Here is a 57,671-nt window from a genome sequence, read left to right as displayed (position 1 = left end):
CTCTCAAGAGGACGTGCTCAAGAGAACTAAAATCGTCCTGGCATTGCCTAGCTATCATCGACAGCGTTTGAGCGGCATTCGTCGAGGTTGGTGCCCGTCCGGCGCCTGAAAAAAGGCCTTCGGGTGATCCGTTCCGACGCTGGCGTAGCTCACCGCCTGTCGTTAAGTGAGCGCCTTGTATAAGCGAGAGATAGTGAAGTCAAGCAAAACGACAAGCAAAGAAACGCCTCTGGCGCTTGCAGATTTCGCATTTCGCGGCGCTCGTCGGACGCCCAAATATGACAGCGTTTGCGACTCCCCTCGCCCGAATCCGAATCCCTGGCACGCCAGCGGAATCTCATTATACCCGGGTAAAATATGGTTAGAAACAATTCTCCCCAACTTGGACCAGAAGGCGAAATTCGAAACTAAGCCTTTATTTGCCATTCGCAGCGCAAAAATTGCGGTCTACGGCCACGGAAAGCGTCATGAAGTACACCGACATCGCGATCATCGGCGGTGGTCTTGCGGGCTCGACCGCGGCCGCCATGCTCGGCCGTGCCGGGGTACCGGCCGTCCTGATCGACCCTCATCAGGTCTATCCATTCGACTTCCGCGTCGAAAAGATCGGTGGCGACCTCCAGCTCGCGCGATTCGCCCGGACCGGCCTTGCCGAATCCGTACTCCGCTCGGCGACGCTGGACGGCGAGAACTGGATCGCGCGATTCGGCCATCTGCTCGACCGGCAGCCGAGCCGGCAATACGGCATCATGTATGACGCGCTGATCACCGCGATTCGGACGGAGATCGCCGCGCCGGCCGAATTCATCCGCGACAAGGTCGTCAACGTCGCGACGAGCTCCGAGCGGCAGCGGCTGGTGCTGTCGGGCGGCGAGGAGATTTCGGCGCGCCTCGTGGTGCTCGCCAACGGCCTGAATGTCGGGCTGCGCCGGATGCTCGGCATCGAGCGGCTGGTGACCAGCTTCTGCCACTCGATCTCGATCGGCTTCGATCTCGTCCCCGTCGGCCGCCCCGCCTTTCCGTTCGCGGCCATGACCTATTTCTCGGAGCGGCCGAGCGACCGGATCCCCTACATCACGCTGTTTCCGATCGGAAACCGGATGCGCGCCAACCTCTTCACCTATCGCCCGGCCGACGATCCGTGGCTGCGGGCGATGCGGCGCAATCCGGTCGCGACGCTGAACGCCGCGCTCCCGCGGCTGCGCCGCCTCACCGGCGAATTCGACGTCGCCGGCGACATCAAGATCAGACCCGCCGACATCTATGTCAGCACCGGCTATCGGCAGGCCGGCGTCGTGCTGGTCGGCGACGCCTTCGCCAGCACCTGCCCGGTCACCGGCACCGGGACCGACAAGGTGTTCACCGACGTGTCCCAGCTCTGCAACGTCCATATCCCGGCCTGGCTTGCGAGCGACGGCATGGGCGAGGAGAAGATCACGGCGTTCTACGACGATCCGGTCAAGACGGAATGCGACGCCTGGTCGAACGCCAAGGCATTCAACTTCCGCGAGGTGTCGATCGGCAGCGGGCCCTACTGGCAGGCCCAGCGCTGGGCGCGCTTCCTCGGCTATCTCGGCCGGGGCTCGCTGCGCCGGCTGCAACGCCCGCAAGCGGCGTCAGCGACACGGCCGGCCGATCACTTCCGGCAACGTCCGCACGCAACCGACAGGGCGTAGCCTCGGACGTCGACGAGCAGGTATCACGCCTCCTCGTCTTCGTCCTCATCCTCGTCGTCTTCATCATCGTCCGCGTCGTCGTCCGCGTCGTGATGCTTATGCCCCTGGTCGTCCCACAGCTTGCGGTAGACGCCGTTCTTGGCCAGCAGCTCCTCGTGCGAACCGCGCTCGATCGCCCTGCCGCCAGCGATGACGATGATCTCGTCCATCTCGACCACCGAAGTCAGACGGTGCGTCGACCAGATCATGGTGCGGCCCTCGGCGACCTTGAGCAGCGTGCGGTTGATTGCCGCCTCCGTGGTCTGGTCGAGCGCGGAGGTGGCCTCGTCGAGCAGCAGCACCGACGGGTTGCGGATGATCGCCCGCGCGATTGCGATGCGCTGCCGCTGACCGCCGGACAAGGTATCGCCGCGCTCGCCGACCGGCGTGTCGTAGCGCTGCGGCAGGCTCATGATGTAGCGATGGATCTCGGCCTTCTTCGCGGCGTCCTCGACCTCCGCGTCGGTCGCCCCTTCCTTGCCGAGCCGGATATTCTCGCGGATCGACATGTTGAACAGCATGTTCTCCTGGAACACGACCGCCATGCTGGCGCGCAGCGACTCCCGCGTCACCCGGCGGATGTCGACGCCGTCGATCGCGACGCGCCCCTCGTTGGGCACGTAGAGCCGCAGGATCAGGTTGATCAGCGTGCTCTTGCCGGAGCCGCTGGGACCGACGATCGCAATGCTCTTGCCGGCCTTCAACTTGAGGCTGAGATTGTCGAGCACCGGCGTCTGCGCCCCCTCATACTGGAAGGTGACGCGGTCGAACGAGATGTCGTTGGTGATGCGCGGCAGATCCGGCGCCCCGGGACGGTCGGCGCCGCGGGTCGGCTCGTCGAGCAGCTCCTGGATGTGCCGCACCGCCGCCGCCGACTGGATCGACACCGGGATGAAATGCATCAGATGGGCGATGTTGTACGACACCTCCCAGAACGCGCTCTCGAAGGTCACGAAGGTGCCGACCGTGATCTGGCCCTTGGTGGCGAGATAGGCACCGATCGCCAGCACCACGAGGTGGAGCAGCAGCACCGCGATGGTGACGGTGCGCTCCACCATGGTCGACAGGAACATGGCTGACGCGGCCTTGGCGCGGACATCGCGGTTGCGCAGCGTGAACCAGCCGAGCGCCCGGCGCTGCAGGTTGAACGCCTTCACCACCGCCTGGGCGGCGACGTTCTCCTGCACCATTCCGAGCAGTGCGGCTTCGTTCTGCTTCTGCTCGTAGTTCGCCTGCACCGCCTTCGGCGTCAGGATGCGCGGCCCGATCAGCGTGATCGGAAACACCAGCAGGGCGACCGCGGCCAGCTGCCAGTTCAGGAACAGCATCAGGATGATGCCGGCCACCAGTTCGAAGCCTGGCAGCGCCGCGCTGTTGGCGAAGGTCTTGATCGAGCCCTCGAAGGCCGACAGGTCGATCGAGAAGCGCGACAGGATCTCGCCGCGCTTGGTGCGCGCGAAATAGGCCGACGGAAGGTTCTGGACGTGCTCGAAGATGCGCGTCCGGACGTCGGCGATGATGCCCGCGCCGAGCCGGGCATCCCAGCGCTCATACCAGACCGCGATGATCGAGGTGACGATGCCGGCGACCGCAAGCACGCCGAGAATCTTGTAGAGGGCCCCGAAATCCTCCTCGCCGAGCGCGTCGTCGATCAGGAATTTCAGGCTGAGCGGCATGATGACGTTGAACAACGTCTCGACCAGCACGCCGATGGTGACGAAAGCGAGCGGCTTTCTGTAGTTGGCCAGGATCGGCCTGACGAAGCCGAAGATCGTGGAGAGCGCGCCGGCGGCTTCCTTGGCGGTAAAGACGACGAGGTCCTCGTCATCATCGTCGTCGAGCTCGAACTCGTCGTCCTCGTCCTCATCATCCTCATCGTCGGCCGGCGCAGCAGCCGGCCTGGCAGAGGCGCCTGCCGCAGGCGGACCGGCCGCGGCCGCAGGCTTCTTCTTCAGCTCGGGATCGTCCGCCGCCGATCGATTCGGATCGTCTGATGCAGGAGGTCTTGATGCAGGAGGTCTTGGCGCCATGAAACCAACCGATGCTCCACGGCCGGCATGACCGCAAATCGAAACCGCAGCGGGCGAACGCTGCCGGTACAATCCTATGCGATCACAATGAATTCGGCAAAGCGTTTGGCGCGCCGCGCGTCGGGGCTGCTAGTCGTCGTGATCCGCCTCGACCTTGTCGAAGAAGGAATAGCGCAGGCTGTCGGAGTCGGCGTACCACTGCCCCGGTCCCTTGTTGGCGGCCAGCGTCAAGGTCCACAGCGCATCGGTGCAGTCGCGGCGGTGCATCGACAGGTCGAAGCCGTTGCCGAAGAACAGTTCCGACCATTCCCACCAGGTGCCAAGCTTCTTCACGCCGCGCAACAGGTCGTAGCGATCGATCACCGCCGGCGCCATGTCCGAGGTCACCGACGCGAACACGACGCCGGTCTTGACCACGCGGTTGAGCTCGCGCACCCCGCGCACGACCTGCTTCTCGCCGAGATGGCACAGCGCGGTCTCGAACACGAAGTCGAACTCGTTGTCCTTGAACGGCATGTCGGCGATCGAGCCGAGCTTGTTGTACTTCCTGAGCGCCTTCGGCGTCTTGCCGTGGATGTAGCGGTTGTTCTCGATGCCCCAGGCGTCGATGCCGCGCTCGCGCAGCGCACCGACCAGTTCGCCGCTGGCCGAGCCCGCGATCAGCAGCTTGTAGCCCTTCGCCCTGCCCCACACCGTCTTGATCAGGTCGGTCAGATAGGCCGGGTCGGTGAAGTTGCGCCAGACTTCGCTGTAGGGGCCGGCGCCGCGATAATTCTCGAAATAGTCGCGGTCGATCTTGTCGGACAGCGCGCCTTCGTCCTGCGCCCGGGCGCGACGCAGCCGCATCATCTCAGTGACGACGATGTCGGTCGCGGCATCGGAGGAATCGAGCAGCCCGTTCAGCGTGGAATCGAACAGATAGTCGCCGACCACCACGATGCCGGGGTGCTCCTTCGGATCGGGACGGTGGTTGGTCATGACGTCGCGCACCGGCAGGCCGCCCGGCAGCGCATTGACCGACGACAGCCAGCGATGGGTCTTGCCCTCGAGGAAATGCGCACGCGCATCGCCGAACGAAGCCGGCAGCGACTTCAGCGCAGCGTCGATCAGCTCCTCATCGCTGAGATTGGCGAAGGCGAGCGCGTCGGAGCCGGCGATCAGCCAGTTCAGCACGCCGTGCTTGCCGACATCGTGGCGCGCGCCCTCATTGTAGACGCAGCAGCCGCCGAACGCCTCCGACATGAACCAGGCGCCCGGGATCTTCTCGCCCCAGAACGGCTCGTCGAACAGGATCGAGACGCGCAGATAGTGCGCGGGACGATCGAAATAGGCGACGTGCTTGACCATCGACTTGCGCAGCTGCTCGCCGTCCCAGCGCATGGTGGCGAGCCAGGAATGCGGCAGGCAGACCAGCACGAGGTCGAAGTCGCGCGTCTCCGGTCCCTTGCCGTTCATCATGTTGAGCTGGTAGCGGCCACCTTCGGTCTTGCCGACCTTGAGGACGCGATGGTTGAGCTGGATGTCGGCGCTGACCTCCGAGCGCAGGCAATCGATCAGCTGCTCGTTGCCGTTCTGGATCGAGTACAGGCCGATATAGCCGTCGACGTCCATCACGTAGTTCTTCAGCGCGTTGAGGCCGTTGGTGTTGTGGCTCTCGGTCGCGAGGTCGGAGCGCGCCATTACCTTGAAGAACCGCTTGGCGGTCGGATCCTCGACCTCTTCGTCGAGGATCTGCTCGGCGGTCTTGTAGGCCCACGGATGTTCGTTGTCGTGGGCGCCGACGCCCTCGTAATATTCGATCGGCGACACCAGCTCGGTGCAGCGCTTGCGGAACGCCTCGATCGCGGCCGCGGTCTTGGCGCCGTATTTGCGCCGCATGCCGGGAACGTCAGCCAGCAGCTCGCCGTCGAGTTGCACCTGCTCGGCATCCATCGGGATGGTCTGCAGGCCGAAATGCTGGATCAGCTCGCGCAGCGGGTCCGGTCCCGTCATCGAGTAATCGTAGATCTCGGCGACGCCGGCCTCGTACATCGCGGGCGCGGTGTCGAATTTGCGCGTGACGATCTTGCCCCCGAGGCGGTTCGACGCCTCGAAGATGGTGATGCGGCAGAGGTCGCCGAGTTTGCGCTTCAGATACCAGGCGCTCATCAGCCCCCCGGGGCCGCCGCCTACAATCGCCAAGTCGAGCATATCGATTCCGTCGTCTCCGGCTCGAGCCAAACAGCCGGTCTAAGTCACCCTAGCAAAGGCACTTTTTTGCCTGAAGGGAAGATGAACAAACTGCGTCCCTGCACCGCAGCAAGGCAAGAAAGCAACAAAAAGGCCGGCAGAACGCCGGCCTTCTCGTCGCACCCGTAATCTTGCGGATGCCTATTCCGCGGGCGGCAGCGCCAGCGGCTCCGCTTCCGGGGCCGTCGGCACGATCGCCGCCTGCTGCTTCTCGCGCTCGTCGAGGATCAGCTTGTCGCGCTTGACCGCGACTTCACGAATCCGCGCCATCGAGGCGCCGGTGCCGGCCGGAATCAGGCGGCCGACAATGACGTTCTCCTTGAGGCCCTCGAGCGGGTCGATCTTGCCGTTGACCGCCGCTTCGGTGAGCACGCGTGTGGTCTCCTGGAACGACGCCGCCGAGAAGAAGGAGCGGGTCTGCAAGCTCGCCTTGGTGATGCCGAGCAGAACCGGCGTACCCGTGGCGGGCTTCTTGCCCTCCTCCTTGGCCTTGGTGTTGAGCGCGTCGAACTCGATCTTGTCGACCTGCTCGCCCGAGATCATGTCGGTGTCGCCCTGATCGGTGACCTCGACCTTCTGCAGCATCTGACGGACAATCACCTCGATGTGCTTGTCGTTGATGAGCACGCCCTGCAACCGGTAGACCTCCTGGATTTCGTTGACCAGGTAGGCAGCGAGCTCCTCGATGCCCTTGATCGCCAGGATGTCGTGCGGCGCCGGATTGCCTTCGACGATGAAATCGCCCTTTTCGACGATGTCGCCGTCCTGAAGGTGGATGTGCTTGCCCTTCGGGATCAGGTACTCGCGCGGCTCCTCGGTCTTGTCCATCGGCTCGATCGAGATGCGGCGCTTGTTCTTGTAGTCGCGGCCGAAGCGGATCGTTCCCGCGGTCTCCGCGATGATCGCCGCATCCTTCGGCTTGCGAGCCTCGAACAGTTCCGCCACCCGCGGCAGACCGCCGGTGATGTCACGCGTCTTGGCGCTCTCGGTCGAGATACGCGCCAGGATGTCGCCGGGCATCACCTTCGCGCCGGTGTCGACCGACAGAATGGCGTCGACCGACAGCATGTAGCGGGCATCGCCGCCACGCGCGAGCTTCATCACCTTGCCGTCCTTGCCCTTGACCACGATGGCCGGGCGCAGGTCCGAACCGCCGCGCGTCGTGCGCCAGTCGATGACCACGCGCTTGGCGATACCGGTCGACTCGTCGAGCGTTTCCGAGATCGACTGGCCTTCGACCAGGTCCTCGAACCCGATCGTGCCCTCGACTTCGGTGAGCACCGGGCGGGTATAGGGATCCCACTCCGCGATGCGCTGGCCGCGCTTGACCATGTCGCCTTCGTCGACGTGCATCTTCGAACCGTACTGAATACGGTGGGTTGCACGCTCGGTGCCGTCGGCATCGACGATCGCAACGACCATATTGCGCACCATCGCGATCAGGCTGCCCTCGCTGTTGCGGGCGATCGCCTTGTTCCTGATCACGATCTTGCCGTCGAAGTTCGATTCGACGAACGACTGCTCGTTGAGCTGAGCGGCGCCGCCGATGTGGAACGTGCGCATCGTCAGCTGCGTACCGGGCTCACCGATCGACTGGGCCGCGATGACGCCGACGGCCTCACCGTGGTTGACCGGGGTGCCGCGGGCCAGGTCGCGGCCGTAGCACTTGGCGCAGATGCCGTTGATCAGCTCGCAGGTCAGCGCCGAGCGGATCTTCACTTCCTGGATGCCGGCCTGCTGGATCGCGTCGACGTGGCTCTCCTCCATCAAGGTATCACGCTTGATGATGACCTCGTTGGTGGCGGGATCGCGCACGTCATCGCAGGCCGTGCGGCCCAGGATGCGCGAGCCGAGCGAGGCAACGACCGTGCCGGCGTCGACGATGGCGCGCATCTTGATGCCGAGCGTGGTGCCGCAGTCGGTCTGCGTGATGATGCAGTCCTGCGCGACGTCGACCAGACGGCGGGTCAGGTAGCCGGAGTTCGCGGTCTTCAACGCGGTGTCCGCAAGGCCCTTGCGGGCGCCGTGGGTCGAGTTGAAGTACTCGAGCACCGACAGACCTTCCTTGAAGTTGGAAATGATCGGCGTCTCGATGATCTCGCCCGACGGCTTGGCCATCAGGCCGCGCATGCCGGCGAGCTGGCGCATCTGGGCCGGCGAACCACGCGCACCGGAGTGCGCCATCATGTAGATCGAGTTGATGTCGGCATCCGCGCCCGCCGCCGTCTTCTTGGTGGACGAGATCTCCTTCATCATCGCCTTGGCGACTTCTTCACCGGCCTTCGACCAGGCGTCGACGACCTTGTTGTACTTCTCGCCATGGGTGATCAGGCCGTCATTGTACTGCTGCTCGAAATCCTTCGCCAGCGTACGGGTCTGGTCCACGATCTTCCACTTCGACGCCGGCACGACCATGTCGTCCTTGCCGAACGAGATGCCCGCCTTGAAGGCGTTGTAGAAGCCGAGCGCCATGATGCGGTCGCAGAAGATCACCGTCTCCTTCTGACCGCAGTGACGGTAGACCTGGTCGATCACGCCCGAGATCTCGCGCTTGGTCATCAGCTTGTTGATGATGTCGTACGAGATCTTGGTGCTCTTCGGCAGCAAATTGCCGAGCATGACGCGGCCGGCGGTGGTTTCGATCCACCGCTTGGTCAGCTTGCCTTCGTCGTCGAGGCTCTCCCACCGATACTTGATCTTGGTGTGGAGGTGGATGACCTTCGAATGCAGGGCGTGCTCGAGCTCGGCCATGTCGCCGAAGATCTTGCCCTCGCCGGGCAGGCCTTCGCGCATGATCGAGACGTAGTAGAGACCGAGCACGATGTCCTGCGACGGCACGATGATCGGCTGGCCGTTCGCCGGATGCAGGATGTTGTTGGTCGACATCATCAGGACGCGCGCTTCCAGCTGCGCTTCGAGCGACAGCGGAACGTGCACGGCCATCTGGTCGCCGTCGAAGTCGGCGTTGAAGGCGGCGCAGACCAAGGGATGCAGCTGGATCGCCTTGCCCTCGATCAGCACCGGCTCGAACGCCTGGATGCCGAGGCGATGCAGCGTCGGCGCGCGGTTCAGCAGCACCGGATGCTCGCGGATCACCTCATCGAGGATATCCCAGACCTCCGGACGCTCCTTCTCGACCAGCTTCTTGGCCTGCTTCACCGTGGTGGACAGACCCTTGGCGTCGAGCCGCGAGTAGATGAACGGCTTGAACAGCTCGAGCGCCATCTTCTTCGGCAGGCCGCACTGATGCAGGCGCAGCTCGGGACCGACCACGATCACCGAACGGCCCGAATAGTCGACGCGCTTGCCGAGCAGGTTCTGACGGAACCGGCCCTGCTTGCCCTTCAGCATGTCGGCGAGCGACTTCAAAGGTCTCTTGTTGGCGCCCGTGATGACGCGGCCGCGGCGGCCGTTGTCGAACAGCGCGTCGACGGCCTCCTGCAGCATGCGCTTTTCGTTGCGGATGATGATGTCGGGCGCACGCAGCTCCATCAGCCGCTTCAGGCGGTTGTTGCGGTTGATGACGCGGCGATACAGGTCGTTGAGGTCGGAGGTCGCGAACCGGCCGCCGTCGAGCGGCACCAGCGGACGCAGGTCCGGCGGGATCACCGGCACGACCGTCATGATCATCCATTCCGGCTTGTTGCCGGAGACGCGGAAGGCCTCGACGATCTTCAGACGCTTGGCGAGCTTCTTGTGCTTGATGTCGGAGTCGGTCTCCGCCATGTCGGCGCGCAGCGTCGCCTCGAGCTTCTCGAGCTCGAGTCCCTTCAGCAGTTCGCGGATCGCTTCCGCGCCGATCATGGCGGTGAAGCTGTCCTGGCCGTACTCGTCCTGCGCCTTCAGATACTCGTCTTCCGACAGCAGCTGGCGGTCCTTCAGCGCGGTCAGACCCGGCTCGAGAACGACGTAGTATTCGAAGTACAGGATCCGCTCGAGATCCTTCAGCGTCATGTCGAGCAACAGGCCGATGCGCGACGGCAACGACTTCAGGAACCAGATGTGGGCGACGGGAGCAGCCAGCTCGATATGGCCCATGCGCTCGCGCCGGACGCGCGACAGCGTCACCTCGACCGAGCACTTCTCGCAGATGATGCCCTTGTACTTCATCCGCTTGTATTTGCCGCACAGGCACTCGTAGTCCTTGATCGGCCCGAAGATGCGCGCGCAGAACAGGCCGTCACGCTCCGGCTTGAAGGTGCGGTAGTTGATGGTCTCCGGCTTCTTGATCTCGCCGTAGGACCAGGACAGAATCTTCTCCGGAGACGCGATCGAAATCCGGATCTGGTCGAAGACCTGAGCCGGCGTCGTCGGATTGAAAAGATTCATAATCTCTTGATTCATGGTCTTCTCCTCGCGTGCCGATCGTCACCGGCAGCAAATTCGAAAGTTTTATTCAACGCGCGCCCCACTCAACGTCCGAGCGGAGCGCGAAGGCCCGGCGCTTTCGCGCCGGGCGTCAATCACAGCGTTACTCGGCCGCTTCCGACGTCGGCGCCGGTCCCACCTTGGAATTGTGCAGGTCGACGTTGAGGCCGAGCGAGCGCATTTCCTTGACCAGCACGTTGAACGATTCCGGAATGCCGGCCTCGAAGGTGTCGTCGCCGCGCACGATCGCCTCGTACACCTTGGTACGGCCGGCGACGTCGTCCGACTTCACGGTCAGCATTTCCTGCAGCGTGTAGGCGGCGCCGTAAGCTTCCAGCGCCCAGACCTCCATTTCGCCGAAGCGCTGGCCGCCGAACTGCGCCTTGCCGCCCAGCGGCTGCTGGGTGACGAGCGAGTACGGACCGATCGAACGCGCGTGGATCTTGTCGTCCACGAGATGGTGCAGCTTGAGCATGTAGATGTAGCCCATCGTCACCTTGCGATCGAACGCATCGCCGGTGCGGCCGTCATAGACGGTCGACTGGCCGGAGGCGTCGAAGCCCGCGAGCTTCAGCATCTCCTCGATGTCGGCTTCCTTGGCGCCGTCGAACACCGGCGTTGCGATCGGCACGCCGTGGCTCAGATTGCGGCCGAGTTCGACCAGCTCGTTGTCGTTCAGCGACTTGATGGTTTCATCCTCGCCGTAGATCTTCTTCAGGGTCTCGCGCAGCGGCTTGAGATCCTGCTTCTGATAGTAGGCGTCGATGGTCTGGCCGATGCGCTTGCCGAGGCCGGCGCAGGCCCAGCCGAGATGGGTCTCGAGGATCTGACCGACGTTCATGCGCGACGGCACGCCGAGCGGATTGAGCACGATGTCGGCATGCGTTCCGTCCTCGAGGAACGGCATGTCCTCGATCGGCACGATCTTCGACACCACGCCCTTGTTGCCGTGACGGCCGGCCATCTTGTCGCCGGGCTGGATCTTGCGCTTCACCGCGACAAAGACCTTGACCATCTTCATCACGCCGGGCGGCAATTCGTCGCCACGCTGCAGCTTCTCGACCTTGTCGAGGAAGCGCTGCTCGAGGCCCTTCTTCGACTCGTCGTACTGCTTCCGCATGGCCTCGATCTCGGCCATCAGCTTGTCGTTCGGCGAGGCGAACAGCCACCACTGCGACTTCGGATACTCGTCGAGCACCGCACGGGTGATCTTGGTATCCTTCTTGAAGCCCTTCGGACCGGCGATGCCCTGGCGGTTCTCCAAGAGCTCGGCGAGGCGGTTGTAGACGTTGCGGTCCAGGATCGCCTGCTCGTCGTCGCGGTCCTTGGCCAGACGCTCGATCTCTTCCCGCTCGATCGCCAGCGCACGCTCGTCCTTGTCGACGCCGTGGCGGTTGAACACGCGGACTTCCACGATGGTGCCCTGCACGCCCGGAGGCACGCGCAGCGAGGTATCGCGGACGTCGGAGGCCTTCTCGCCGAAGATGGCGCGCAACAGCTTCTCTTCCGGCGTCATCGGGCTCTCGCCCTTCGGCGTGATCTTGCCGACCAGGATGTCGCCGGCGCGGACTTCCGCACCGATGTAGACGATACCGGCTTCGTCGAGGTTCTTCAGCGCTTCTTCCGAGACGTTCGGAATGTCGCGGGTGATTTCCTCAGGACCGAGCTTGGTGTCGCGGGCCATCACCTCGAACTCCTCGATGTGAATCGAGGTGAAGACGTCGTCCTTCACGATCCGCTCGGAGAGCAGGATCGAGTCTTCGAAGTTGTAGCCGTTCCACGGCATGAACGCGACCAGCACGTTGCGGCCGAGCGCGAGCTCGCCGAGATCGGTCGACGGACCGTCGGCGATGATGTCGCCCTTCTTGACGACGTCGCCGACCTTCACCAGCGGACGCTGGTTGATGCAGGTCGACTGGTTGGAGCGCTGGTACTTCATCAGCCGGTAGATATCGACGCCCGACTTGGTCGGATCGAGATCCTCGGTGGCCCGGATCACGACGCGGGTGGCGTCGATCTGGTCGATCACGCCCGAACGGCGCGCGGCGATCGCCGCGCCCGAGTCGCGGGCGACCACGCCCTCCATGCCGGTGCCGACGAACGGCGCCTCGGCGCGAACCAGCGGCACCGCCTGGCGCTGCATGTTCGAGCCCATCAGCGCGCGGTTGGCGTCGTCGTTCTCGAGGAACGGGATCAGCGCCGCGGCGACCGAAACCAGCTGCTTCGGCGACACGTCCATGTAGTCGACCTTGTCCGGCGTCACCGGCAGCACTTCGCCGGCATGACGGCAGACCACCAGATCGTCGGTGAAACGGCCCTTGGCATCGAGCGGCACGTTGGCCTGCGCGACGCGGTAGCGGCCCTCTTCCATCGCCGACAGATAGACCACCTCGTCGGTGACCCGGCCCTCCTTGATCTTGCGATAGGGCGTCTCGACGAAGCCGTACTTGTTGACGCGCGCGAACGTCGCCAGCGAGTTGATCAGGCCGATGTTCGGACCTTCCGGCGTCTCGATCGGGCAGATGCGGCCGTAATGCGTCGGATGCACGTCGCGGACTTCGAAGCCGGCACGCTCGCGGGTCAGACCGCCTGGGCCAAGCGCCGACAGGCGCCGCTTGTGGGTGATCTCCGACAGCGGGTTGGTCTGGTCCATGAACTGCGACAGCTGCGAGGAACCGAAGAACTCGCGCACCGCGGCGGCCGCGGGCTTGGCGTTGATCAGGTCCTGCGGCATCACGGTGTCGATATCGACGCTCGACATGCGCTCCTTGATGGCGCGCTCCATGCGGAGCAGGCCGATCCGGTACTGGTTCTCCATCAGTTCGCCGACCGAGCGCACCCGGCGGTTGCCGAGGTGGTCGATGTCGTCGATCTCGCCCTTGCCGTCGCGCAGGTCGACCAGCGTCTTGATCACCGCCAGGATGTCTTCCTTGCGCAGCGTGCGATGGGTGTCGGGCGCATCGAGCTCGAGGCGCATGTTCATCTTGACGCGGCCGACCGCGGAGAGGTCGTAGCGCTCGGCATCGAAGAACAGCGACTGGAACATCGCCTGCGCCGAATCCAGCGTCGGCGGCTCGCCCGGACGCATCACGCGGTAGATGTCGAACAGCGCGTCCTCACGCGTCATGTTCTTGTCGGCTGACAGCGTGTTGCGGATGTAGGCGCCGACATTGACGTGGTCGATGTCGAGCAGCGGCAGGTCCTTGTAGCCCTGCTCGTTCAGCACCTTGAGCGACTTCTCGGTGATCTCCTCGCCGGCCTCGGCGTAGATCTCACCGGTCTTCGGGTTGACGAGATCCTCGGCGAGATAGTTGCCGACGAGCTCCTCGTCCGACATCCGCAGCGCCTTGAGGCCCTTCTCCTGGAGCTGGCGCGCCTGGCGCACGGTCAGCTTCTTGCCCGCCTCGAGCACCACCTTGCCGGTGTCGGCGTCGACCAGGTCGTTGACGGTCGAGTAGCCGCGGAAGCGGTTGGCGTCGAACGGCACGCGCCATCCGTCCTTGGTCCGCTTGTAGGTGATCTTCTTGTAGAAGGTCGACAGGATCTGCTCGCCGTCGAGACCGAGCGCGTACATCAGCGAGGTCACGGGGATCTTGCGGCGGCGGTCGATGCGCGCGAACACGATGTCCTTGGCGTCGAACTCGATGTCGAGCCAGGAACCGCGATAGGGAATCACGCGCGCAGCAAACAACAGCTTGCCGGACGAATGGGTCTTGCCCTTGTCGTGGTCGAAGAACACGCCGGGCGAACGGTGCATCTGCGAGACGATGACGCGCTCGGTGCCGTTGACGACGAAGGTGCCGTTCATCGTCATGAGCGGGATGTCGCCCATGTAGACGTCCTGCTCCTTGATGTCCTTCACCGACTTGGCGCCGGTTTCCTCGTCGATATCGAACACGATGAGGCGCAGCGTCACCTTGAGCGGCGCAGCGAAGGTCATGCCGCGCTGGCGGCACTCGTCGACGTCATATTTCGGCTGTTCGAACTCGTAGCGGACGAATTCGAGCATCGAGGTGCCCGAAAAATCCGAGATCGGAAACACCGAGCGGAACACCGCCTGCAGGCCCTCGTCGAGGCGACCGCCGGCCGGCTCGTCAACCATCAGGAACTGGTCGTAGGACGCCTTCTGAACCTCGATGAGGTTCGGCATCTCGGCGACTTCCTTGATGTGACCGAAAAACTTGCGTACGCGTTTGCGACCGGTGAATGTCTGCTGCGCCATCGTGGCCTCTCATTTTCGTCGCCTTTGTGGGGCGAACCTTCCGGGAGCGACTGCCATCGGCCCCGGGTTGAATTTCGAATCGTCCCGAAGGAACGAAGCGCAAAGTCAGGAATTAAATCCCCGGCCCGGCCCCAATCACCTCCAAAACGCAAAACGACGCGCGAGGCACATCACTGCACCCGCTCGTCCAAACGCTCCGCTTTACGGACTGAAAAAGCCCGAAATCTGACTGTCTCCCAACGGCTTCCGCCGGGTGCCCTGCCGCCCCCGCCGCCTACCGTGTTTTTCCGCTACCAACCCGATATGGGATGGCAATAAAGGAGATTCGAGGGTTAAGTCCACGGATCCCCGCACTTTTTTGTTTCCGGCGCGCCACGCGACAACCTGTCGCACGCCGGTTGCATGGTCCGGGAGCGCCCTGCGGCGCTCCCGGATCGCGCATTACTTGAGCTCGACCTTGGCGCCAGCCTTCTCGAGCTGGGCCTTGATCTTGTCAGCTTCTTCCTTGTTGACGCCTTCCTTGACGGGCTTCGGAGCGCCTTCGACGAGGTCCTTGGCTTCCTTCAGGCCCAGGCCGGTGATGGCGCGGACTTCCTTGATGACTTCGATCTTCTTGTCGCCGGCGGCAGCCAGCACGACGGTGAAGTCGGTCTTCTCTTCAGCCGGAGCAGCGGCAGCGCCGCCGGCAGCCGGGCCGGCAACCGCGACGGCGGCAGCGGCGGACACGCCCCACTTTTCTTCGAGGAGCTTGGCGAGTTCGGCCGCTTCGAGCACGGTGAGGCTCGAGAGGTCGTCGACGATTTTTTGCAGATCAGCCATTGTTTAGTTCCTTAAACGTTTGGTTCGAACCAGGTTTGAGATTAGCGAAGGGGTCAGGCCGCTTCGCTCTTTGAGGCATGAGCCTGAATGACGCGTGCGAGCTTGGCCGCAGGCGCGTTGGACAGCTGAGCAAGCTTGGTCGCCGGCGCCACGAGGAGGCCAACGATCTTGCCGCGCAGCTCGTCGAGCGACGGCAGTGAGGCAAGCGCCTTCACGCTGTCGACATTCAGGACGGTTTTACCCATCGAGCCGCCGAGGATGACGAACTTCTCGTTCGCCTTGGCGAATTCGATGGCAACCTTTGGCGCCGCAACCGGATCGTTCGAAGTAGCGATCACGGTCGGTCCCTTCAGCAGGGAGCCGATGGCAGCGACGTCAGTGCCTTCAAGAGCAATTTTGGCGAGACGGTTCTTCGAGACCTTCACCGATGCGCCCGCCTGCTTCATCTGCATGCGCAGCTTCTGCATCTGGGCCACGGTGAGGCCGGAATAATGAGCAACGATCGCAACCGACGTGGTCTTGAAGACCTCGTTGAGTTGTTCGACCGACTCTTTTTTTGCCGCTCGTTCCACAGCAAGCTCTTTCCGGTTGGCGGCCTTTCCGCGAAGGCAGGACCGCCGGGTTGCACCCATCGTCCCGCCCTAAACCTGATCCGCAGGGTGCAAGACCCTTCGGACATGCCGGGCAAGACGACATCTAGAAGCCTGCCCTCCCAAAGCCTTGCGGCCATGGGCTGTCGAGGTTCGAACCAAACTAGCCTCCCAGCCGCGAACTGATCGCGACGTGGAACGCAAAATCCGGTCTTCACCCGTCTATGCAGGCCATTCGATTAAGCCGTTGAAAACACGAAGTTCTCGCGGGCGCCTGCAGTCTTGGACAGGATCGGGCTATCGGCCGGGGCCGAACGCCCTGCCCTCATTCCGGTGGAGGCGACGGGTCTCCTTCCTTTCGAGCATCCTTGCGGGCATGCGGAAAGGAATGATCTCCTATCATCTCAGGTTTTCGGAATGCGAGCACGGACATGCCAGCAAGTGCCAGCACGCCCGGAAGGCGCTATTTAGCTGGTCCTGCCCGGCTTGCCAAGAGCAAATTTCAGACCAGTTTCATCTGGCGGCTGGAGCTGGTTCCGAGGCCGGAACCGGCGGCTGCCTAGGCGCCCTCACTTGGTATGGCAGCGGCTTGCCGGAGAAGAACGCGTCGAGGTTGGCGAGCACGCAGTCCTGCATCGCGACGTGCGATTCAAGGGTGTGGCCGCCAAGATGCGGCGACAGCACGACGTTCGGCAGCGCGGTCAGCGCGTCCGGCGCGTGCGGCTCCCTGGCGAACACGTCGAGGCCGGCGCCGGCGATCACCCCCTCGGTCAGCGCAGCGACCAACGCGGGCCTCGTCGATGACGGAACCGCGCGAGATATTGACGACAAAGCCGTCGCTGCCGAGCCGGCGTAGGATGTCGGCATTGACCGCATGCTCGGTGTCGGCGCCGGCACGCACCGCAATCATCAGCACACTACACCAGTCGGCGAGTGCCTCCAGGCTCGGCAGGTACTGGTACGGCAGGTCGTACCGGGTGCGGCTGAAATAGCCGACCTCGGTCTCGAAGGCAGCGACGCGGCTGGCGATCTTGCGGCCGATCTCGCCCATGCCGTAGACGCCGACCTTGCGGCCGCGCATGCCGGCCTGCGGCCGCATCATCGGCGATGGCTTTGCCCCGGCCCACTCGCCGCTCCGGACATAATTGTCGGCGACGTGCAGGCGCCGCACCGACGCCAGCATCAGGGTCAGCGCCGTGTCGGCGACCGAGGCCGCGTTCGCCCCCGGGCTGTGGCCGACCGCGATGCCGCGCTTCGCGGCGGCAGCGAGATCGACCCCGTCATAGCCGGTGCCGTAGCAGACGATAGCGCCGAGCTTCGGCAGCATCTCCATGGCACCTGCGCCGAGCGCCGTGCCGCCCGCAGTGATCATGGCTCTGACGTCGGCGAGCTCGGTTGCCGGGATCGCTTCGTCGAGCCGCCTGCCGGCCGCGTTCAGCAGCTCATAGCGCTCGCCGAAGCGGATCAGCTGGGCCTTGGGAAAGCGCGAATAGACCAGGACCTTATCGGGCATCGTTCTTGTTTCCTGCGAGACGCTTCAGATCTTGTCTGCGCTTCCTCACTCGAGAACGCGCTGACAAAAACAAAGGGCGGAACCGGTTGCCCGATCCCGCCTCATTATCTCGTCACGGCCGGAGACCTCAGCCGAGGATCGTGCCCGGCTCGACCTTCACGCCCGGGCCCATGGTGGAGGACACCGCAACGCGCTGGATGTAGGTGCCCTTGGAACCCGCCGGCTTCGCCTTGGAGACCGCGTCGGCGAGCGCCTTGACGTTCTCGACCAGCTTGTCCTCGGAGAACGAGGCCTTGCCGATGCCGGCCTGCACGATGCCGGCCTTCTCGACGCGGAACTCGACCGAACCGCCCTTGGCACCCTTCACGGCATTGGTGACGTCCATGGTCACGGTGCCGATCTTCGGGTTCGGCATCATGCCGCGCGGGCCGAGCACCTTACCGAGACGGCCGACCAGCGGCATCATGTCGGGAGTGGCAATACAACGATCGAAATCGATCGCACCGCCCTGCACCTTCTCGACCAGGTCTTCGGCACCGACGACGTCGGCACCGGCGGCCTTGGCTTCCTCAGCCTTGGCGCCGCGCGCGAACACGCCGACGCGCAGCGTGCGGCCGGTGCCGTTCGGCAGGTTGACGACGCCGCGGACCATCTGGTCGGCGTGGCGCGGGTCGACGCCGAGATTGATCGCGATCTCGATCGTCTCGTCGAACTTCGACTTGGCGCGCTCCTTGACCATCTTGATAGCCTCCGCGAGCGGATAGAGGTGCTCGCGATCAACACCCTCGCGGGCCTTCTTCAGACGCTTTCCGATTGACATGGCCCGTTACCCCGCAACTTCCAGACCCATCGAACGGGCAGAGCCCTCGACCATCTTCATGGCCGATTCGATGGTATCGCAATTCAAGTCCTTCATCTTCTTCTCGGCGATCTCGCGCACCTGCGCCTTGGTCACCTTGCCGGCCTTGTCGCGGCCCGGCGCCTTCGAGCCGGACTGGATCTTGGCAGCCTGCTTGAGGAAGAACGACATCGGGGGCGTCTTCATCTCGAAGGTGAACGAACGATCGGCATAGATCGTGATCACCACCGGGATTGGGGTATTCTTCTCTTCCTTCTGGGTCTGCGCGTTGAACGCCTTGCAGAACTCCATGATGTTGAGACCGCGCTGACCAAGCGCGGGACCGATCGGGGGCGAAGGATTCGCCGCACCGGCCGGGACCTGAAGCTTCAGGTATCCGGTCACTTTCTTTGCCATTTATCACTCCTGTTGTGCCGGACGGTGCCGGCGGTTTCAGGTTCCGTGGTTCGGTTGAAGGGGCTGGCGACCGCCTCCTCCCTCCCACGGCCTCTCACTTGACGCAGGGGGATATACCCCGCGCCGTCCGGTCAGACCACCTTTTCGACCTGACCGAATTCCAGTTCCACCGGGGTCGCGCGGCCGAAGATCGACACCGCGACCTTCACACGCGAGCGCGCCTCGTCGATTTCTTCCACGACGCCTGAGAACGAGGCGAACGGGCCGTCGGCCACGCGCACATTCTCGCCGATTTCGAACGACACCGACGCCTTCGGACGCTCCACGCCCTCCTGCACCTGATGCAGGATGCGCATCGCCTCGGCCTCCGAGATCGGCATCGGCTTGTTTTCCGCGCCGAGGAAGCCGGTCACCTTCGGGGTGTTCTTGATCAGATGGAACGCCTCGTCGGTCAGCTTCATCTTCACCAGCACATAGCCCGGGAAGAACTTGCGCTCGGCGTCGATCTTGCGGCCGCGGCGCACCTCGGTGACTTTCTCGGTCGGTACCAGAATCTGCTCGAACAGCTCTTCCAGCCCGCGCTGCTTAGCCTGCTCGCGGATCGATTCCTGAACCTTCTTCTCGAAGTTCGAATAGGCGTGAACGATGTACCAGCGCTTGTCCATCAATTGAGTTCCCGTGCTCATCAGTGGATGCCCAGTATCAGGGTAATCAGATAGCGGATGATCTGATCTGCGGCGAAGAAGAAGATCGAGGCCAGCGCCACCATCACGAACACCATGATGGTTGTGATGGTCGTCTCGCGGCGCGTCGGCCACGTGACCTTGGCGGTCTCCGAGCGCACTTCCTGCAGGAATTTGAACGGGCTGAAAGCCATCGTGAGATCCGCGTCCGTCTCCGGACGATTGCAACGTTTCAAGGAATCCGAACAGCCGACCTTGCGGACCCAGCCCTCGTTTGGAAGGTTGAGCCGATAAACGAGCTCGAATGTTCGGGGAATTAGGCCGCGCCGGATATCCGCGATCAAAGCGGGCCGGCTGCGAGTGGGCGGTATCTACTGCGAGACCGGCCAAACGTCAAGGTCGGCGGGGTCACGCCCCGCCCCGCCCGGGTCGCAGCAGGCCGGAACGGGGCCTCTCGAATCAAGCACTTAGGCTGACGGCACGATGTCCGTTGCCCCGGCCGCCTACCGCGGAAGCCGGGCAGATCACCCGGCAAAGCTCTTCTGCACCGCCTGATCCAGCGTGGCGCCGCCGACATAGCGCTGGCGCAGCTCGCGCTTCAGCAGCTTGCCACTCGGGTTCTTCGGCAGGGCATCGACGAAGATGACCCGCTTCGGCACCTTGAAATGGGCCATCGACGCCGCGCAGTGCTTGATCACGGCGCCAGCATCGAGGTTCGCGCCGGCCTTGACCACGACGATCGCCGTCACCGCCTCGATCCAGCGCTGATCGGGCAGCCCGACCACCGCGACCTCCGACACGCCGGGCAGCCGGTAGATCATCTCCTCGACCTCGCGGCTCGCGACGTTCTCGCCGCCGCTCTTGATCATGTCCTTCACGCGATCGACGACCGTGATGTAGCCGTCGGCGTCGACGGTCGCGAGATCGCCGGAATGAAACCAGCCGCCGGCGAACGCCGCCGCGGTCTTGACCGGATCATTGTAGTAGCCGGACAGCAGGTGCGGCGAACGGTGCACGATCTCGCCGACCTCGCCCACCTTCACGTCGGTCATGTCCGGTTTGACCACCCTCGTCTCGACATTGATCGCGGGCTTGCCGGCCGACCCCGCCTTCGGCAGCTGGTCCGCCGGCGCCAGTACGGTCGCGAGCGGCGCGATCTCGGTCTGGCCGTAGAAATTCCAGAATTTTACGTCGGGCAGACGCCGCTGCAATTCGAGCAGCACTTCGACCGGCATGATCGAGGCGCCGTAATAGCCCTTGCGCAGGGTCGAGAGATCGGTGCGATCGAACGCGCCCGAGCGCAGCATCGCGATCCAGATCGTCGGCGGCGCGAAGAACGCGTTGATCTTGTGGGCCGCGATCAGCGCCAAGACATTGTCGGGCACCGGCTTGCCGGTAATGAGACTGGTCGCGCCGAGATAGATCGCGGGCCCCAGGAAGACGTCGAGCTGCGCACAGTGATACAGCGGCAGCGCGTGCAGCACGGTGTCGTCGGCCGCCATGCCGCCGTCGATGATGCAGCTGACATACTGCCACATCACGGCTTCATGGGTGAGGATCGCACCCTTCGGCAGCGACTCCGTACCGCTGGTGTAGATGATCTGCGCGGGATCGCGGCTGTCGACTGACGTATCCGGCGCCGAGGCGTCGCTGTGCAGCAGGCTGTCGAACGTCGTGATGCCTTCAGGCGCGGTGGCCGGATCCTCACCCGGCAGCCAGATCAGGGTTTCGACCGCCGAACCCCTGGCGGCCGCGGCGTGCCCGGTCTCCACGAAATCGGGGCCGACTGCGAGCAGCTTCGCGCCGGAATTGGCCAGGATGAAATTGATCTCGTCCGGATTGAGCATGAAGTTGATCGGCACCAGGATCGCGCCGATCCGCGCCACCGCGAAGCGCAACGCGGCGAAGCCGTGCGAGTTGCGCGACAGCACCGCGACGCGGTCGCCCTTCGCAACGCCAAGACCGAGCAGGCCGCGGCCGAGCCGATTGCAGATCGCGTCCATCTCCGCGAAGCTCCAGCTGACCTCGCCGCAGATCAGCGCGGTCTTGCTGGGGTAGCGCTTGGCCGACCGGCGCAGCAGATCGCCGATGCTGTGCTCGCGGGCGCGCTGGATGGTTGCTGCGATGTCTCCGCTCATTTGTCCCTCCCGAATGTGCTTTTTGTCGTTGTCTTGTCTTCGCCCTGCCGTCCCTATTGCCGGGCGGCGTAGGCGTGTTCCATGTAGGTGTGCTCGACCGAACGATCGAGCGAGGCGATCTTCTCGAAGCCGCGCCGCCAGTCCTGCAAATGCCGCCGCGTCCACAGCACGCCGGCCTCCTTGTCGCGCCGCTTGATCGCATCGAGGATGTGGCGATGCGCCTCGACAAGGCGGGCGCCGCCCTCGGGCACGCGGCCGACGATCATCTCGGTGGTCGGAAAGAACAATTGCGCGGCTGGCTCGCGGGCGAGCTGCAGCACGCGGTTCTGCGAGGCCTTGGCCATCAGGACGTGGAATTCCGCATCGAGCTCGGCGAGATCTGCGGGATTGCCGACGACGGCAGCGCTGCGCTCGAGATTGCCGGCGAGCTCGGCGATGTTGTCATCGCTCGCGCGCTCCACGGCGCCCTCGACACTCGCCACCTCCAGCGTCATCGAGGCCTCGAACAATTCGCGGAACGTCACCTCGTGCAGGATCAGCGCGCGCGACAGCCGCGTGGCGAGCTTGTTGTAGCGCGGCAGGCAAGCCTGCAGGCGGCGGCTAGAGTCGCGGCGGATCAGCCCGCCCTCCTCGAGCACGCGAATGCCTTCGCGCACCGTCGAGCGGTTGACGCCGAACTGCGCCACGAGCTGCTGCTCGGTGCCGATCGGCTCGCCCGGCTTGATCCGGCCGTTGATGATCTCGCGTTCGATCGCGTCCGCGACCTTCTGGTAGGCCGGCGCGACGTCGATGCGCCGGAACAGCGGCGTGGCGGGCACCTTGGGCTCCCCATTGTGGTTTGTCGGACAAAAGGTAGGCGAAGGCCCTTGAAGCGTCAAATGGGCTCTCTGCGGCCGGATTGTCGCACCTGGCCGTCGAGAATTGACAGCGGAACCGGGCAAATCTAGCTTTGTCGGACAAACCGATAAGAATATCCTGGGAGGCGCATCACCATGAAATCCATCGTCACGAGTCTGTCCGCTGCCGGCCTGATCGCCGCCGCACTGGCAGGGCCCGCGCTCGCGCAACAGGCGCCGCTCAAGATCGGCGTGCTGACCGATTTCCAGTCGGTCTATTCCGACATCGGCGGCGCCGGGAATGTCGAGGCCACCAAGATGGCGATCGAGGAGTTCGGCGGCTCGATGTTCGGCAAGCCGATCGAGCTCGTCACCGCCGACGCCCTCAACAAGGCCGACGTCGCCGCCACCATCACCCGCAAATGGTATGAGGCCGAAGGCATCGACATGATCATCGACATGCCGACCTCGGCGACCGCGCTCGCCGGCATGGAGATGTCGAAGCAGTTCGAGAAGATCATGATCGTGACGGATGCGGCGAGCTCCGACATCACCGGCAAATCCTGCTCGCCCTACACGCTGCACTGGACCTACGACACCTACGCCAACGCCCATACCGTCGGCAGCGCGATCGTGAAGAACGGCGGCGACAGCTGGTTCTTCATCACCGCCGACTACGTGTTCGGCCACTCGATCGAGCGTGACACCGGCGACGTGGTCCGCGCCGCCGGCGGCAAGGTGCTCGGCAGCGCCCGGCATCCGCTCAACACGCCGGACTTCTCGTCCTTCCTGCTGCAGGCGCAGGCCTCGAAGGCCAAGATCGTCGGCCTCGCCAACGGCGGCGGCGACACCATCAATGCGATCAAGCAGGCTTCCGAATTCGGCATCGTCGCGGGCGGGCAGAACCTTGCGGGGATCGTGATGTTCATCTCCGACATCCACAGCCTCGGGCTCAAGCTCGCGCAGGGCCTGATCATCACCGAGGCTTACTACTGGGATCTCAACGACCGTACCCGTGCCTTCGGCAAGCGCTTCTTCGAGCGCATGAAGCGGATGCCGACCATGAACCAGGCCGCGACCTACAGCGCCACCCTGCACTACCTCAACGCGGTGAAGGCCGCCGGCACCAAGGAGACCAAGCCGGTGCTGGCCAAGATGCGCGCGACCCCGGTGCGCGACGCCTTCACCGACAACGGCGTGGTGCGCGAGGACGGCCGCATGGTGCACTCGATGTTCCTGTTCGAGGTCAAGAAGCCCGAGGAATCGAAGGCGCCGTGGGATTACTACAAGGTGCTCGCCGAGGTGCCCGGCGACCAGGCGTTCCGACCGCTGAAAGACGGCGGCTGCCCGCTGATCAAGTAGGTCAAAGTTATCATGGCCGGGGTCCGGGACCTCGGCCAGATGCGGCTCTCTTACGGGCTTGCTTGCTCGCGGGCGGTCAGCGTTTCGCTACCAGTTCAACATACAGGCCACGTCAAGAACCGGATTGGGCCAAAGCCAATCAGTTGCTCCGCCATTCGCTGGGCGCCACACCGGACCAGCGCTGAAAGGCATGGCTAAAGCCGCTCGTCTCAGCGTAGCCGAGCGCAAGGGCTATGTCGGTAATATCCATCCGCGTACCCGCGAGCAGTTGGCGGGCAACTTCGAACCGTGATTGGTTCACCAGTTCACGAAAGCTCTTGCCCTCCGCCTGCAGCCGGCGGTTCAGCGTCCGGGGTCGCACCGACAGTTCGCTAGCGACCTCTTCCAATGAGACGTCCCGAAATATCACCCTTGCGCGCAACATGCGGATAACCGTGTCGGTGACGCAGGGTTGTTCGACGGCCCAATAAGCGGCGATCGACTTCTGCAGTATTCGGCGCAGTTCCTCGTTTGCGCCGCGAACAGGACTGTCGAGGAGACTGGCCGGAAACACCAGCGCATGCTGTTCTGCGTCAAATCGTGGAACGAATCCAAAGAAACGGCGATAGGGTTCAACGTTGCTTGGGGTTCGATGAGAGGTACGCACCTCTTCGGGCGCTGCACCCACCAGCTCCCTCATCATATTGAACCCGATCGCGATCGCTCCGTCACTGATCTGGTCAACGGCCTGCACACCCGGATAGTGGACGGCATAACCCCAAAAAGCTACGTCGTTCTGGATCACAAGGTAAGTAACTGCCCCGCGGACATAGCGTCGCTGGTTGGTGCCGAGGTCCAGGATCGCATCCTTGAGCGTCGGAGCAGTATGCATCAGTCGCCCGACGAGCCCAAGGCTGGCGGTCCCTGACCGCTGCCCGACCAGGAATCCGAAATGCTTGCATCCGGCCGCCGCTACGCCGGCCTCGATGAGCCTGCCCAACTCGATGAATGAGATCGAGTTTTCAGGGTTGCGCAGCAAGTCGGGATTGATGTCCGCGCCCGCGATGACGCCCGCGGGATCCTTGCCCAGTTCGCGCAAGACCTGGGGAAGCTCAACCAGAGCTCCGACGCGTTGCTGCCCTTCCATTCGGGCACCTCAGCTTGACGCCTGCGGGTTAACTACACTTCGGGGACACAAGACCATGGGACGTGTCGCAAAATAACAAGCGGCACGAGTTGATCTTGATCAACATGTCAACTGAGACGTCCCGTCAGACGACGCGGTACCCTGACAATCCAACCGTGCATTTTGTAACGAGTAGAGGTCTGGCATGGGTATTTCAGGCGCAAGGCCGGGTGCCTCCGGCGCAGCCCGCGACCTCGCGTACGCGACGGCGCGGGCATTTCCGGTAGATCCGCCCGACAAGTTTGCCCCCGCCGCGTTCGAGAGGCGTCGCAGCGCGATGGCGCGTCATCCAGCAAATGGAGCGTGACGTGCTTGAGCAAGACTCGTTAGCTCTTTTCAGGCCAGTCGAGCGCGATCTTCGGCTCGATTTCTTTCGTGGAATCGGACTGTGGATGATCTTTCTTGATCACATCCCCCACGACGTCGTGTCGTGGCTGACATTGCGAAATTATGGATTCAGCGACGCAGCCGAATTCTTCGTCTTCATTTCCGGCTATCTGGTCGGATGGATTTATACCCCGATTATTCGCGGTGGCCAGTTCGCGGCGGCGATGAAACGTCTGTGGAAGCGAGCAACTCAGATGTACGTCGCGCATATCATGCTGTTTCTGATCTTTACGGCGCAGATCGCGCGCACTGCGCGGCGGTTCGACAATCCAATGTACGAAAACGAATTCAACGTGTTCAACTTCCTTCAGCATCCAGACGTGCTGATTCAGCAGGCGATTACGTTGCGTTACAAGCCGGTCAATCTCGACGTGCTGCCGCTCTACATTGTGCTGGTACTCGCTGCGCCCTTCATGGTCTGGTGCCTGGTGCGCCGTCCCAACCTGACCCTGGCCGGCTCTGTGGTGCTCTATATCCTGTCGCGGCTTTTCGACTGGAACATCGCGTCCTATCCGCCGGGCACGACCTGGTACTTCAATCCGTTCTGCTGGCAGCTACTGTTCGTGTTCGCCGCCTGGTGCGGGCATGGAGAAATCGCCAAGTACTCGAGATGGGTGTGGTCGAAGACTGCGCTCACGATAGCCGCGGCCTGGATCTTGTTCGCGTTCGTCATCGTCATGACCTGGCACAGCGCATTCCTCGAATCCCTGATCCCGAAATGGATGGTCAAGGCGATCTATCCTATCGACAAGACCGACCTCGACATGCTGCGCTTCACGCACTTCCTGGCGCTCGCCACCGTCGTCACACTCTTTATCTCACCCAAGTGGAAGCCGCTGAAATCAAAGTGGCTGCACCCGACGATCCTATGCGGTCAGCATTCCCTGCCGATCTTCTGTATCGGAGTGCTGCTGTCATTTTCGGCGCACTGGATTTTGACGCAGTACACCAAGGGTGCCTGGGAGCAGCTTGCGGTTAGCTTCGCCGGCGTTCTGATCATGGTGGTCATAGCTTGGTTCCTGGACCGCGCGGCAAAGGTGCCCGACCTGTTTGTCCGTGCGGAGAGCGGCCAACCCGCACCCGAGGTCGGAGAAACCATCATCGACGGGGCGCAAGTTGCGGCCCAATAGGCGACGATTGCTTGGATACGCAACCTTGCGGGGTTTTCCATGCCCAGACATTCATTGGTCATCGGCGGCATTCTTCTTGGTTTGACTTTGACCACGTCCGCACAAACATCGCCGCCCGACGCAATGACGGCGGCGAGAAGCCTGGTGGTCACCCTGAAGCTCGGGGATCAGTACAAGGCGCTGCTTCCTGCTATCCTGTTCCGCATCAAACCTCTGGTCACGCAAGAGAGAGCGGAGCTCGAAAGCGACTACGATCTCATCGTCACCAAAGCCGGCGATCTCTATGCGCCCTACTACAATGAAATGCGTGAGCAGGCGGCAGCCGTCTACGCCGCCAATTTCACGCTCGACGAATTGCGTCAAATGGACGCTTTCTTTCGTCAGCCGACAGGACAAAAGCTAATCGAAAAATGGTCTGCGATGTCGCAGCAAACCGCTCAAATCGGTCAGGACGTCGGCCGCAAGGCAAGCGAGGATTTACGTCAGCGGCTAACGGAAGCGCTACGGCAGAAGGGTCACAAGCTTTAACGCGAGCTTGTTTGATCAAAATCGGATGGCTGGCATGAAAAGGCTATTCGGTATTCTGACGAAAGGTCCGCAATTGCCTGCATCGATAACGATTTTAGCGATGTTGTTGGCCGCAATGTTGGTCAAGTTCAACAAGGCGGGATGGGCGATCTCTGCGCTTCTTGCACTTTGTGTGTTGCAGGTTGCAAGAGGCGGAACAGGAGAGCGCAGCTAGCCTCCCGACGTATTCCGGTCGAGAGCCGCAACCTGCAGCGACGACGGCTTGCGGCCAAACAATGGAGGGAGTGGATCGATGACCAGCCCGGTGACTCACTTTGAAGTCTACGGCGAAGCTCCTGCGCAACTCGCGCGGTTCTACGCCAGCCTGTTCGGCTGGCAGATCGAGAAGGCGCCGGGCGTCGACTATTGGCGAATTCAAACCGAACCGGCGAATGGCAAGAGCTTCGGGGGCGGTCTGACATACCGCGCAGCGGATGGCCGAGTTCATGGCTGCCCTACGTGACGGTCAGCGCGCTGGACGACGCCCTTTCGGAAGCGCAGCGCATCGGCGCACATATCGTGCGTCCCAAGACAGCGGTGCCCAGAACCGGGTGGTATGCGGTGCTCACGGATCCTGAGGGAAACTGCTTTGCCATCTGGCAGGCGGATCGCACTGCATTTCCATCGCCAGAACCAGACTGAACCACCTTCCTGTCGCGCCAGTGCGCAGTTTTGAAGTGAAAGGGAACGATCACACAATAGAGGAGACGCAGATGTACTATACTGACGACTCGATTCTGCCAGAGAACATGGCGCCACTGATCATCACCGCGGCACCATATGGGCCGGAGTGGATTCCGGGCGACGCCGACATCCCGGTGACGTGGGATGAACAGGTTCAGGCCGCGGTGGACTGCTACAATGCCGGAGCCACGATGCTCCATATGCATGTGCGTGACCCCGCCACCGGGCACGGATCGGTCGATTTCGACCAGTTCAACTACTTCATCGGCCGGCTGAAGCAGGCCGTACCCAAGATGATCCTGCAGGTCGGCGGCTCGATCTCGTTTGCCCCCAAGTCGGCCGATGCCAAGGCGAAATGGCTCGATTATGATACGAGACACATGCTGACGGAGCTCGATCCAAAGCCGGAATGCGTCACGATCGCGACCGGCACAACCCAATGGGACATCATGTCTTGGATGTCAGCCGACGATATCAAGGGCACCCACCTCGAGAATAACGCTAAGATCCAGGCGGCATGGGCAGGCATGTGGGTTGATGCTGGGCCGGCCATCTACCTCGAACACTTGAAGCGATTGCGGAAGAATCGGATTCAACCGTATTTCGTCCCGGCCCACGTCCATCAGCTCGAGCTCATAGAGCGGCTGATCCGCGCCGGCGTCTATATGGGGCCAATGAATCTTGCGATTGCCGGCTATGGTGGCGGCACGCTCGGCCGCAATCCCTATCACTGGATGGAGTTCCTTCGTCAGGTCCCACAGGGAGCGTCTGCGACCTTCTGGACCAGCATGCGCGGGCTGATCCCGATCTCCGCCATGGCGATCGTGCTCGGGCAGCACGTGCGCGTCGGCAATGAGGACAATCTGTGGGGGCCGGACAAGAAGCGCCGGACCACAGTGCAGCAGATCGAAGGTGCCGTGCGGATATGCAAGGAGTTCGGCCGCAAGCTCGCAACCGCGGAAGAAGCTCGCCAGATCATGAAGATCGGCGTCTGGTATGACAGCGTCGAGGAGACGCTGCACAACCTCGGCCTGCCGCCGACCCGCAAGGACGGACAGACCGGGTTCCTGGTGTGGGAGACCGACGGCAAGAAGGCGGTCGCAAAGACCGGCGGCGATTCCCATCCGATGGCCTACTGCATGGTGCCTCCGACACAGATGGCGGCGGAGTAGATCCCTGCTGCGGGTCTCGCATGCATTGATGCGGGACCCGCAGCATTTGCTCGACACTTGTTGAGGCGAGGACATGACCGGCAATCTGCAAACTGAAACGAGCACCGCAACCCGCTCGCCGCATCAGACGGGTCCATGGGATGCGGCGGTCGGTACACTCCACGAATGGGACCCAACCTGGGCACGCGCGTGCGTGAAGATGACGACCAGCCCGTGGACCCACGAGGTACTGCCTCGGAAACCTGTCGAGCTCGTCGGCGTCGCACTGAATGCCGCCTCACAAATCTCGATCCAGACGGAACACGGCGTCACATCCGCGCTCAGCATCGCCTTCGATGCCTCCTACACCCACATGTACGCGCCGGTACGCGACGGCACATCAAGGGTGCCCTCGAGGCAGGCGCGACCATGGAGAAAATCATGGAGGTGCTGAAGCGCTGCGTTGTTCAAGGCGTGCAAGCCTGCAATCTCGGCGTGCCGATCCTTGCCGATGAATTGGAGCGGCGGCGGCGAATTGGTGCAGAACCTTGATTGGTGCCTCAAAGTCGGAGACCGGCCAATGCACGACCAACAACTCGCTCATATCAAGGAGAAGGGCGTCGCGGAGGCGCGGAAGCTGTTCTGGATTGTTCTCTACCTTTGGGTTCTGCTCGGCCTGTTTGCCGTTCACAGATCAATCGTCCTGAACCAGCAAAGCCTGCTGTATCATCAGGGCTTTGCCTTAATCAATGCGTTGGTGCTGGCCAAGATCATGTTCGTCGCAGAGGCGTTTAACGTCGCCGAAGACATGAAGCACAGGCCACTGATCTATCCGATCGTATACAAGTCGGCCGTGTATGCCGTGATCTTGATGTCCTTTCACGTGGTTGAGGATACTCTCGTGGGCCTGTGGCGCGGCAAGGCGCTCGGCGAAAGCATCGCTGCATTAGGCGGAGGAAGGCCGGAGGAAATGCTTGTCGTCACGCTGATCATGTTCGTGGTCCTAATGCCGTTCTTCGCGTTGAGGGAGGTCGGCAGGGACATTGGCGACGACAAATTGTACGAGCAGTTCTTCGTACGGAGAACGAAATACGTCCCAATGCAATCCTAGCGAAGCTGATCCGCAGGACGTCTTCACCCCACGTCGGACGCATCCGGAACGCACCCCTTGCATCGGCCGATCGGCTGCCGTCCGCGAGGCGACCGAACATGTTTGGGTCCGAACCGGATCTCGCGTGTTCAGCGTTCTTGGTGCGTTCGCTGCGCGATTCTGGCTAAGTATTTGATTTTTATGGCAGGAGTGGCAGGGCTCGAACCTGCGACCCCCGGTTTTGGAGACCGGTGCTCTACCAATTGAGCTACACTCCTGCAGGGAACCAGCGTGGCCGCCGGTTCGCGCCGTTTCAAGCACAGGGCATGGCCGGTTTGCAAGGGCGAAGCAGCGAAGCTCCTGTTCATTGCAAAACTTCTGCGCCACAGTTCGGCCATCGCGCCACGTCGGCACCGCGCCGCAAGAATCAAGAACCCAAGAATCCAGAACCGGGAGAGACCATGAACGCCCAGACCGCCGCCAAGCATGCCGCCAGCCAGATCACCCCGTCCCTCCCCCTCGCCAAGCCCGAATCGATCGGGCTGTCGCGCGCGCGGCTGCAGGCGCTGTCCGACACCTTCAAGCGCGAGGTCGACAAGGGAACCGCGCCGGGCTTCACGGTGCTGGTGGCGCGGCGCGGCCAGATCGGCTGGTTCGACGCGATCGGCCGGCAAAGCCCGGCCGCCGCTGCGCCGATGGCGCACGACACGATCTTCCGCATCTTCTCGATGACCAAGCCGATCGTCTCGGTCGGCATCATGCAGCTGCTCGAGGACGGCCACTTCCTGCTCAACGACCCCGTCGCGAAGTTCATCCCCGAATTCGCCGAGACCAAGGTCGGCGTCGAGCACAACGGCAAGCTGGAGCTGGTCCCGGTGCAGCGGCAGATGACGATCCAGGACCTGCTGCGCCACACGTCGGGCTTGACGTATGACCACACCGGCAACGGCCCGGTGCAGTAGCTCTACAAGCAGTCGCGGCTGCGCAGCCGCAAGATCACCAATGCCGAGCACGCCACCATGCTGGCCGCCATGCCGCTGGTCTGCCAGCCCGGCGCCGAATGGAACTACAGCCGTTCCACCGACATCCTCGGCCGCATCATCGAAGTCGTCAGCGGCCAGACGCTCGGCGCTTTCCTCACCGAGCGCATCCTCTCGCCGCTGCAGATGAACGAGACTGCCTTCCACACGCCGGAAGCCAATGCCGGCCGGCTCGCCGAGGCCTTTGCCAACGATCCCTGGACCAATGAGAAGGTGCAGCTGTTCAATATGCTGGAGAAGCCGGCGATGGAATCCGGCGGCGGTGGACTGGTTTCGACCACGATGGACTATGCCCGCTTCGCACAAATGCTACTCAATGGCGGCGCGCTCGACGGCACCAGGATCATCGGACGCAAGACGCTGGAATTCATGGCGTCCGATCACCTCGGCGCCGGCGTTAAGGTTCAGGGCACGCTGGTGTCGCCCGGCCACAGCTTCGGGCTCGGCTTCGCGGTGCGCATGCAGCAGGGTGTCGCGCCGTTCTCCGGCTCGGTCGGCCAGTACTTCTGGAGCGGCATGGCCGGCACGTTCTTCTGGATCGATCCGCGCGAAGACCTCATCGCGGTATTCATGATGCAGGGTCCGGGCCAGCGCGAATACACCCGCTCGCTGGTCCGCAACGGGGTGTATGCGGCGGTGGAGTGAGGCTGCGCGCCACTCCTCCCCGTCATGCCCGGCCTAGTACCGGGCATCCACGTCTTTGAGGCCACGAAGGAAGACGTGGATGGCCGGGACAAGCCCGGCCATGACGACAACCGCCTTCAGCAACGCGCGTCAGCTGATCGTCGCGCCGCCGTCGATCACGATGGTCTGCCCGGTCATGAAGTCGCCGGCGCGCGAGCCCATGAACACGGCGGCGCCGGCGATCTCGTCGGGCACGCCGATGCGCAGCAGCGGCGAGCGCGCGGTCGAAGCCTTCAGCGTGTCCGGATTGTCCCACAGCGCCTTGGCGAAGTCGGTCTTGATCAGGCCGGGCGCAATGCAGTTCACGCGGATATTGTGCTTGCCGTATTCGCAGGCGAGGTTGCGCGCGAGCTGCATGTCGGCGGCCTTCGAGATCGCGTAGGCGCCGAGCACGGTCGAGCCCTTGAGGCCGCCGATCGAGGACACGATGATGATCGAGCCGTCCTTGCGCTCGATCATCTGCGGCACCACCATCGAGATCAGCCAGTTGTTGGCGACGATGTTGTTGTCGAGGATTTTTCTGAACTGATCGTCGGAGATGCCGGCGAGCGGGCCATAGTAGGGGTTGGATGCCGCGTTGCAGACCAGCACGTCGATCTTGCCGAAGGCGCGGTTGCTCTCGTCGACCAGGTTCTGCAGGTTTTCCTTCGACGAGATGTTGGCCGCGATCGCAACCGCAGTGCCCTTGCCGAACTTGCCGTTGATGTCGCCCGCAACCTGCTCACAGACGTCGGCCTTGCGCGAGGAGATCACGACCTTGGCGCCGTGCTCGGCCATGCGCTCGGCAATGGCGAGCCCGATGCCGCGCGTCGAGCCGGTGATGACGGCGACTTTTCCCTTCATGTCGAACAAGGTCATGTTTCTCTCCCTGATGTGAGGTGCTTAAATTCTGTGTCGAGCTTAGGCAGCGATCCGGTGTTGCGATAGCGGCAATCACGCAAGCTTGCTCGCCGGCCTGACTTCGGGTCCGGACGGTTGATGCATCGCGGCGTGGCGTGGATCGGCGATCCAGGGCTGCTGGTTCACCATCGGCAGCCGCCAGGTCGATAGGCCGATGCCGGCGATGTGATCGAGCCGCGTCACCGAGACATTGTCGATGTCGAACGACAGACCCCGGTCAGGCTGGCCGCCGAGCGCGAGACCGACTGCAGCCCGGATCACGCCGCCATGACCGACCGCGATGATATTCTTGCCCGGCTCCGCAGCCGTGATCCGCACGATGGTGCGGCAGACCCGCGTATAGAGATCCATGAAACTCTCGCCGCCGGGCGCGGGCTCGTTGACGTCGGCAAACCAGCTTCGGCCGGGAGGCTGGCTCGCGAGCAGCGCGGCGCGGTTCATGCCCTGCCACCGTCCGAGATGCTGCTCGGCGAAGTCGCGTTCCTGCTTCATCTCGGCCGGCCTCGGAAAACCCGCGGCCCAGATCGCTTCAGCGGTCTTGTGCGTGCGCTTCAAATTGCTCGAATACCACACCGCGTCGCGCGGCAGCATTTTTGCGACCGCTTCGAACACCTCGACGTCGCCGGTGTCGCAGTCGATGTCCTCTTGCCCGTAGATGTTGCCGCCGTCGCTGCGCACCGGCGCGTGGCGAACCCACCACCACCGCGTCACGGTCACGTCAGGCCTGTCTGGATTGGACATCGGATGAGCCCTTCAATACTGTCCCCCCGTCGCTGTACGTCACGCCGCACATCGTCTCAAGTGCTTCGGACGTTTGAAATTTTGTTTGAATTCCGTCGCGCGGCAGACGCGCCAGGAATCACTCGAACTAACCATGTGAACAGGGAGAAAAACCATGGGCCGCCTCGAAGGCAAATCCGTCATCATCACCGGCGCCGGAAGCGGCATCGGCCGCGCCGCCTCGCTGCTGTTCACCAAAGAAGGCGCCAAGCTGATCGCGGTCGACCGCACCGATGGGGTCAACGAGACCGCCAAGCTGGTGCGTGACGCCGGCGGCACTGTCGAGGCCGTCACCGCCGACGCCGGCTCGGAGAGCGACGTGAAGGCCTTCATCGACAAGGCGCTGTCGAAGTACGGCAAGCTCGACGCGATTTGGGCCAATGCCGGCGTCAGCGGCGGCCTCGTGCCGCTCGCCGACCAGACCCCGGAACATTGGCAGGAAGTGCTGCGCGTCAACCTGATCGGCCCGTTCCTCGCGATCAAACATTCAATCCCGCACATGACCAAGCAGGGCTCCGGTTCGATCGTCTGCACCGCCTCCGTTGCGGGCCTAAAGTCCGGCGCCAGCGGCCATCCCTACGGCGCGAGCAAGGCCGGCGTCATCAGCCTGGTGCAGACCACCGCATACTCGCTCTCCGGCACCGGCGTACGCATCAACGCGATCTGTCCTGGCCTGATCGAGACCGGCATGACCAAGCCGGTGTTCGATCGCGCCAAGGAGCGCGGCACCCAGGACAAGATCGGCCAGCTCAATCCCTTGAAGCGGCCCGGCCAGCCGCACGAGCTCGCCGCGATGGGATTGTTCCTGGCAAGCGACGAGGCGTCCTACGTCAACGGCCAGGCCATCCCGGTCGACGGCGGTCTCACCGCATCGATGCCGTATACGGGCAAGCCGATTTGACAACGGCATTCGCCGTTCGCGGTGCCGCGTGTTCGTATGGCGCAACGGCGGCACCACACCCACAACTGTCGTCCCGGCGAAGGCCGGGACCAAAGGGGTGTGTTGTTGGAAACAGGCCATGGCCCCGGCGTCACGCAACAATTCGCATTTGTGGTAATGCGCCCGGCCTTCGCCGGGACGACGCTGAATGTGTTGCACGGGCCGCGAGCCACACTTCTGATAAAGCGAAGCACGCCGTTCGCTACCCCGGCAACAAGCTCCGCTCCCTCGCCGGCGAATGGTCCACCTGAGCCAACAGCCGATCATCGATCTGCCCGACCATCGGGCCGTGCTCGGCAAGGGTGACCCGCTTGATCTCGCTCCATTCGGGATCGGCCATGAAGGCTGCCCATTGCGCGATCTTGGTCGCCTCGTCTGGCCATTCGAGCAGGTACACGAACTCGGTGCGGTCATCGAATTTCGTTTCCCACATGCTGGCGAATTTGAACCCGTAGCGCCCCGTCATGATCCGCGCCGCGTGATCGCGGAACCGGGCGTGAAACGCGGCCTTGTTGTTTTCGAAGATTTCGTAGATGCGCAGCTGCTGGATCATGGCGATCTCCCCGCCGTTACATGGGGCTACGGATGTCGCCTCACAACGTCCGGCAACGGTCCGAATATTGCTTGGCCCCGGCAGGCAAACCAGCTGTTATACTTTGCTGGCAGGATTGGCGGCACATCTGCAATTCCCTGCACACTCCCTCGCACACGAACAGGCAATGCAAAACCAACGCCCCGACCGCATCCGCAAGCTCTTGGCCGACCTCGTCGCGTTCGACACCGTCAGCGACCGCAGCAACCTGCCCCTGATCGACTACATCGAGCGCTACCTCGGCTCGCTTGGAGTCAGCGGACAGCGCATCGTCGATGAAACCGGACAAAAGTCCTCGCTGTGGGTCACGGTCGGCCCCGAAGACAAGCCCGGGCTGGTGCTGTCAGGGCATACCGATGTCGTGCCGGTCGCGGGACAGGACTGGAGCCGCAACCCGTTCGAGCTCGTCGAGCGGAACGGCCGGCTATACGGCCGCGGCACCACCGACATGAAGGGCTTTGTCGCGGTCTGTCTCGCGATGGTTCCGGAAATGCTCGCGGCCGATCTGAAGACGCCGATCAACCTAGCGATCTCCTATGACGAGGAGATCGGTTGTGTCGGCGTCCGCCCGATGCTGCGCGAGATCGCACGCAAGTCGATCAAGCCGCTCGGCTGTTTCGTCGGCGAGCCGACCCAGATGCAGGTGATCATCGGCCACAAGGGCAAGCACGGCGTGCGCGCCACGTTCCGCGGACTCGCCCGCCACTCCTCGATCGCGCCCGACGGCGTCAACGCCATCGAACATGCGGCCGACCTGATCACCGAAATCCGCCGCCGCGCTGCGCTACTTGCCGCGGATGCCGAACGCGACAGCCTCTATGACGTCCCGCATTCGACGCTGCTCACTAGCATCGTGCATGGCGGCGCCGCGCTGAACATCGTGCCCGACAGTTGCGTGATGGAATTCGAATGCCGCGGCATCGGCATCGCCGAATCCAGAGAAGTGACGGACGCGATCATCGCCTGGGCCAAGGCCGAGATCGAGCCGGCCATGCGCAAGCGGCATCCCGAATGCGGGATCGATTTCGAGGAGATCCTCGACTACCCCGCGCTCGACACCGCGGCCGACGCGCCGATCGTTACCCTCGCCAAGCAGCTCGCCGGCCGCAACGACCACGCCAAGGTCGCGTTCGGCACCGAAGCCAGCCTGTTCGTCAGCATGGCGGATGTGCCGTCGGTCGTGGTCGGCCCCGGCGCAATCGCGCAGGCGCACACGCCGGATGAGTTCGTCGAGATGTCGCAGCTCGAGGCTTGCGGAGACTTCGTCGCCCGGCTGATCGCGCATTGCGCGAAGTGATACTCTCATGCGTAGGGCGTGAAACGGAGCCCGGGTATGTCGACCAAGAAAGAACAACAGCAAGGCGGATTGGCGGAAACCTTCCGCGTCGCCGTGCAGGCGCTGATCATCGCGCTGGTGATCCGCACCTTCCTGTTCCAGTCCTTCAACATTCCGTCCGAGTCGATGGAATCGACGCTGCTGGTCGGCGACTACCTGTTTCTCTCGAAATACAGCTACGGATACACGCACTACTCCCTGCCGTTCTCGCCGCGGCTGTTCTCGGGCCGCATCTTCGGCTCCGAGCCCAAGCCGGGTGACGTGGTGGTGTTCCGGCTGCCGAGCGACGACTCCGTTGATTTCATCAAGCGCGTGATCGGCCTGCCTGGCGATCGCATTCAAATGATCGACGGGCAGCTTTACATCAACGGCACCGCGGTCAAGCGCGAGCGGGTCGACGACTATGTCGATCGCGACGAGGGGCCGCGCCCGGTCCGCGTCAAACGCTGGCGCGAGACCCTGCCGAACGGGGTCAGCTACGACACGCTCGATCGCATCGAGCGGTCCGAATACGACAACACACAGGTCTATGTGGTGCCGCCGGGGAATTTCTTCGCAATGGGCGACAACCGCGACAACTCGGCCGACAGCCGCGTGCCCCCGGCTCGCGGCGGCGTCGGTTACGTGCCGTTCGAGAACCTGATCGGGCAAGCCAAGGTGATCTTCTTCTCGATCGGCAATGATGCGCCGGCATGGCAGGTATGGCGCTGGCCGACCTCGGTGCGCTGGAACCGGCTGTTCACGGGCATTCATTGATGTTCAGTACGTAGGACGGGTTGGTTAACCGACTACGTCCGCCGCGGCTCAACGGGCGAAGGCAGCAGACGGAACCCGCCGGACCTGCCCGGCGGTGCCATCGGCGGATTAGTCTAGGCCTTTGGCTAATCCGCCCTACAATCTTACAACCCGTCCGGCGGCAGCCCCGGTCCGGTGGCCGCCGGGCGGAGCTTGTCGCGCTGGCGCTCGCGGTAGAAGGCATAGAGGCCGGAGGCGACGATGATCGCGGCGCCCACGAGCATCGCACCGTCAGGCTTGTGGCCGAAGGCGAGATAGCCGGTCAGCATCGCCCATGGCAGCGCGGTGTAGCGAAACGGCGCCACCGCCGAGATGTCGCCGGTGCGCAGCGACACGATGATGCATTGATAACCGATCAGGATCAGCACCGCGGCGAATGTGAGCAGGCCGAGCGCTTGGCCGGATGGCGGCTTCCAGCCGCCGAGCGGCACAAGGACGACGGCACCTGCCGTCGTCACCGTCACGGTGGTGAGCAAGGTGATGAACACGGTCGGCAACTGTTTCGGGATGCGGCGGGTGGCGAGATCGCGCACCGCGCAGAAGCCGACCGACGCCAGCGCCAGCAGCGCAGGCTGGCTAGAACCCTCCGCGCCAGGCCGGACGATGACCAGCACGCCGATGAAGCCAGCGGCGATCGCAAGCCAACGCCGCCAGCCGACCGGCTCGCCGAACACCAGCGCCGCGCCCAGCGTGATGACGAGCGGCAGCGCCTGGAAGATCGCCGATGCATTGGCGAGCGGGATCTGCGAAATCGCCGACAGATAGGTCAGCGTGCCGCCGATCTCGCCCAGGACGCGCAGTCCCACCGGCCAGATCAGCAGCGCACTGAAGCTGCGCAGCGCGTCACGGTACCAGGCGAGCGCCGCGACCAGCACCATCGCGACCAGGCCGCGGACCAGCAGGACCTCGCCGATGTTGAGCTCCGCCGACACCGCCTTGGTGATGGTGTCGTTGACAGTGAAGCTGGCCATGGCCGCAGCCATGAACAGGCTGCCGCGAAGATTCGGGGAAAGGGTCAAAGTGAAAATGTCCGATCAGGACCAGGGCGGGCGTCGACCGGACTGACTTGCCAAGACGGCGCGGCGAACTCAAGTCACAGATGGCTACAATGCGGAAATGCCGCAGCTTCTCGCAGAAGCGGCGCGAACCCTGGGGATCGCGCCGCGATTTCGTATCAGGTTGCGCCGGCCTTCTGCGCGTATTCCCATGACGCCTTCGACAACGGCACGGTGCGCGCGGCCGATTCGAGGGCCTTGGCATTAGCGGCGGTGCCGTCGCGGACGCGGCCCGCAATGCCCTGCGTGATGCCGGCGAGGCGGAACAGATTGTAGGAGAAGTACCAGTTGAGATCCGGCACGGCCATGCCGGTGACGTTGCAGTAGATCTGCGCGGCCTCGTCCTGGCTTGGAATGTTCAACGCCTTGAGGTCGGCATTGGCGAGGCCCGGCATGGTCCACTGCATCAACAGATAGGTGAAATCGGCCATGGGATCGCCGAGCGTCGACAATTCCCAGTCGAGCACCGCCTGCACCCGCGGCTCGGTGGCATGGAAGATCATGTTGTCGAGGCGATAGTCGCCGTGCACGACCGAGACGCGCTTCTGCTCCGGCACCGTCTTCGGCAGCCATTCGGCGAGCTTCTCGAACTCGGGAATGTGCTGCGTTTCGGACGCGCGGTACTGCTTGGTCCAGCGGTCGACCTGGCGCGCAAAATAATTGCCGGGCTTGCCGAAATCGCCAAGGCCGATCTTCTCGGGATCGAGGACGTGCAGCTTCGCCAGGGTCTCGATCTTGCTGGTGAAGATCTTGCGTCGCGCGTCGGGCTGCTGGCTCGGCAGCGTCGGGTCCCAGAACACCCGCCCCTCCTCCATCGACATGATGTAGAAGGCCGAGCCGATCACCGCATCGTCGGTGCACAGCGCGTAGGCTTTCGCGACCGGAAAATTCTGCTTGCCGAGCGCCGCAATCACGCGGAACTCGCGATCGACCGCATGGGCCGACGGCAACAGTTTACCGAACGGCCGGCGGCGCATCACGTAATTGCGGCCGGGGGTCTCGAGCTTGTAGGTCGGGTTGGACTGACCACCCTTGAACTGCAGGACCTTGAGCGGGCCCTGGTAGCCCTCAACGTGTTGCTGCATCCAGGCCGAGAGATTCGCCTCGTTGATACGATGGCGCTCCTCGACTTCCCTTGTGCCGGAAAATTCTTCGTCTTTCCTGACGCCGTCCGCCACGATGACGCTCCCTCAATTCAGTTCTTGGGGAGCGCCGTCTGACGCTCCTTCAATCAGGCTGGCACGCCAGCCTGATCTCTCTTTTTCATTCTGAGCACGATGTCAGCACGAACGCCATGCGTTCCGCGTCATGCTCAGTGCGACGTGTTTGCATACTTCCGAAGTTCAAGTCTGGCAATGGCGCGATTGTGCACCTCGTCCGGACCGTCGGCGAGACGGAGCGTGCGGATATGGGCATAGGCCTTGGCAAGCCCGGCGTCGTCGGAGACGCCGCCGCCGCCAAAAGCCTGGATTGCCTGGTCGATGATCTTCAGCGCCATGTTTGGAGCTGCAACCTTGATCATCGCGATCTCGGCCTGCGCGGTCTTGTTGCCGACCTTGTCCATCATATCAGCGGCCTTGAGGCACAGCAGGCGATTCATCTCGATGTCGGTGCGGGCCTCGCCGATGCGCTGTTCCCAGACCGAATGCTCGATGATCTTCTTGCCGAACGCGGTGCGCGAGGCGAGCCGCTTCACCATCTTCTCCAGCGCCTCCTCGGCCTGGCCGATGGTGCGCATGCAGTGATGGATGCGGCCCGGGCCGAGCCGGCCCTGCGCGATCTCGAAGCCGCGGCCCTCGCCGAGCAGGATGTTCTCCTTCGGCACGCGGACGTTTTCGAGCAACACCTGGGCGTGGCCGTGCGGGGCATCGTCGAAGCCGAACACGGGCAGCATCTTCTCGACCTTGATACCGGGGGTGTCGAGCGGCACCAGAATCTGCGACTGCTGTTGATGCTTGGCGGCGTTGAAATCGGTCTTGCCCATCAGGATGGCGATCTTGCAGCGCGGATCGCCGACGCCCGACGACCACCATTTGCGGCCGTTGATCACGTAGTGATCGCCGTCCTTCTCGATGCGGGTCTCGATGTTGGTGGCGTCAGAGGACGCGACCGCCGGCTCGGTCATCAGGAAGGCCGAGCGGATCTCGCCGTCAATCAGCGGACGCAGCCATTTGCGCTTCTGCTCCTTGGTACCGTAGCGGATGAACACTTCCATGTTGCCGGTATCCGGAGCCGAGCAGTTGAAGACCTCGGACGCCCAGGAGATGCGGCCCATCTCTTCCGACAGCAGCGCGTATTCGAGATTGGTCAGTCCCGCGCCGTGGAATTCGTCGTCCTCATGCGAGGACGGCGGCATGAACATGTTCCAGAGGCCTTCGGCCTTCGCCTTCTTCTTCAGATCCTCGAGGATCGGGATCACCTTCCAGCGCGGGCCTTCAGCATCCTGCTTTTCATAGATCGGCACGGCGGGGCGGACATGCGTTTTCATGAACGCCTGAACCCGCTCAAGCCATTCCTTCTGCCTGGCCGACATCGTGAAATCCATGGGACGCTCCTCGTTTCCTAGACTTGGGCCGCACATCTGGGCCGTGAACTTGAACCTGAACTTGGGCCGTGGCCTCTTGGGCAACATTGTTGACCCCACCTCCGCGGCTCGCAAGGGCGTTCGCGAAAATGGCGGCGGTGGTGTGCCAGGACGCCGCCCCGCGATCTGCGGATTGACATTTCCGGCTCTTCAAACGATAGTTTCATACAAATGTTTGAAAAGCAACTCCCCGTCGTCTTCGTCATTCCGCGGCGCCCCGCAGAATAACGGAAAGGCTCACAGCCATGGCCAGCGACCAGACCCGATCCGCCATTCTCGCCGCCGCCGAGCGGCTCTATGCCGACCGCGGCTTCGGCGACGTCACGTTGCGCGACATCGTCGCGGAGGCAAACGTCAACCTCGCGGCGGTGAACTATCATTTCGGCTCCAAGGACGAATTGATCGCGGAGCTGTTCGTCACCCGCAGCATCCAGACTAACCGCGAACGTCTCAACGAGCTGAAGGCCGCGGAAGAGAAAGGCGGCGGACGCGCCTCGATCGAAGACATCATGCGCGCCCTCGTCGGCCCCACCCTGCGCGGCTGCCTCGGACCGGACCGCGAGGGCTCGACCGCGGCGCGTTTCATGATCCGCGCCTCGATCGAATCCGTACCGCCGATCCGCCGCATCAAGAACCGCGAGGTCGATCATTTGCGCAAATTCGCCGCCGCGATGCGCCGCGCGATGCCTGGACGCGACGACGCCGAGCTGTATTGGGGCCTGCACTTCGCGCTCGCGATGGCGCATCACACCATCCGCGAGAAGGAACGCCTGCTGCGGCTGTCGGAAGGCAAATGCGACCTCGACGACGTCCGCGCCATCATCGATCGCGTGGTCACGGTCTCGGTGATGGCGCTGACGATGAACGACGTGCCGAGCAAGCCGCTGCGGCCGGTGGTGGTACACGGCCGCCTGACGCGCCAGGATTTGTAAGGGGCCCTGCCCTACACCATCGCAATGCAGTCGATCTCGATGTCGAACGGCCCGGTCCATTCCGGGATGCAGACGAAGATCCGCGCCGGCGGATCATCCGCGAAATATCGCCGGTAGATCGCGTTGAAGGTGGCGAAGTGTTTTGCCGAGGTGCAGAAGATGTTGCACTTCATCACGTTGTCGAACGAGGCGCCGGCAGCCTCGAGGCACTGCCTGAGCTGCTCCATCACCAGCTCGCTCTGCCGCTCGATCGAGGCGCCGGCAGCGATCTCCCCGGTTGACGGATCGAACGGCGGCAGGCCGGAGACGAAGATCATGTTGCCGGCCCGCGTCACTGCCGACGCCGGCGCCTTCCAGCGCTCCAGCCAGCTCGAGATCGGCTCGACGCGGATCACTTCCCGTTTCATCATTGGCACCTTTCGATAGAGGATCGATGGCGACAATCTAACAGGCCGATGTCAATGATGCTTCGATGCCAGTCGAAGTGTTACTGCAGCCACACTCTATCACCGTCACCCTGAGGAGCGCGCTCTTGCGCGCGTCTCGAAGGGTCGACGGCCACCAGCCGGGCCGATTCATCCTTCGAGACGCGGCCGAGAGGCCGCTCCTCAGGATGACGGGGAAAGGTCGCTGCGCGCGGCTACAAAATCCCCTGCGCCTTCAGTCCCTCGACCTTGGCGTCGTCGTAGCCGATGGTCGCCAGCACGTCCTTGGTGTCGGCGCCGAGCAGCGGCGGGGCGCGGTAGTCGGTGATCGGGGTGCCCGAGAAGGTCAGCGCGTTGCGGATCAGCGACAGGTTCGGCTCGAAGGGATGATCGACCTTCACCCGCATGCCGCGCGACTGCACGTGCGGATCGCTGAACACCTGCTCGAAATTGTTGATCGGGCCGGACGGCACGCCGGCCTCCTCAAGTTTCTCCAGCCAGTACGCGACCGGATGCTTCAGGAACAGGCCGGCAAAGATCGCCATGATCTCCTTGCCGTGCACGACGCGGTCGTTGTTCTTGATGAAGCGCTTGTCATTGGCGAGCTCGGGCTCGCCGAGCACGGCGCAGGTGCGCTGAAACTGGCCGTCATTGCCGACCACCAGCATCAGCTCGCCGTCGGTGCAGCGGAACACGCCGGCCGGCATGCCGCCATTGCCCCAGGTGCCGCGGCGCGGCGGCATGGTGCCGTTGACGAGGTAGATCTGCAGCCAGTGCGACAGCGAGGCGATCACGGTATCGAACAGGCAGACGTCGACATGCTGCCCTTCGCCGTTGTTGGCATCGCGATGGTACAGCGCCGACAGGATTCCGATCGAGGTGTTCATGCCGGTCATGTAGTCGACGATCGAGGGGCCGACCTTCATCGGGCCGGCGCCGGGCTCACCGTCGATATGGCCGGTCACGCTCATCAGGCCGCCCATAGCCTGCAGGATCGCGTCGTAGCCGGCGCGCGTGGCGTACGGGCCAGTCTGGCCGAAGCCGGTCACCGAGCAATAGATGATGCCGGGATTGAGCTGCTTGATAGTGTCGTAGTCGAGGCCGTAGCGCTTGAGGTCGCCGACCTTGTAGTTCTCCATCATCACGTCGACCGACTTGGCGAGTTCGCGGATAATCGCCTGCCCTTCGGGCTTGGCGATATTGACGGTGACTGACTTCTTGTTGCGGTTGGCGCAGAGGTAGAACGAGTTGTTGTTGTTCGCCTTGCCTTCGGGATCCTTGAGATAGGGCGGGCCAAAGGCGCGGGCGTCGTCGCCGCCGCCGGGCCGCTCGATCTTGATCACCTCGGCGCCGAGATCCGCCAGCATCTGGGCCGACAGCGGGCCCGCGAGCACCCGCGTCAAATCGAGAACCTTGATGCCCGAAAGTGGCAGAGCCGACATGAACGTTCCTCCGATATCCTTGCAAAATCTTGATTATGCGGCGCCGGACCAAAGTCCTGCGGGCGCCAGAGCTTGCCGATACACCATTTTGCTGCCGCGAGCACTGCATTGTCGGCATGAAGCCATCCGCGGGCGGCCTATGTGCCGCGATCGGGCGGGAACCGGCCGCGAGAATCGAGCCGATTGCCGCCACGCGAAATTGTGAAGATCGCCGACACCGACTTGTCTCAACGCCAGCGGTATCCTGCCGCGACGAGGAGGACTTCATGCGGACGATCACGAGGGTCGGCCTGCTGCTGGCGCTGGTTACGGCTGCGATGCCGCCGGCCGACGCGCGCGGCCACGGTCATGGCGGCGGGCACAGCCACGGCATCCATGCCGGCGGCGGAAGTCGTGGCGGCGGATTTGCCGCCGACAGGCGCCACGCCGACGACCCCTACACCAAGGCGGCCGCCGACGAGGAGGACCGCCTGCTCAACAGCAAGCTCAAGAGCATCTGCCGCGGCTGCTAGTCTCGCTCAGGCCGATCATGGACTCAGGACGCGACGGCCTGCCGCGGCTGCGCGGTGACGCCAATCAGCTTGCCGATCTCAGGCTTGCAGCCGCCGCAATTGGTGCCGGCCTTCAGGCAGCGGCCAATCGCATCAATGCTGTCGGCGCCCTTCCTGATCTCGGCGGCGATCTGGTGCCGTCCGACGCTGAAGCAGGAGCAGACGATCGGACCGACGTCCTCGCCGGCGCCGGACGGCCGTCCGGCGAGCAGCGCCATTCTCGCATTCGGCGACAACTGCCGTTCCGCAAACAGCCCGGTCAGCCAGGCCCGCGACGGCAGCGTGTGATCCGGCGCGATGAAGACGCAGCCCTCGAGCCGGCCGTCGCGCACCGCGGCGTAGCGGAAGCGGCCCGCAGCCGGATCGCGATAGGCGATCCATTCGATCTCGACGCCGTCGAGGCCGAGTTGCGCCTGCGCCCAGTCGCGCCAGCTCTCCGGGCGAACATCCAGCGCAAGCTCCAGCCGCGTGCAATCGCCGGCCTTGCCGTAGACCCAGTAGCCGCTTGCCGGACGCTTGATCGCACCGCGGCTCAGGATGAAGGCGTGCCATTTCGGCGTGTAAGGATCGGCCTTGACCGGCGTGTGCTTGGATTCCGGCTGGCCGGACAGCGGATCGACCGCCGGATTGACCAGCGCGTTGACGCGGCCCTCGCCGGCGAACTCCTCGTTCCAGTGCATGGGTACGAACACGCAGCCGCGGCGCTGGTCGGCGCTGACCACGACGCGCGCGATCATCTCGCCCCAGCTGCTGGTCAGCCGCACCAGGCCTTCGTTCGGCAGCCCGGCCTGCATCGCGTCCTCGGGGTGGAATTCGGCACAGGGCTCAAAGATGTGCGACAGCAGCCGTCCGGTCTTTCCGGTCCGGGTCATGGTGTGCCACTGATCTCTGATCCGACCAGTGTTGAGCACCAGCGGATAGTCACGGCTGGTGGCATTGCGCGCCGCGCGCGGCGCGACCGGCACAAAGCGCGCCTTGCGGTCGGGCGTGAAGAATGTCTGGCTTTCGAACATCCGCGGCGTGCCGGCCGGATGCTGCGATGTCACCGGCCACTGCACCGGCGCCAGCGCGTCATAAGCGCCGTCGTCGAGCGCGGCCAGCGCCGAGATGTCGAAATCGCGCTTGCCGTTGTTCTCGAAGCCAGATAGTTCGGCGTGCTCACGGAACACCTCGACGACCGAGGCATAATCGAAGCCGGGATATCCCATGCGCACGGCGACGTCGCAGATGATGCGCCAGTCGGCGCGCGCCTCGCCTGGCGCCGGCAGGAACGGCCGTTGCCGCGAGATCCGCCGCTCGGAATTGGTGACGGTGCCGTCCTTCTCGCCCCACGCCAGCGCCGGCAGCAGCACGTCGGCATGGCGCGTGGTGTCGGTGTCGCGCGTGCAATCCGTCACCACGACGAGCTCGCAGGCGTCGAGCGCGGCGCGCGCGCGGTCGGCATCGGGCAGGCTGACCACCGGATTGGTCGAGATGATCCACACCGCCTTGATGCGGCCATCGGCGATCGCGTCGAACATGTCGACCGCCTTCAGTCCGCCCTTCTCCGCAATCACAGGCGCGCGCCAGAACCGCTGCACCAGCTCGCGATGCGCCGGATTCTCGATTTCCATATGCGCGGCGAGTTGGTTGGCGAGCCCGCCGACCTCGCGGCCGCCCATCGCGTTGGGCTGCCCGGTCAGCGAGAACGGCCCCATGCCGGGACGGCCGATGCGCCCGGTCAACAGATGGCAATTGATGATGGCGTTGACCTTGTCGACGCCGCTCGACGACTGGTTGATGCCTTGCGAATACAGCGTGACGACGCGCTCCGTGCGGGTGAACCAGTCGAAGAACAGTCCGACCGCACCTTCGCTGAGCCCACACGTCGCAGCGGTCTGCGCCAGGGTCTGGCCGGCCACCTGCTTGAGGGCGTCGACGATCCCCGTCGTGCGATTGCCGACAAAGCCGCGATCGACCGCATTGCTGCCAGCGAGGAACGCGAACAGGCCATTGAACAGCACGGCATCGCTGCCGGAGCGCAGCGGCAGATGCAGATCGGCGCCCTCACAGGTCGCGGTGCGGCGCGGATCGATCACCACGATCTTGCACGCCGGGTTCTTCTCTTTTGCCGCCAGCATGCGCTGGTGCAGGATCGGATGGCACCAGGCGGCGTTGGAGCCGACCAGCACCAGCAGGTCGGCCTGCTCAAGATCCTCGTAGCAGCCCGGCACGGTGTCGCTGCCGAACGCACGCTTGTGCCCCGCGACGCTGGAGGCCATGCACAGCCGCGAATTGGTGTCGATATTGGCGGTGCCGACAAAGCCCTTGGCGAGCTTGTTGATGACGTAATAGTCCTCGGTCAGGAGCTGGCCGGAAACGTAGAACGCGATCGCGTCAGGCCCGTGTTCGCGAATAACGCGACTGAAGCCATCGGCGACGCGATCGAGCGCGTCGTCCCACGCGGCGGGCGCGCCGTCGATCATCGGCTCTAGCAGTCGCCCGTCGAGATCGACGGTTTCGGCGAGCGCCGAGCCCTTGCTGCACAGCCGGCCAAAATTGGCCGGATGCTGCTTGTCGCCCTCGACCTGGACCGCGCCCGCCGCGTCCCTGGACGCGATGACGCCACACCCGACACCGCAATAAGGACACGTGGTCTTGACGGACATTGCCTGACCTGACCGTTCAGCTCACCGCAGCCGCCTGCCGCAGCGACAGCCAGACAACGCCGTTCTCGACCTTGGCCGGATGGGTATGCGTGCAGCCTTCGTCAGGCGCGACCGCCTGCCCGTTTGCCAGCTCGATGACGAAATTATGCAGCGGACAGGTCACGCGTTTGTTGTGCACGATGCCCTGCGACAGCGGCCCGCCCTTGTGCGGGCAGCGGTCGTCGAGCGCGAACACCTCGTCGCTCTCGGTCCGGAACACCGCGATGTTGCCGCCTGGCGTACGCACCACGCGCGAGCCGAGCCGCGGAATGTCGTCGAGCGCCCCGATTTCGATCCAGCTGGTCATGCGAGCTCCAATTCGGCGAGCGGCGCGAACTCGTTGCGGTCGACGCCGCGGCTGGCGCGCTCGGCCCACGGATCGGTCTGCGCGAACTGCTGCGAATGAGCAAAACGGGCGAACAGCGCCTTGCGGTTGGCGATGTCGTCGACCACCCGCTTCCTGATCTGCTCGAGACCGACGCGGTCGCACCATTTGTACATGCGCTCCAGATACCAGCCCTCCTCGCGGTAAAGCTGGGTCAGCGCCACGATCACCTCGAGCGTCTCGTCCTCGGTTTCGACCTTGGCGAGGTACTCGGTACCCTTGATGTGCAAGCCCGCGGCGCCGGCGAAATGGATCTCGTAGCCGGAATCGACGCAGACCACGCCGACGTCCTTGCAGGTCGCCTCGGCACAGTTGCGCGGGCAGCCGGAGACGCCGAGCTTGACCTTGGCCGGCGTCCAGGAGCCCCACATGAACTTCTCGAGCTTGATGCCGAGGCCGGTCGAATCCTGGGTACCGAACCGGCACCATTCCGAGCCGACACAGGTCTTCACCGTGCGCAGGCCCTTGGCGTAGGCATGGCCCGAAACCATGCCGGCGTCGTTGAGATCGGCCCACACCGCCGGCAGGTCCTCCTTCTTGACGCCGAGCAGGTCGATGCGCTGGCCACCGGTGACCTTCACCGTCGGGATGTTGAACTTCTCGGCGACGTCGGCGATGGCGCGCAGCTCGCTCGGCGTGGTGACGCCGCCCCACATCCGCGGCACCACCGAGTAGGTGCCGTCCTTCTGGATGTTGGCGTGGACGCGCTCATTGATGAAGCGCGACTGCTGGTCGTCGCGATACTCGCCGGGCCAGGTCGCGAGCAGATAGTAGTTGAGCGCTGGACGGCAGGAATGGCAGCCGTTGAGCGTCTTCCATTCCATGAAGCGCATCACGGCCGGAATGGTCTTGAGCTGCTGCTCGACGATGACGCGACGGACGTCGTCGTGGCTGTGATCGGTGCACTTGCACAGCGGCTTGACCTTCGGCGCCGCCGAATAGTCGCCGCCGAGCGTGAACGCCAGCACCTGCTCGACGAGGCCAGTGCAGGAGCCGCAGGACGACGAGGCCTTGGTATGGGCGCGGACCTCGTCGAGCGTGAACAGCTTCTTCTCGGAGATCGCCTTGACGATCGCGCCCTTGCAGACGCCGTTGCAGCCGCAGATCTCGGTCTCGTCGCTCATCGCGGCAACCGAGTTCTGACCGCTGACGCCGCCGTCGCCGAGATTGGCGGCGCCGAACACCAGGCGTTCGCGCATATGCGAGACGTCGGTGCCGTCGCGCAGATGCTGGAAGTACCAGGGGCCGTCGATGGTGTCGCCATAGAGCACGGCGCCGACGATCTTCTTGTCCTTCAGGATGATGCGCTTGTAGACGCCGCGATTGGCGTCCTGCAGCACGATCTCCTCTTTGTCCGGCCCGGGTGCGAAGTCGCCGGCCGAGAACAGGTCGATGCCGGTGACCTTCAGCTTGGTCGAGGTGACCGACCCGTCATAGGTGGCAAAGCCCTTCATCGCGAGGTGGTTGGCGCAGACCTTGGCCTGGTCGAACAGCGGCGCCACGAGACCGTAGGTCTGGCGGCGGTGCTGCACGCACTCGCCGACCGCATAGATGCGACCGTCATAGGTCTGCATGGTGTCGGAGACGACGATGCCGCGCTCGCAGTACAGCCCGGCCTTCTTGGCGAGTTCGAAGTTCGGGCGGATGCCGACCGCCATCACCACGAGATCAGCCGCAAGCTCGGTGCCGTCGCCGAAGCGCACGCCGGTGACGCGGTCCTCGCCGAGGATCGCCTGGGTCTGCGCCGGCATCTTGAACACCATGCCGCGCTCTTCCAGCGACTTGCGCAGCAGCCCACCGGCCACCGGATCGAGCTGACGCTCCATCAAGGTGTCGAGCAGATGCACGACCGTGACGTTCATGCCGCGCTTCATCAGCCCGTTGGCGGCTTCGAGACCGAGCAGGCCGCCGCCGATCACGACGGCGTTGCGATAGTCGGTCGAGGCCTTGATCATGCGGTCGACGTCATAGATGTCGCGGAAGCCGATCACGCCCGGCAGCTCCTTGCCCGGCAGCGGCAGCATGATCGGATTTGAGCCCGTCGCGATCAAAAGGCGGTCGTAGGGGACGCGCTCGCCTGCCTCGGTGACGACTTCACAGGTGCGGCGATCGATCATGCTGATCGTCTCGCCCTTGCGCAGCGTGATGTTGTTGTCCTCATACCAGTCGAGGGTGTTGAGCATGATGTCGTCGACGCTCTTCTCGCCGGCGAGTACCGGGGACAGCAGGATGCGGTTGTAATTGCCGTAGGGCTCGGAGCCGAACACCGTGATGTCGTAGAGATCGGGCGCGCGCTCGAGCAGCGCCTCGACCGTGCGGATGCCAGCCATCCCGTTGCCGATCACCACGAGCTTCTGCTTGGTCACTTTGTCGAGCATGGTCTGCCTTTCAATTCCGACGGCGCTATTCAGCGACGCGACGTGCGTCGTTGATGGGCACCGATAAAGGTTGGAGTTGTAGGAAGCCCAGCCGCGGGCGCAGACCGTCTTCGATGACGACCGATGTTCCGTTATCGACTGATATTCAAAACGCGTGCCAACTTCGCGCGGACGAATCTCGTCGCAAAATCAATGAGTTTTACGCGACCTCGAATGTGCCCAATGACGCGCCGCGCAGCGCGCTGGCCGATTTTTTAGCCACGCCGATGATCTCTTGTGCAGCACAGCATCAGCGGCTGCGAGGCCAATCGCCATCGATGCGTCATCGCGCGCTCATTGCACATCGCACAAGAAAGCATCAGCGTGCGCGTTTGGGCGGCGGCGCTTGCTGTAAGCCACGCCAGGTCCGACCGCCGGGCTCGGTTCGCGATCTCGCGGCAACGTCTTGCGACTGCAAGGCAAAGCGACGCGATCGATTCGATGGCACGCAAATTGCTGACTTGAACGCTTGACGGAGTGCGTCTCAACGACGAGCGCACTCACCATTCACCCCACATTCGATTTATCTGCGCCCGAGACGACCGCACCCTGCGCGGCCGCCTCCGCCGCATCACCGCGAGACGTTGCGATGAAACTAGCCGAGTTCAAGAAGGCAGGTCACTGGCCGACCCTGCTCGCCGCGTTCCTGTACTTCGACATCAGTTTCATGGCGTGGGTCGCGCTCGGACCGCTGATCGTCTACGTCGCGCGCGACATGAGTCTGGCCGTCAACGAGAAGTTCACCCTGGTCGCCATTCCCGTGCTGGCCGGGGCGCTGCTGCGCGTGCCGATGGGCATTCTCGCCGACATCATCGGCGCCAAGCGCACCGGCATCATCGCCCAGTTGGTGGTGATCGCTGCGACCGCGTCGGTGTGGCACTTCGGGCTCAACAGCAAGCTTGCGATCGAGCTGTTCGGGCTTGCGCTCGGCGTCGGCAGCGCCTCCTTCGCCGTCGCCCTGCCCCAGGCCAGCCGCTGGTATCCGCCGCAATATCAGGGCGTGGTGATGGGGATCGCCGGCGCCGGCAATATGGGCGTCGTGCTCGACACGCTGCTGGCACCGAGCATCGCCGAACATTGGGGCTGGCAGGCCGTGTTCGGCTGCTTGCTGTTTCCGATGCTGATGGTGCTTGCCTATTACGCGCTCGCGGCCAAGGACGCGCCGGGCGAGCGCAAGAAGATCTCGCTGAAGGCCTACGGCGAACTGCTGAAGGACTCCGACAGCCGCTGGTTCATGTTCTTCTACTTCATCACCTTCGGCGGTTTCGTCGGGCTCGCCAACGCGCTGCCGCTCTATTTCACCGTACAGTATCACGTCTCGGGCGTCGCGGCCGGCATGCTGGTCGCGCTGATCGTCGCGTTCGGCTCGGGCTTCCGTCCCGTCGGCGGCATGATCGCCGACCGCATCGGCGGCATTCGTTCGCTGTCGATCCTGTTCGGTGTCGTGGTCGCCGCCTATCTCGTGATCGCCTTCATGCCCGAGGGGCCGGCGGCGGCGACGCAGGGCGGCTGGGCGCTGACCGAGCTGCCGCGCATCGCCTGGATATCGGTGCTGCTGTTCTCGATCGGCGTGCTGGCGCTCGGCATGGGCAATGGCGCGGTGTTCCAGTTGATCCCGTTGCGCTTTCGCCACGAGATCGGCCTGATGACCGGGCTGGTCGGCTGCGCCGGCGGCATCGGCGGCTTCTTCCTCGCCCAGACGCTTGGTTTCGCCAAGGGCATGACCGGCGGCTTTGGCGCCGGCTTCCTGTTCTTCGGCGCCCTGGCGTTGCTTGGCTTCATCGGACTTGCGATGGTCAAGGTCCGCTGGCGCACCACCTGGGGCGCAGTGTCGGGAGCGCGCGTCTGACGGCTCCCCTTGCGAGAGGACGGGCCCGGACGTGGCGAACGGCGCGCAACACGACCTCGGCGTCCGCGTCGGTTTCGCTAGCGAGACCGGCAAGCGCGCCGCAAATGAGGACTATGTGGCGGCCTGCCTCGGCCAAGCGGACGCGCTGCATCGCGATGTGGTGGCCGCGGTCGCCGACGGGGTCGGCGGCCACAAGGGCGGGCGCGACGCCGCAGAGGTCGCGGTCCGCAGCTTCATCGACGCCTACTATTCGCTGCCCGAGACGCTCGGCGTCCGCCGCCGTGCCGCGCGGGCGCTGGAAGCCGCCAACAGCTGGATCTATGGCCAGGGCCGCATCGACGCCGCGCGCAGCGGCATGGCCTGCGCGCTCTCCTCGATCATCCTGTCGCGGCGGCAATGCCATGTGATCCATATCGGCGACACCCGCGCCTACCGCCTCAGCGACGGACGGCTCGAGCGCCTGACGCAGGACCATATCGCCGGCCGCGGCGACCTCGCCCATATGCTGAGCCGCGCCATCGGTTTCGAGGAGTTCGCCCGGTTCGATTACACCTCGGTCGGGCTGCGGCAACATGATCGTCTCCTGATCTGCAGCGACGGGGTTCATGGCGCGCTCTCCGACTCCGGCCTTCAGCAGTTGCTGGAGGAACGCACGCCGCCCGACGAATCGGCGCGCAGCATCGTCGATGCCGCGCTCGCGGCCGGCAGCAGCGACAACACGACCGCGCTGGTGCTCGACGTCGTCGACCTGCCCCCGGCGGATCGCGACGATCTCACGCACGCGATCGCGACCTTGCCGATTTTGGACTTGCCGGAGAGCGGCGACACGATCGACGATTTCGCGCTCTCCGACGTGCTGTCCGACGGACGCTACAGCCGCCTGTTCAAGGCGACCGACAAGCGTGCCGGCCGCGAGGTCGTACTGAAGTTTCCGCATCCGCGGGTCGCCAGCGAGGGCTCCTACCGCCTCGCCTTCGTGCGCGAGGCCTGGGTCGCCGCGCGCGTCCGCAGCCTGTGGATCGGCGAGATCATCGAGGTGCCGGCGGAGCGCCAGACCAGGCTCTATTCGGCGATGCCGCTCTACGAGGGCGAAACGCTGGAGCAGCGGCTCACGCGCGCGCCGCGGCTATCGCTCACCGAGGGCATCGCGATCGCAACCAAGCTGGTGCGCGCGGTCACGGCGCTGCATCGTGCCGGCATCATCCATCGCGACATCAAGCCCGACAATGTGATCCTCGCGAAGGACGGCGGGCTGCGCCTGGTCGACCTCGGTGTCGCGCGTGTGCCACTGCTGGAGGATTTCCCCGCCGAGGATATTCCGGGCACCGCGAGCTACATGGCGCCCGAATTGTTCGGCGGCAAGCCCGGCGACGAAGCCTCCGATTTGTTCGCGCTCGGCGTCACCGTCTACCGCATGTTCACCGCGAACTATCCGTTCGGCGAGATCGAGCCGTTCTCGCGGCCACGCTTCGGCAAGCCGGCGCCACTATCGCGCTACCGGCCGGACCTGCCGGCCTGGCTCGACGCCGTGATCGGCAAGGCGCTCAGCGTCGAGCCCACGCAGCGCTTCGGCGACGCCATCGAGTTCGCGCACGAGTTGGAGAACGGCGCGACCTGGGCCGGTCCCGCCGTCACGGCCCGCAAATCACTGCACGACCGCGATCCCGTGACCTTCTGGAAGGTGCTGTGCGCCATCCTCGCGCTGATCATCGTGGTGCTGCTGGCGCGGCACTAGGCGATCGCGGACCCACACGAGCCACGACGAAGACCTCGCGCCGCAGCCTAAGACCCGACGCGGCGGATCGTGATCCGGGTCTCGTCGGTCATGTCCTTCAACTCCTTGTTCGGCGCGCGGTAGAGATGACGCTGGATCTCGATCGATCGGCCATCGGTGGTCTTGCTGCAGGTCTCGTCGACGAAGACCCCGCCGACCTCCTGCCTGTCGGCGCCCGGCTTCGCTTCCGTGCAGCTCCAGCCGTCCTCACCGTAGCGCGATTTCGCCTGCAGGCCGAGCAGGAAGGCCTTCTTGCGCAGATAGAGCCGCGCCTTCGGATCGGTCTCGATCGTCAGCGCCGCGATCCTGGCGTCCTTGTCGATCATCACGGTCAGGATCGCCGGATGGCCGCCGACCATGGTGCCTTCGCGCGCGGTCTCGCGGTCATACTCGAAGCGGATGCCGCGCAACTGGTCCGGCCCGGCTGGACAAGCCGCCCACTGCGCCCACTCCGCCAGCCGGTGCGTCTTGTCTCCGGCGCAGGTCAGGTTGATATATCCCGCGTCGGGAACGCTGCTGATAGCCATGCCGACATCGATGTCGCGCAGGTCTCCCGCGGTCGCCATCGCCGGCACGGCCGCGGTGACTGACGCGGCAAAGACCAACCCGCGGATTGCCGATCTCTGCTTGCTCATGGCTTTGCCTTCTCGCTCGGGTCGGACGACGCGGCGGCGTGGCCGGCCTCCTTGTAGATGTTGCAGACGCGCGAGCCGTCGCCGAAGAAGGCGATGCATTCGTCATAGTTCGGTTCGCCTTTGCCCTTGACATGGGCGAGCACGTAGTCGGCGACGGCCTCGATCTCGTTCGGCCGCAGGAACACATTCGCCTCGGGCGGCATGCGGTCCGCGACATCCTGCCGGCTCATCTCGTAGCATTTCGTGGTGTCGTAGGAGCCGCGCACGAAGAACGGCATGCCGGTGCCCGGCCGTCCGCACGTCACGGTCTCGATGATCTGCTCGCGCGTCAGATCGGTCTTGCGCAGCGACAGCGCGTCGCCGCCATAGCCGCCGCCGCCATTACCGTGCCATTTGTGGCAGCCCATGCAATTGCCGCGCTTGAACACCGCCTTGCCCGCATCGGTCGGATCGCTCGCCGACTGTGCCTGCGCCGTACTCACGAACCCCATCACGAGCGCGCAGCCGAGCCACGCGCCAATCAGCCATGTTTGTTTCATTTGTTCTATTTCTGTTGGCGAGATCGACGCGGGAGGCCCCTCGCGGAAGCCTCCCGCGCTTGCGACGTCAGAGCGCGAACACGTAGAGCATCGAGCCCGGCTGCATCCGCTTCAGCTCGGGCGTGGCGTCGATGAACCACTTGTCCCAGGCACCGCCGAGGCCGACAAGGATCGCAACATACTGCTTGCCGTCCACCGAGAACGTCATCGGGGGCGCGTTGACGCCACCGCCGGTGTTGAACTGCCAGAGCTCCTTCAGCGATTTGGCGTCATAGGCGATCACCTCGCCGGACGGCTGTCCGGAGAACACGAGGTCGGGCGTCGCCAGGATGCCGCCGAGATTCGGGAATTGCGTCTCCGCCTTCCCTGCCACCTTGCCGGTGGTGACGTCGATCGCGGTCACGCTGCCGGTAATCTTCACGTTCTGGCTCGGCCCGCCGCCGGTGAAGAACTCGCGCGCCTTGACCTTGTCCGGCGTCATCTCCTCGACCTTGATGTGGTTGCAGCTCTCGATGACGGGAATGTACCAGAGCTTCAGGTTCGGATTATACGCGGTCGGCGGCCAGTTCTTGCCGCCCATGTTGCCGGGGCAGATATCCGTTTCCTTGTTGGAGCGGCTCGGCGTGACCGACGCGTTGTACTTCTGCACGCCCTGCTTCGGATCATACTCCACCGGCTTGCCGGACTCGGGATCGAGACCCTTGGTCCAGGTCACCTTCTTGACGAAGGGCAGACCCCAGACGAACTTGCCGCTGTTGCGGTCTACCGCGTAGGCAAAGCCGTTGCGGTCGGCCTCGAGTGCGAGCTTCAGCGTCGTGTTGTTCGGGCCGGGGACGTCGACCAGCACGTTCTCCGCCACGCTGTCATAGTCGTAGGGATCATTCGGCGTGTGCTGATAGTGCCACTTGATCTTGCCGGTGTCGGCATCGAGACCGAGCGACGAGTCGGTGTAGAGGTTGTCGCCGGGCCGGTACTCGTTGTCCCAGTCCGGTCCGGGATTGCCGACGCCCCAGACGATGGTGTTGGTCGACGGGTCGTAGCTGCCGGTGACCCAGGTCGATCCGCCGCCGCTCGCCTTGGCGTTCTTGTCGTCCTTCCAGGTCTCCGCGCCCGGCTCGTCCTTGCCTGGGATGGTGTGGGTACGCCAGACTTCCTTCTGGCTGTTCAGGTCGGTCGCGGCGATCCAGCCGCGAATGCCGTATTCCGCACCGGCTACGCCTGATATCGCCTTGTCCTTGACGATCAGCGGAGCGCCGGTGATCACCTCGCCCTTGTCGGGATCGGCGACCTGACGCTGCCATGCGACCTGCCCGGTCTCCTTGTTGGTCGCGATCAGGCGGCCGTCGAGCGTGTGCGAGATGACGAGGTTGTTCCACAACGCGACGCCACGGTTGTCGACGCCGCAGCAGGCGACGGCGCCGGCCCAGTCGTGATCGGTCTTGGGATCCATCTTCCAGACCAGCACGCCTTTGCCGCCATGCGCGTCGATCTTGTAGACCGAGCCCCAGCCATCGGTGACATACATGAATCCGTTCTCGACGATCGGAGTTCCCTCCAGGCCGCCATGCGCCCAGATTCCGCCGCCCTCGACGCCGCCAAGATGCATTGTCCAGGCGACCTTCAGGTTCTTGACGTTGTCCTTGTTGATATCCGCCAGCGACGAGAACCGGGTCGCCGAATAGTTCTTGTGGTGGTGCAGCCAGTTGCCCGCTTCCTTGTCAGCGTTGAGCAGGCGGTCCTGGTTGACATCATCGGCGAGCGCGAACGAGCCCGTCAAGGTCGCAGCGGATGCTACTGCCGCCGCAAGCATGTGCGATTTAACCCAATTCAACCTTGTCATCGGTTCATTTCCTCCGGATCCAGCATTCTTCATTGATCGAACCGCCCGTCACACACGGGCGATTGCGCGAGAAGCCTTGAGTCCCGGCGATCGGCTGTGCCGCCCGCCGCATTCCCAGTCGCTTGTCTTCACCTGTCTTAGGTCACTTCTGGACCTGTACCTCCGTCTCGATGGTGCCAGCTTTCTGAAAAACGATTGCGCATTTGAAGGTCTCGCCGGGCGCGAGCGCCTGACGCAACTGCAGCAGCATGACGTGATAGCCGTCGCGCTTCAGCTCGAGGGTTGCCTTGGCCGGGACCGGTATATTGGATATGGAGCGCATGGCGGGTGCGCCTTCACCGCGATCGACGATGTGGCGCTCGGAAAAATTCGCGACCGGGCAGCGGACACGGAGCAGCGCATCGGCACTGTCGGCTTCGTTCGTGATTGTCATCGTCAACGGAAGGTCTCCGCCTTCTTTGTCTGCCGCCGGTACGCGCGCATCCACGATCGTCAAGGATTCGTTCGCGATGGCGTTATGCACCACTCCGAACGTGCTGATCAGGCAGAATAATGGCAATGCGACCGATGATCTGCGCTTGATGGTCCTGCATGCAACGGCGCCATGCAACCCCCGATCGAACGGCATCAAATTTTCTCCCGACATGATTTTCGCGGCATTGTTTCATGCTTCGTCGCGCGCGGCCAGCGATTGAAGATCGGGAACCCAACATCAATGCGATTCCGGCACGCATAGCCGTCATGCTAACTTTTTGCGCATGAGTGATCTCGATGCACTTCCATCGGAACAGCGCGACGCAGCGCATGCTGCGTTGCGTGAGGTGATCGGCAGGGCAACGATCGACGCCGTGACGCCGATCTGAGGCGGCGGCACGTCGGCGCGATTGTTTCGGATCGATGCGGGCGGCAAGAACTATTTGCTACGAATCGAAGGCGTGCCGAGCCCGCTGCGCAATCCGGCGTGCTGTTCCGCGCATCCGCGACGGCACCGCGCGCCGCACCCGATACGAGACTCGCCGCGCCGACGCTTGCCGAACTCGCAGCCGCCGCGAGCGCCGGCCGGGTCAAGGTCGACACGCCGGCGGCAATGCACGTGTTCGGCAAGATGTTCCTGGCCTCGTTCCTGACCGACGTCGCGCCGCCCCGGCTTTGATCTTTCGGTCTAACGGTCAGCCCGGCGGATTGAACGTCCGCGAAGGACGACTGGTGGTGTGAGCCTGCCCCGCAGCTCATTGGGGGACTGGATGCAGCCGCGCCAGCTGGTCGATCGACAGCCTCGCCTCGCGCTCCGTCAAGGGAAAGCGGACGATGATGTCCTGGCGCGCAAGCTGGCCCCACAGCGCATCCGACGACCACTTCTGCGGCTCGGGTCCGCGGGGACCGTCAATCCAGATGAAATACCATTCCGCCATCGTGGCAACCAAAGCTACCTCGCCGGAAGATTGGTCCTTCGCCGGCCAATCCGCAACGCCGGATTTCGCGCGAGCCGGCGGTTCGGGCGCTATTCGTAGGGCCGGCCGTCCTTGTGCAGGAAGCGGCCGTCGGAGCTCGGGCT

At 63.9% G+C, this 57,671-nt stretch carries 47 protein-coding genes, 1 tRNA gene and 2 pseudogenes (1 of these 50 cut by a window edge); 18 read left to right on the top strand and 32 right to left on the bottom strand.

The annotated features are described in order from the left end of the window. Window positions 1–467: 467 nt before the first annotated feature. On the top strand, window positions 468–1,676 hold the full coding sequence (locus ACVISU_RS38325; protein ID WP_456710411.1) for an FAD-dependent oxidoreductase: 1,209 nt from the start codon (window positions 468–470) through the stop codon (window positions 1,674–1,676). A gap of 23 nt (window positions 1,677–1,699) precedes the next feature. Here the strand turns inward: ACVISU_RS38325 and ACVISU_RS38320 are convergent, their stop codons facing one another. From ACVISU_RS38320 to ACVISU_RS38260, 13 genes and pseudogenes are all read right to left on the bottom strand, one after another. Further along, window positions 1,700–3,745 (bottom strand): ABC transporter ATP-binding protein, encoded by a 2,046-nt coding sequence (locus ACVISU_RS38320; RefSeq protein WP_456710410.1) that lies wholly within the window; start codon window positions 3,743–3,745, stop codon window positions 1,700–1,702. Between the two features lie 129 nt (window positions 3,746–3,874). After that, a complete protein-coding gene (locus ACVISU_RS38315; RefSeq protein WP_456710409.1) occupies window positions 3,875–5,935 on the bottom strand; it encodes an FAD-dependent oxidoreductase in 2,061 nt (686 codons plus the stop codon). A gap of 180 nt (window positions 5,936–6,115) precedes the next feature. Further along, on the bottom strand, window positions 6,116–10,318 hold the full coding sequence (rpoC, locus tag ACVISU_RS38310; protein ID WP_050402245.1) for a DNA-directed RNA polymerase subunit beta': 4,203 nt from the start codon (window positions 10,316–10,318) through the stop codon (window positions 6,116–6,118). 127 nt (window positions 10,319–10,445) lie between these two features. Continuing rightward, the gene (rpoB, locus tag ACVISU_RS38305) at window positions 10,446–14,564 is read right to left on the bottom strand and encodes a DNA-directed RNA polymerase subunit beta (protein ID WP_050402244.1); all 4,119 of its coding nucleotides are present in this window, start codon (window positions 14,562–14,564) and stop codon (window positions 10,446–10,448) included. A gap of 441 nt (window positions 14,565–15,005) precedes the next feature. Further along, window positions 15,006–15,383 (bottom strand): 50S ribosomal protein L7/L12, encoded by a 378-nt coding sequence (rplL, locus tag ACVISU_RS38300; RefSeq protein WP_050402243.1) that lies wholly within the window; start codon window positions 15,381–15,383, stop codon window positions 15,006–15,008. A gap of 53 nt (window positions 15,384–15,436) precedes the next feature. After that, window positions 15,437–15,955 (bottom strand): 50S ribosomal protein L10, encoded by a 519-nt coding sequence (gene rplJ / locus ACVISU_RS38295; protein WP_050402242.1) that lies wholly within the window; start codon window positions 15,953–15,955, stop codon window positions 15,437–15,439. Window positions 15,956–16,486: 531 nt separating this feature from the next. Next, window positions 16,487–17,486 (bottom strand): annotated as a pseudogene (locus ACVISU_RS38290) (2-hydroxyacid dehydrogenase). A gap of 127 nt (window positions 17,487–17,613) precedes the next feature. Beyond that, window positions 17,614–18,306 carry a 50S ribosomal protein L1 gene (gene rplA / locus ACVISU_RS38285; RefSeq protein WP_456710408.1) on the bottom strand — a complete coding sequence of 231 codons (693 nt, stop codon included), beginning with the start codon at window positions 18,304–18,306 and terminating at the stop codon, window positions 17,614–17,616. A 6-nt stretch (window positions 18,307–18,312) separates the two neighbouring features. Next, window positions 18,313–18,741 carry a 50S ribosomal protein L11 gene (gene rplK, locus ACVISU_RS38280; protein ID WP_008136439.1) on the bottom strand — a complete coding sequence of 143 codons (429 nt, stop codon included), beginning with the start codon at window positions 18,739–18,741 and terminating at the stop codon, window positions 18,313–18,315. Window positions 18,742–18,872: 131 nt separating this feature from the next. Then, the gene (gene nusG, locus ACVISU_RS38275) at window positions 18,873–19,406 is read right to left on the bottom strand and encodes a transcription termination/antitermination protein NusG (protein ID WP_021081670.1); all 534 of its coding nucleotides are present in this window, start codon (window positions 19,404–19,406) and stop codon (window positions 18,873–18,875) included. Between the two features lie 20 nt (window positions 19,407–19,426). Next, window positions 19,427–19,618, bottom strand: coding sequence for a preprotein translocase subunit SecE (gene secE, locus ACVISU_RS38270; protein ID WP_016840554.1), 192 nt, complete (start codon window positions 19,616–19,618; stop codon window positions 19,427–19,429). 330 nt (window positions 19,619–19,948) lie between these two features. After that, window positions 19,949–21,562: an acyl-CoA synthetase gene (locus ACVISU_RS38265; protein WP_456710407.1), complete on the bottom strand. Its 1,614-nt coding sequence runs from the start codon at window positions 21,560–21,562 to the stop codon at window positions 19,949–19,951. Between the two features lie 53 nt (window positions 21,563–21,615). Then, a complete protein-coding gene (locus tag ACVISU_RS38260) occupies window positions 21,616–22,380 on the bottom strand; it encodes a FadR/GntR family transcriptional regulator (RefSeq protein WP_050402239.1) in 765 nt (254 codons plus the stop codon). Window positions 22,381–22,554: 174 nt separating this feature from the next. Between ACVISU_RS38260 and ACVISU_RS38255 the strand changes: the two genes are divergently transcribed. Continuing rightward, window positions 22,555–23,760 (top strand): ABC transporter substrate-binding protein, encoded by a 1,206-nt coding sequence (locus tag ACVISU_RS38255; protein ID WP_456710406.1) that lies wholly within the window; start codon window positions 22,555–22,557, stop codon window positions 23,758–23,760. A 139-nt stretch (window positions 23,761–23,899) separates the two neighbouring features. Here ACVISU_RS38255 and ACVISU_RS38250 read toward each other — a convergent pair whose 3' ends face one another. Next, window positions 23,900–24,886, bottom strand: a complete 987-nt coding sequence (locus ACVISU_RS38250) for an AraC family transcriptional regulator (RefSeq protein ID WP_456710405.1) — start codon at window positions 24,884–24,886, stop codon at window positions 23,900–23,902. A gap of 347 nt (window positions 24,887–25,233) precedes the next feature. On the opposite strand from ACVISU_RS38250, the gene ACVISU_RS38245 reads away from it, so the two are divergent. From ACVISU_RS38245 to ACVISU_RS38220, 6 genes are all read left to right on the top strand, one after another. Next, window positions 25,234–26,442, top strand: coding sequence for an OpgC domain-containing protein (locus tag ACVISU_RS38245; protein WP_456710404.1), 1,209 nt, complete (start codon window positions 25,234–25,236; stop codon window positions 26,440–26,442). A 123-nt stretch (window positions 26,443–26,565) separates the two neighbouring features. Next, a complete protein-coding gene (locus tag ACVISU_RS38240) occupies window positions 26,566–26,970 on the top strand; it encodes a DUF2059 domain-containing protein (RefSeq protein WP_456710986.1) in 405 nt (134 codons plus the stop codon). A 34-nt stretch (window positions 26,971–27,004) separates the two neighbouring features. Beyond that, window positions 27,005–27,184, top strand: coding sequence for a hypothetical protein (locus tag ACVISU_RS38235; RefSeq protein WP_157113500.1), 180 nt, complete (start codon window positions 27,005–27,007; stop codon window positions 27,182–27,184). Between the two features lie 78 nt (window positions 27,185–27,262). After that, complete coding sequence (locus ACVISU_RS38230; RefSeq protein ID WP_456710403.1) at window positions 27,263–27,472, top strand: VOC family protein; 210 nt, start codon at window positions 27,263–27,265, stop codon at window positions 27,470–27,472. Between the two features lie 250 nt (window positions 27,473–27,722). Beyond that, window positions 27,723–28,865 carry a 3-keto-5-aminohexanoate cleavage protein gene (locus ACVISU_RS38225; RefSeq protein ID WP_456710402.1) on the top strand — a complete coding sequence of 381 codons (1,143 nt, stop codon included), beginning with the start codon at window positions 27,723–27,725 and terminating at the stop codon, window positions 28,863–28,865. Window positions 28,866–29,424: 559 nt separating this feature from the next. Next, window positions 29,425–29,955: a hypothetical protein gene (locus ACVISU_RS38220; RefSeq protein ID WP_050402233.1), complete on the top strand. Its 531-nt coding sequence runs from the start codon at window positions 29,425–29,427 to the stop codon at window positions 29,953–29,955. Window positions 29,956–30,136: 181 nt separating this feature from the next. Here the strand turns inward: ACVISU_RS38220 and ACVISU_RS38215 are convergent. Further along, a tRNA-Trp gene (locus ACVISU_RS38215) sits at window positions 30,137–30,212 on the bottom strand. Window positions 30,213–30,395: 183 nt separating this feature from the next. Here ACVISU_RS38215 and ACVISU_RS38210 point away from each other — a divergent pair. Continuing rightward, window positions 30,396–31,619, top strand: a pseudogene (locus ACVISU_RS38210) (serine hydrolase domain-containing protein). 129 nt (window positions 31,620–31,748) lie between these two features. Here the strand turns inward: ACVISU_RS38210 and ACVISU_RS38205 are convergent. Both ACVISU_RS38205 and ACVISU_RS38200 read right to left on the bottom strand, forming a co-directional pair. After that, on the bottom strand, window positions 31,749–32,516 hold the full coding sequence (locus ACVISU_RS38205; RefSeq protein ID WP_050402231.1) for an SDR family NAD(P)-dependent oxidoreductase: 768 nt from the start codon (window positions 32,514–32,516) through the stop codon (window positions 31,749–31,751). Window positions 32,517–32,591: 75 nt separating this feature from the next. Next, on the bottom strand, window positions 32,592–33,299 hold the full coding sequence (locus ACVISU_RS38200; RefSeq protein ID WP_050402230.1) for a histidine phosphatase family protein: 708 nt from the start codon (window positions 33,297–33,299) through the stop codon (window positions 32,592–32,594). Window positions 33,300–33,453: 154 nt separating this feature from the next. Here ACVISU_RS38200 and ACVISU_RS38195 point away from each other — a divergent pair, with 154 nt between their 5' ends. Then, the gene (locus ACVISU_RS38195; protein WP_050402229.1) at window positions 33,454–34,239 is read left to right on the top strand and encodes an SDR family NAD(P)-dependent oxidoreductase; all 786 of its coding nucleotides are present in this window, start codon (window positions 33,454–33,456) and stop codon (window positions 34,237–34,239) included. A 241-nt stretch (window positions 34,240–34,480) separates the two neighbouring features. Here ACVISU_RS38195 and ACVISU_RS38190 read toward each other — a convergent pair whose 3' ends face one another. Beyond that, complete coding sequence (locus tag ACVISU_RS38190) at window positions 34,481–34,831, bottom strand: NIPSNAP family protein (RefSeq protein WP_456710401.1); 351 nt, start codon at window positions 34,829–34,831, stop codon at window positions 34,481–34,483. 166 nt (window positions 34,832–34,997) lie between these two features. Here ACVISU_RS38190 and argE point away from each other — a divergent pair, with 166 nt between their 5' ends. Further along, window positions 34,998–36,167, top strand: a complete 1,170-nt coding sequence (gene argE, locus ACVISU_RS38185) for an acetylornithine deacetylase (RefSeq protein ID WP_456710400.1) — start codon at window positions 34,998–35,000, stop codon at window positions 36,165–36,167. A 36-nt stretch (window positions 36,168–36,203) separates the two neighbouring features. Continuing rightward, a complete protein-coding gene (gene lepB / locus ACVISU_RS38180) occupies window positions 36,204–36,962 on the top strand; it encodes a signal peptidase I (RefSeq protein WP_456710399.1) in 759 nt (252 codons plus the stop codon). A 143-nt stretch (window positions 36,963–37,105) separates the two neighbouring features. Here the strand turns inward: lepB and ACVISU_RS38175 are convergent, their stop codons facing one another. The 3 genes from ACVISU_RS38175 to ACVISU_RS38165 all read right to left on the bottom strand — a co-directional run bounded on the left by ACVISU_RS38175 (window position 37,106) and on the right by ACVISU_RS38165 (window position 40,601). Next, window positions 37,106–38,020 (bottom strand): DMT family transporter, encoded by a 915-nt coding sequence (locus ACVISU_RS38175; protein ID WP_456710398.1) that lies wholly within the window; start codon window positions 38,018–38,020, stop codon window positions 37,106–37,108. A gap of 155 nt (window positions 38,021–38,175) precedes the next feature. Next, window positions 38,176–39,234 (bottom strand): phosphotransferase family protein, encoded by a 1,059-nt coding sequence (locus tag ACVISU_RS38170; protein WP_050402225.1) that lies wholly within the window; start codon window positions 39,232–39,234, stop codon window positions 38,176–38,178. A gap of 134 nt (window positions 39,235–39,368) precedes the next feature. Next, window positions 39,369–40,601 (bottom strand): acyl-CoA dehydrogenase family protein, encoded by a 1,233-nt coding sequence (locus ACVISU_RS38165; protein ID WP_456710397.1) that lies wholly within the window; start codon window positions 40,599–40,601, stop codon window positions 39,369–39,371. Window positions 40,602–40,885: 284 nt separating this feature from the next. Between ACVISU_RS38165 and ACVISU_RS38160 the strand changes: the two genes are divergently transcribed. Beyond that, a complete protein-coding gene (locus tag ACVISU_RS38160; protein ID WP_456710396.1) occupies window positions 40,886–41,572 on the top strand; it encodes a TetR/AcrR family transcriptional regulator in 687 nt (228 codons plus the stop codon). Between the two features lie 11 nt (window positions 41,573–41,583). Here the strand turns inward: ACVISU_RS38160 and ACVISU_RS38155 are convergent, their stop codons facing one another. Together ACVISU_RS38155 and ACVISU_RS38150 are read right to left on the bottom strand one after the other, a co-directional pair. Next, on the bottom strand, window positions 41,584–41,979 hold the full coding sequence (locus tag ACVISU_RS38155) for a RidA family protein (RefSeq protein ID WP_456710395.1): 396 nt from the start codon (window positions 41,977–41,979) through the stop codon (window positions 41,584–41,586). A 233-nt stretch (window positions 41,980–42,212) separates the two neighbouring features. Further along, entirely contained in the window at window positions 42,213–43,439 is a 1,227-nt protein-coding gene (locus ACVISU_RS38150; RefSeq protein ID WP_050402222.1) for a CaiB/BaiF CoA transferase family protein, read from the bottom strand. Between the two features lie 266 nt (window positions 43,440–43,705). Here ACVISU_RS38150 and ACVISU_RS38145 point away from each other — a divergent pair, with 266 nt between their 5' ends. Continuing rightward, the gene (locus ACVISU_RS38145; RefSeq protein WP_050402221.1) at window positions 43,706–43,951 is read left to right on the top strand and encodes a hypothetical protein; all 246 of its coding nucleotides are present in this window, start codon (window positions 43,706–43,708) and stop codon (window positions 43,949–43,951) included. A 23-nt stretch (window positions 43,952–43,974) separates the two neighbouring features. On the opposite strand, the gene ACVISU_RS38140 is transcribed toward ACVISU_RS38145, so the two are convergent. Genes ACVISU_RS38140 through nirB form a run of 3 tightly spaced genes read right to left on the bottom strand, consistent with a single transcriptional unit; the run spans window position 43,975 to window position 49,440 of the window. Further along, the gene (locus ACVISU_RS38140; protein ID WP_456710394.1) at window positions 43,975–46,638 is read right to left on the bottom strand and encodes a nitrate reductase; all 2,664 of its coding nucleotides are present in this window, start codon (window positions 46,636–46,638) and stop codon (window positions 43,975–43,977) included. 16 nt (window positions 46,639–46,654) lie between these two features. Next, complete coding sequence (nirD, locus tag ACVISU_RS38135; RefSeq protein WP_050405871.1) at window positions 46,655–46,984, bottom strand: nitrite reductase small subunit NirD; 330 nt, start codon at window positions 46,982–46,984, stop codon at window positions 46,655–46,657. Beyond that, on the bottom strand, window positions 46,981–49,440 hold the full coding sequence (nirB, locus tag ACVISU_RS38130) for a nitrite reductase large subunit NirB (protein WP_456710393.1): 2,460 nt from the start codon (window positions 49,438–49,440) through the stop codon (window positions 46,981–46,983). The genes nirD and nirB overlap by 4 nt, the downstream gene beginning before the upstream one ends. Window positions 49,441–49,553: 113 nt before the next feature. On the opposite strand from nirB, the gene ACVISU_RS38125 reads away from it, so the two are divergent. The 3 genes from ACVISU_RS38125 (at window position 49,554) to ACVISU_RS38115 (ending at window position 53,063) form a co-directional block, all read left to right on the top strand. Further along, window positions 49,554–49,952, top strand: a complete 399-nt coding sequence (locus ACVISU_RS38125) for a hypothetical protein (RefSeq protein WP_456710392.1) — start codon at window positions 49,554–49,556, stop codon at window positions 49,950–49,952. A gap of 116 nt (window positions 49,953–50,068) precedes the next feature. Further along, window positions 50,069–51,328, top strand: coding sequence for an MFS transporter (locus ACVISU_RS38120; protein WP_456710391.1), 1,260 nt, complete (start codon window positions 50,069–50,071; stop codon window positions 51,326–51,328). Between the two features lie 31 nt (window positions 51,329–51,359). Further along, complete coding sequence (locus tag ACVISU_RS38115; protein ID WP_456710390.1) at window positions 51,360–53,063, top strand: protein kinase domain-containing protein; 1,704 nt, start codon at window positions 51,360–51,362, stop codon at window positions 53,061–53,063. A 47-nt stretch (window positions 53,064–53,110) separates the two neighbouring features. Here the strand turns inward: ACVISU_RS38115 and ACVISU_RS38110 are convergent, their stop codons facing one another. From ACVISU_RS38110 to ACVISU_RS38095, 4 genes are all read right to left on the bottom strand, one after another. Beyond that, on the bottom strand, window positions 53,111–53,737 hold the full coding sequence (locus tag ACVISU_RS38110; protein ID WP_456710389.1) for a hypothetical protein: 627 nt from the start codon (window positions 53,735–53,737) through the stop codon (window positions 53,111–53,113). Next, a complete protein-coding gene (locus tag ACVISU_RS38105; protein WP_456710388.1) occupies window positions 53,734–54,276 on the bottom strand; it encodes a c-type cytochrome in 543 nt (180 codons plus the stop codon). Before ACVISU_RS38105 ends, ACVISU_RS38110 begins: the two co-directional genes overlap by 4 nt. 67 nt (window positions 54,277–54,343) lie before the next feature. Continuing rightward, window positions 54,344–56,116, bottom strand: coding sequence for a PQQ-dependent dehydrogenase, methanol/ethanol family (locus ACVISU_RS38100; protein ID WP_456710387.1), 1,773 nt, complete (start codon window positions 56,114–56,116; stop codon window positions 54,344–54,346). 142 nt (window positions 56,117–56,258) lie between these two features. Next, window positions 56,259–56,744, bottom strand: coding sequence for a copper chaperone PCu(A)C (locus ACVISU_RS38095; RefSeq protein WP_244522045.1), 486 nt, complete (start codon window positions 56,742–56,744; stop codon window positions 56,259–56,261). Window positions 56,745–57,077: 333 nt separating this feature from the next. On the opposite strand from ACVISU_RS38095, the gene ACVISU_RS38090 reads away from it, so the two are divergent. Beyond that, window positions 57,078–57,269 (top strand): hypothetical protein, encoded by a 192-nt coding sequence (locus tag ACVISU_RS38090; protein WP_456710386.1) that lies wholly within the window; start codon window positions 57,078–57,080, stop codon window positions 57,267–57,269. A gap of 76 nt (window positions 57,270–57,345) precedes the next feature. Here ACVISU_RS38090 and ACVISU_RS38085 read toward each other — a convergent pair whose 3' ends face one another. Together ACVISU_RS38085 and ACVISU_RS38080 are read right to left on the bottom strand one after the other, a co-directional pair. Next, window positions 57,346–57,528 (bottom strand): hypothetical protein, encoded by a 183-nt coding sequence (locus tag ACVISU_RS38085; protein ID WP_456710385.1) that lies wholly within the window; start codon window positions 57,526–57,528, stop codon window positions 57,346–57,348. Between the two features lie 89 nt (window positions 57,529–57,617). Beyond that, window positions 57,618–57,671, bottom strand: the 3' end of a protein-coding gene (locus ACVISU_RS38080; RefSeq protein WP_456710384.1) for a cupin domain-containing protein. 402 nt of this gene lie beyond the right edge of the window; 54 of the gene's 456 nt are visible here — the last part of the coding sequence; the start codon falls outside the window, past its right edge — the gene reads right to left on this strand; it ends in the stop codon at window positions 57,618–57,620.

The organism is Bradyrhizobium sp. USDA 4452 (assembly GCF_054063575.1).
The sequence above is the reverse complement of the archived record's forward strand: the minus strand, read 5'-3'. Positions and strand labels throughout refer to the sequence as shown.

Coding starts and splice junctions, on each gene's coding strand:
- ACVISU_RS38325 (WP_456710411.1), top strand. CDS start 468: ATGAAGTACACCGACATCGCGATCATCGGCGGTGGTCTTGCGGGCTCG.
- ACVISU_RS38320 (WP_456710410.1), bottom strand. CDS start 3,745: ATGGCGCCAAGACCTCCTGCATCAAGACCTCCTGCATCAGACGATCCG.
- ACVISU_RS38315 (WP_456710409.1), bottom strand. CDS start 5,935: ATGCTCGACTTGGCGATTGTAGGCGGCGGCCCCGGGGGGCTGATGAGC.
- rpoC (WP_050402245.1), bottom strand. CDS start 10,318: ATGAATCAAGAGATTATGAATCTTTTCAATCCGACGACGCCGGCTCAG.
- rpoB (WP_050402244.1), bottom strand. CDS start 14,564: ATGGCGCAGCAGACATTCACCGGTCGCAAACGCGTACGCAAGTTTTTC.
- rplL (WP_050402243.1), bottom strand. CDS start 15,383: ATGGCTGATCTGCAAAAAATCGTCGACGACCTCTCGAGCCTCACCGTG.
- rplA (WP_456710408.1), bottom strand. CDS start 18,306: ATGTCAATCGGAAAGCGTCTGAAGAAGGCCCGCGAGGGTGTTGATCGC.
- rplK (WP_008136439.1), bottom strand. CDS start 18,741: ATGGCAAAGAAAGTGACCGGATACCTGAAGCTTCAGGTCCCGGCCGGT.
- nusG (WP_021081670.1), bottom strand. CDS start 19,406: ATGGACAAGCGCTGGTACATCGTTCACGCCTATTCGAACTTCGAGAAG.
- secE (WP_016840554.1), bottom strand. CDS start 19,618: ATGGCTTTCAGCCCGTTCAAATTCCTGCAGGAAGTGCGCTCGGAGACC.
- ACVISU_RS38265 (WP_456710407.1), bottom strand. CDS start 21,562: ATGAGCGGAGACATCGCAGCAACCATCCAGCGCGCCCGCGAGCACAGC.
- ACVISU_RS38255 (WP_456710406.1), top strand. CDS start 22,555: ATGAAATCCATCGTCACGAGTCTGTCCGCTGCCGGCCTGATCGCCGCC.
- ACVISU_RS38250 (WP_456710405.1), bottom strand. CDS start 24,886: ATGGAAGGGCAGCAACGCGTCGGAGCTCTGGTTGAGCTTCCCCAGGTC.
- ACVISU_RS38240 (WP_456710986.1), top strand. CDS start 26,566: ATGACGGCGGCGAGAAGCCTGGTGGTCACCCTGAAGCTCGGGGATCAG.
- ACVISU_RS38235 (WP_157113500.1), top strand. CDS start 27,005: ATGAAAAGGCTATTCGGTATTCTGACGAAAGGTCCGCAATTGCCTGCA.
- ACVISU_RS38230 (WP_456710403.1), top strand. CDS start 27,263: ATGACCAGCCCGGTGACTCACTTTGAAGTCTACGGCGAAGCTCCTGCG.
- ACVISU_RS38225 (WP_456710402.1), top strand. CDS start 27,723: ATGTACTATACTGACGACTCGATTCTGCCAGAGAACATGGCGCCACTG.
- ACVISU_RS38220 (WP_050402233.1), top strand. CDS start 29,425: ATGCACGACCAACAACTCGCTCATATCAAGGAGAAGGGCGTCGCGGAG.
- ACVISU_RS38205 (WP_050402231.1), bottom strand. CDS start 32,516: ATGACCTTGTTCGACATGAAGGGAAAAGTCGCCGTCATCACCGGCTCG.
- ACVISU_RS38200 (WP_050402230.1), bottom strand. CDS start 33,299: ATGTCCAATCCAGACAGGCCTGACGTGACCGTGACGCGGTGGTGGTGG.
- ACVISU_RS38195 (WP_050402229.1), top strand. CDS start 33,454: ATGGGCCGCCTCGAAGGCAAATCCGTCATCATCACCGGCGCCGGAAGC.
- ACVISU_RS38190 (WP_456710401.1), bottom strand. CDS start 34,831: ATGATCCAGCAGCTGCGCATCTACGAAATCTTCGAAAACAACAAGGCC.
- argE (WP_456710400.1), top strand. CDS start 34,998: ATGCAAAACCAACGCCCCGACCGCATCCGCAAGCTCTTGGCCGACCTC.
- lepB (WP_456710399.1), top strand. CDS start 36,204: ATGTCGACCAAGAAAGAACAACAGCAAGGCGGATTGGCGGAAACCTTC.
- ACVISU_RS38165 (WP_456710397.1), bottom strand. CDS start 40,601: ATGGATTTCACGATGTCGGCCAGGCAGAAGGAATGGCTTGAGCGGGTT.
- ACVISU_RS38160 (WP_456710396.1), top strand. CDS start 40,886: ATGGCCAGCGACCAGACCCGATCCGCCATTCTCGCCGCCGCCGAGCGG.
- ACVISU_RS38155 (WP_456710395.1), bottom strand. CDS start 41,979: ATGAAACGGGAAGTGATCCGCGTCGAGCCGATCTCGAGCTGGCTGGAG.
- ACVISU_RS38150 (WP_050402222.1), bottom strand. CDS start 43,439: ATGTCGGCTCTGCCACTTTCGGGCATCAAGGTTCTCGATTTGACGCGG.
- ACVISU_RS38145 (WP_050402221.1), top strand. CDS start 43,706: ATGCGGACGATCACGAGGGTCGGCCTGCTGCTGGCGCTGGTTACGGCT.
- ACVISU_RS38140 (WP_456710394.1), bottom strand. CDS start 46,638: ATGTCCGTCAAGACCACGTGTCCTTATTGCGGTGTCGGGTGTGGCGTC.
- nirD (WP_050405871.1), bottom strand. CDS start 46,984: ATGACCAGCTGGATCGAAATCGGGGCGCTCGACGACATTCCGCGGCTC.
- nirB (WP_456710393.1), bottom strand. CDS start 49,440: ATGCTCGACAAAGTGACCAAGCAGAAGCTCGTGGTGATCGGCAACGGG.
- ACVISU_RS38125 (WP_456710392.1), top strand. CDS start 49,554: ATGACGACCGATGTTCCGTTATCGACTGATATTCAAAACGCGTGCCAA.
- ACVISU_RS38120 (WP_456710391.1), top strand. CDS start 50,069: ATGAAACTAGCCGAGTTCAAGAAGGCAGGTCACTGGCCGACCCTGCTC.
- ACVISU_RS38110 (WP_456710389.1), bottom strand. CDS start 53,737: ATGAGCAAGCAGAGATCGGCAATCCGCGGGTTGGTCTTTGCCGCGTCA.
- ACVISU_RS38105 (WP_456710388.1), bottom strand. CDS start 54,276: ATGAAACAAACATGGCTGATTGGCGCGTGGCTCGGCTGCGCGCTCGTG.
- ACVISU_RS38100 (WP_456710387.1), bottom strand. CDS start 56,116: ATGACAAGGTTGAATTGGGTTAAATCGCACATGCTTGCGGCGGCAGTA.
- ACVISU_RS38095 (WP_244522045.1), bottom strand. CDS start 56,744: ATGCCGTTCGATCGGGGGTTGCATGGCGCCGTTGCATGCAGGACCATC.
- ACVISU_RS38085 (WP_456710385.1), bottom strand. CDS start 57,528: ATGGCGGAATGGTATTTCATCTGGATTGACGGTCCCCGCGGACCCGAG.